The following is a 57492-nucleotide window of genomic DNA, read 5'->3' as shown; positions in this document are numbered from 1 at the left end:
TTCCCCGGCTCGTTGTCCTGCCTGAAGCAGCGCGGCCTGTTCGTCAGCTTTGGCAACGCCTCGGGTCCGGTGCCGCCGTTCTCGATCGCCGAACTCAACAGTCATGGCTCTCTGTTCGCGACCCGGCCGAAGCTCAACGACTATATCGGCAAGCGGTCCGAACTGCTGGAGGGCGCCGATACGCTGTTCTCGGCGGTGATCAGCGGCAAGCTGCACGTGCCGATCAATCACGCCTATGCGCTGAAGGATGCGGGTCGGGCGCATGCCGACCTCGAAAGCCGCGCCACGACCGGGGCCTCGATCCTCAAGCCTTAACAGCCGGCCTTAACAGCCGCGCGACCGAGCCCTGTCGCTACACCTCGCCCCGGATCGAAGCGTCGCCGGCTGCCGCGCGACTCCAGAGCACCGCATCGGTCTGCGCTGCCGTCGACGCCTCGATCCGCGCCGGCGCGAGGCTGTCTTGCCCGTCCCGCCAGGCGCGCTCGCGCTCGGGGTCGTCGAGTGCCAGAACGAGACCCTGGTTGAGCTCATACAGGCCAGAGGCGAGCCCCGCAGCGTCGAGCGCCGCCCTGAGCGAATCCTGCACCAGCGCGCGCAGCGCGAGGTGTGGTGCCGAGACCGGCACGTCGACCTCGCGGCCGGCCATGGCCTGTGCGCAGGCGCGCCGGTCGAACGAGGCATGCCCGCGGCAGGCGAGCGGACGCGCGGGATGGATGATGCAGCCGCCGCGTACGAGGAATGGGCAGGGCTGACGCAACTTCATCCGCGCGGTGTCGCTCAATCCGTGCGTCGCGCGGTTGGCGAGCTTGATCCGGCGCGACAGCGAGCCGAGCGCCTTAGCCGGCATGCGCTGGTCGATCTGCCGGACATAGCGCGCGAGCAGGAAGATCTCCGGTGCCGTCGCGGTCACGCGCAATGCGCAACAGGAGGGGCAGCCCTTGGCGCAGGCGAGGGCGGGCAGATGCGCCGTCTGGGCATCGATATTGGCTTCGAACAGATCGAAAGCGCGGTCGGCGAGCGTCTCAGCGCAGTTCTGCGATGCCCTGCACGCTGCCAGCAGCGAGCTGAACGCCCGCTTCAGTTCGGTGAAAGCCGCATCGCTCAATGCTGTCCTCCAAAGACCCGACGATCAAAACGCCGGACGGTCAAAACGCCAGCGACCGCGGCGCACCCGGCGCACCGCGGTCGACAGGGGCAGGGCAGAGAGGACGCTCACTGCCACACCCAGCCCGAAAGCCGATGTCAGGCAATGCCCTTGAGGATCGCCTCGAAACAGGGGCGGGGGATGCGGAAGAAGCCGCGGCCGCCGGCGAAGGTCTGATAATGCGGACGCGCCATGTCGAGCAGGCGCTCATACCATTCATTGGCGGTCAGGCTGGCGGGCTTCTCGCCGATCGAGTTGATGTCCGAGTTCGGGAAGAAGCGAACGTGGATCAGCACCTCTTCGGTTGCGGCCAGGGCGATGTGGCTGCCGCTGTCGTCGACCGGCAACGCCCGAGCCAGATTGTCTCTCGCCATTCTTGCATCTCCTTCTATCGTGCCGACCTCGTTGTCGGCGGATGATCATCAGCTTGGTCCCGGCAAGCCTCTCTCCTCCGAGCTGATCACATCCCGTACAACGCTATATCAGGACAGATATAACGTAAGTCATCGGATCGCAGGTGTTTGGCGCGATCAGGATCGTTGTTCGGGGGGACAGCTGTCCTTGATCCAGGTCAAATGGCGGCGAGCCCGACCTCGGTGTTTGTGCCTTCTGTAGGCAGCCGGCACGCAGGCTTCGCATGTGGCACGGAGCCTGCGTCTTGAACGGCATTCGATCAGGCGACGCAGCGCGCGGCGCCGACCTTGGTCAGGATTCCGTCCAGCGTGTCGATCATCGCCGCGATCTCATCGCGAGTCACATTGAGGGCCGGCATGAAGCGTAGCGCATCCGGACGCGGCGCGTTCAGCAGCAGGCCGAGCTCGAAGGCGTGCGCAACGATCGCCGGCGCGATCGGCCTGATCACGTCGAGCGCAAGCAGCAGACCACGGCCGCGCACTTCGCCCAGGCCGTGCTTTGCCGAGATGCGCTGCAACTCGCTCTCCAGATAGATCCCGTTGTCCGCGACAGCCTTCAGAAACTCCGGCTTCTCGATCACATCGAGCACGGCGAGTCCCGCCGCACACATCAGCGGATTGCCGTTGAAGGTGCCGCCCTGATCGCCATGCTCGAAGCAAGACGCCTCGTCGGTCGCCAGCAGGGCGGCGAGCGGAACGCCGCCGCCGATGCCCTTGCCCAGGGTCATGATGTCCGGGAGGACGTCGGCATGCTCATAGCCGAACAGTTTTCCGGTGCGGCCCATGCCGGTCTGGATCTCGTCGACGATCAGCAGCAGCCCGTGCCTGGTGGTCAGCGCCCGCAACTGCTGCAGGAACTCGTCGGTCGCGGGCCACACGCCGGCCTCGCCCTGGATCGGCTCCAGCATGATCGCCACCGTCTTGTCGGAGATCAGGGCCTCGACCGAGGCGATGTCATTCAGCCGTGCCTTTGGAAAGCCCGGGACCTTGGGCTCGAACAGCGGCTCGAACGCCTTCTTGCCCGAAGCCGACATCGTCGCCAGCGTGCGGCCGTGGAAGCCGCCCTCGAAGGTGATGATCTCGTATGCGCCGTTCTTGCGCAGAGCGCCGTATTTGCGGGCGAGCTTGATGGCGCCTTCATTGGCTTCGGCGCCCGAATTGGTGAAGAACACCTGGTCGAAGCATGAGCGGTCGACCAGCGCCTTAGCGAATTGGAGGCTGGTGTCGTTGAAATAGGCCGGGCTCGGCGTGATCAGGCGTGCCGCCTGGTGGGCGAGCGCGCTGGCCAGCTCCGGCGGCGCGTGGCCGAGCGAGTTCACGGCCCAGCCCTGGACGAAGTCGAGGTAGCGCTTGCCGCCGTTGTCCCATAACCAGGAACCCTTGCCCTGAACGAAGACGGTGCGCGGGCGCGCCGTGATCTCCATCAGAGCGTCGTAGGGATGGGAGGCGGTCAGCATGTGCAATCTCCTATGCTCAGGGGGAAGCGGGGGCCAAAAAGCGAGAAGGCCGCTCCTTTGCGGGAGCGGCCTTCTCGAAAACCTGGAGCTGATGAGCTAGCTGATCAGCAACGTTTTCGGACATGGCGCGCCCCGGCATCGTCACGGCGGTGACGACGGCAAACGGCGGCGCGGCGGTTGGTCCGGTTGAAGATCATGCGGCGGCCATACAGGCAAATCGCAACCGGTGTCAAGATGCCGGCCTGCAGACTGCAACAAGGGCCGCCGCTCCAGGAAGCGGCGAGGGAAGCGCCGCCGGTGCGAAGCCCGCTCGATCCGGTCTCGGGTCTCGCACTTTAGTGACAACTTTACCAAACATTTAGCGGCTGTGTTTACCCTCCCTGGGCAGCTTGAAAATGCAAGCGCTCAGGACGAGCGATGTCGAACCCCCATCTCACGATCGCCGAAGAAGTGCAGGCGGCCATAGCCACCGGCTCAGCCGACCGCTGCTCCGGCGTGGCCGAGCGGGTCGCCTCCCTGTTCGTCGCCTCTGCCGGCAGCCTGGATATCGAGCAGCACGCGCTGTTTGCCGACGTCTTCGAGCGTCTCGTCAATACCATCGAGCTGCGTGCGCTGGCCGACGTCGGGGCCCGGATCGCACTCGCCGAACTCAGCGCCCAGCTTGCTCCGATCCCGCAGGCGCCGGCCGGCGTGATCCGGCGGCTGGCCCATCATGACGACATCGCCGTCGCGGGGCCGGTGCTTTCGGAATCGCCGCGGCTGAGCAGCGAGGATCTGATCGAGATCGCGCAGACGCGCAGCGAGAAGCACCTGATGGCGATCGCCGGGCGCTGGTGGCTGCAGGAGATCGTGACCGACGCGCTGCTCGCGCGACGCTATCCGAGCGTGAGCCGGCAACTCATGAAGAACCCCGGGGCGCGGGTGTCACCCGCCGGATTTGCCGCCATCGTGGCGCAAGCGGCGGGAGACGCGGAGCTCACGGTCGCGGCCGGCATCCGCGCCGATCTGCCGGCAGCCTTGCGCAGGACCCTGTTGCAGCGCGCGACGGAGGCGGTGAGGGTGCGCCTGCTCGCGTCGGCGCCGCCGCATCTCTACGAGGAAATTCGCAGCGCCATTTCATCGGCCACGCTCGACGCCGAGCGCGAGATGTCGCGCAATCGCGACGCGGGCAGTTCCAAGGTGGCAGTCGGCCAGCTGAAGCAGGGCGGCAAACTGACCGAAGCCGCGCTGCTGGAATTTGCCCGCCAGCGGCGTTACGGCGAGACGATCGCGGCCATCGCGGAGCTCGCGAAATGCAGCATCGAGCTGGTGCGGCCGCTGATGCAGAGCCTGCGCAGCGACGGCATTCTCGTGCCGTGCAAGGCCGCTGGACTGAGCTGGGTCACGGTTGCCGCGATCCTCGATAGCCGGTTCGTTTCAGGCGCAACGCCCCCCGACGAGCTGACCAAGCTCAAGAACAAATATCTCGAACTGAAGCAGGACGAGGCGCTTCGCCTGCTGAAGCTCTGGTCGGTTCGTACCACGGGCTCCTCGCACTGAGGACGGCTCGCCCGGGGCCGCAAAGGCGCTTGGGCGACCTGCTGCGGTGCAGCAAGACAACCGAGGGGCGTTCGGCCATATCCACGCACCTTTGATCTTTTAAAATCAGGGGTTGTATCGTATCCTCTCCGCTGCCTGCGGGAGATGCCCCGGTCAGACCGGTCAGGAATGACTCCCGTCGAGGAGATCGTGATGGGTGTCGAGCTTCGTCCGCTGGGCGTGACCTGCAACATCATGTGCCAGTATTGCTACCAGAACCCGCTCCGGGACAGCGGCAGCCTGCGCCCGCGCTATGACATCGATGCGATGCTGGCCGCCCTCGCAGAGGACGATGAGCCGTTCACGTTGTTCGGCGGCGAGCCGCTGCTGCTGCCGCTGCCGGATCTCGAGAGGCTGTGGGCATTCGGACTGGCGCGCTTTGGCCGCAACCGGATCCAGACCAATGGCACGCTCATCACAGACCGCCACATGGAGCTGTTCGCGACCTATGCGGTTCATGTCGGCATTTCCATCGACGGCCCTGACGCTTTGAATGATGTCCGCTGGGCCGGGTCCCTCGACAGGACGCGGGACCTCACCAAGAGCGTCGATCGTGCGATCGCCGGACTGTGCGAGCGGGGCCTGCATCCGAGCCTGATCATCACGATGCATCGGGGCAATGGCCTGCCGCAGCACTGGCCCTCGATGGACAGCTGGCTGCTGGAGATGCAGGCGAGGGGGGTGCGAAATGTCAGGCTGCATGCACTCGAGGTCGACTCGCCCGCCGTGCAGGCGCATTGGGCGATGACCGATCCCGAAACCATCGCGGCGTTTCTGCACTTCTATCGATTCGAGCGCGAGCACCTCACCTCGATGCGCTTCGACATCTTCGACGAGATGCGGGCGCTTCTTCGTGGGCTGGACGACCAGACCGGCTGTGTCTGGCACGGTTGTGATCCGTATACGACCGGCGCGGTGCACGGCATCGAGGGATTTGGCGAGCGCAGCAATTGCGGCCGCACCAACAAGCGCGGGATCGACTTCATCAAGACCGAGGCTGCCGGCTATGAGCGCAGCATTGCCCTGTGGTTCACCCCGCAGCCGGCCGGCGGCTGCCGCGACTGCCGCTTCTTCGCGATGTGCAAGGGCCAATGCCCGGGAACCTCGATCGACGGCGATTGGCGCAACCGCAGTGCGCAATGCGCGCTCTGGACCGCGCTGTTTGTCCAGATCGAGGAAGACCTGCTCGCTGCAGGCGAAACGCCGTTGTCCTGCGATCCTCGTCGCGCCGAGATCGAGCACAGGCTCATCAAGTCGATGATGGACGGCCGGGTCCCGTTGCTGACGGAGATCATGGACGATTTGAGTGGATCGCCGCCTGTGGCGGTTTGAGATCCAGGACGTTTGCGAAAGAGAATTTGGCCGATCAAATGTCCGAGCATGCCGCGATCCTCCCTCCGATCCGCCCGCCATTCGTTCGCATCGGCTGGGTCTCGGAGGCTGCGAGAAAGGTGTGGGAGCCGCGCTTCGAGCTGATCAGGACGGAATGGAAAGTGTTGCGTTGGCGGGCGGTCGCGGCCGGTTTGAGCCGGGCATCGATCAGCACCGTCAACCCCGAAGCTCTCGACGAGATGGCGCTGCAGGTCGAACGCGCAGGGCTCGCGCTCATACCAGTCCGACTAGCGGTCGAGGCGGTCCCGAAATTGCCGTCGTCGCAGACGCGGGCAAGACTGCCGCTCGAAGTCACCATCGCTGTCGTCCGTGCTCGCGACACGGATGAGTTCGAAGCCGACTGGCAGCGCGATCCGGCACGCACATTGCGGGACTGGGCAGGGTGTCCCCATTGTTGCGCCGAGGCGCTGCGCCGCCGCGAGCGCCGGCCGCTGGATCCGGTCTGGGCGAGCGCGCTGTTCGAGAGAACCGAAGCGTCGGGACATCGGCGGATCGAGCTGCCGTCGCGGCCGGCGACGAACATGCTCTGGCGGTCAATTGATCTCTGCATCATCCCGCACTGGCCTTGCCGGCTCGATTGCCCGGCAAGCGCCGCGCTCGCGGCGAACATGCTCGCATTCGGCCGAGCGCATTGCGGGCAGACGACGGAGTGGCTGCTCGATGTCCTGACATGGCCGGCCGAGTGGTCGATGATGCACGGCATCGCCGAGCTGCACGCGCCGGTCTGCCGGATCACGGCATCGACCTCCTACAGCAGCGCACGCCGCGAAATTATCTATCATGGCGCGACCTGGCCCGTTGAAGGCGCGAGCGGCTTGCGCTTCCCGTATCGGGCACCATCGCGCGAACGCTGGACGGGGTCGAAGAGCTTTCGTGGGGGAACGCTGACGACAGGGTAGGCGGTCCTACTTCCCTAGCCCGAGTGAAAATACAATCTCCGCGAGTTGTGATGTATCTACTGCCGCAAAAGTGTTATATGCTCCGCTTTGCGTTGATTGACCACCTTCATTGCCAAGAGCGATTATCGGGAGACTCCAAGATGTCTTACATGGACAAGAAGATTCAAATCACTGCGGACCTTGCGAAAGTGAAGGCTGCGGCGGCCCAGCTGAAGAGCCAGGCCAATGCCGCGGACGAGCTCCAGAAGGATCCGCAGGGATATCTCGCCCAAGTCGGCATCGAGATCGATTCGAACACGGCCGATCTGATCAAGGATCGCCTGTCGGGCCAGAAGGCGACCGCCGCGCCTGCTTCGGTCATTCACGTCGACGTCTGACCGCGATCTCAAGCCGGCCGGACAATGTCTGCATTGCCCGGCCGGAAACGTGCTGCAGCTCCGACCTCCGTCAAAGTCAGTTCCTGCCCCTGGGAGCAGCTGGACATGCATTCGCGTGACCGGGTGACGAAACCGACTGAGCTTGTCTTCAATATCAGTTACCGCTGTCCGCTGAAGTGCAGCCATTGCTGCTTTTCGTCGGATATGACTCAGCTCGACGTGCTGCCGCAGGACCTGATGATCGCAGCGATCGATGATGCAGCCGTCGCTCACGACATGACGCGGATCAATCTGGTCGGCGGCGATCCATTCCTCCAGCCCGAATTGATGCGCGCTGCGGCATCCCGCGCCAGGTCGTTCGGCCTCTCCACGTCCGCGACCACCAGCGCCTATTGGGCGACATCCGAAGCGAAGGCCGAGCGGATCCTGACTCCACTGGTTGAAGCAGGTCTCGAACGGATCATCATCTCTTTCGACGACATGCATGCCGAATTCTTGGACGGGCGCAATATCGCGCATGCCTACCGGGCTGCCCGTTCGCTCGGATTGGACGTGCTGATTGCCGTCGTGACATCGCCGGGCAGCGTGATCGACCAGTCCCGGATCTTCGATCTTCTCGGTGTCGACCCTGACTCGGATCCGCAGCTGTCGGTGTACGAGACGGCGATCAACTCCACGGGACGCGCCGTCGACGATGTCAGCGCGTCCGACCTCGACGCAAGGCGGCATTCGCCACAGGTCTATCGCGGACCATGTCCCTCGGTGCTGAGGCATTTCTCCGTGGCCCCGAGCGGGAACGTTCTGCCCTGCTGCGGCGTGCTGCCGTTTCATGCCGCGATGAGCGTCGGTGATCTGAACGAGACGCCGATGTCCGAGGCGATGTCCCGCGCCTACATGGACCCGGTGTGGAAGTGGATCGCCTTCGAAGGTCCGATCGCTCTGCTCTGCGAAATCACGGCGGAGACCGAACGACCGCTCGCGGCCAGCGATTTCGACGGCATCTGCACGGCGTGCGACCGTCTGTTCTCAAATCCCGAGCTGCTGCAATTGCTCGACAGCCATTTGCCGCGGAAGCTGCCAACGTTGACGCTGCTCGAGCACATGTTCGAGGCAGTGGGTGTATTTCATTCGGTGCCTCCGCCGTCGTCCGACCTGTCCGCCAAGTTCTGACAGCTTAAGTTCTGAGAGCCATTGCCATGACCATATCCGTTGCGCTGGTTGCAGCGCCGTTCCTGGCCTTGACGCGGCCCGCGCTGGGGATCAGCACGCTCCAGGCGGCCCTCGAGGACCGCGGGATCGACGCACGGCAGTACTATCTCGGTTTTGCGTTTGCCGAGTTGATCGGCGCCGACACCTTCCAGTTCATCGCGGAGCAGGTTCAGACCAGCCTGCTGATCGGTGAATGGGTGTTCGCCGCGACCTTCGAAAACGCTCCTGATCCTGTCGCGGAAGCCCGGCACCGGGAGCGAATGGAAGCCTATTGCGGCAAGCATTGGCCCGCGGTCGTCGCGGCGCGCGATGCGGCGGAGAGGTTCGTCGACCGGTCGGCTCGTCTGCTGATCGCAGACGGCGCCCGCATCGTCGGCTTCTCGTCGACGTTCCAGCAGAATTGCGCGTCTCTCGGCATCGCGCATCGCATCAGGCAGCTCGCGCCGGACACGATCATATGCTTCGGCGGCGCCAACTGCGAGGGGCCGATGGGCGAGGCGCTGCTCGAACGCTTCCCGCAAATCGACTATGTGTTTCGCGGCGAGTCCGACCGGACCTTTCCGGATTTCGTCGAGCGCTTCCTTGCAGGCACCTTGCCTTACAGTGAAAGCACCGACGTGCTGGGCCGCGTGGGCACGAATGGGAGGATCGCGGAGACTCCGCTGCAGAATCTTGACGAGCTTCCCGTCCCCGACTTCACCGACTATTTCGCGGAGCTGAGGCAGGCGTCGTTCTGCGATGATCTGCTCCCCGCGCTGCCGTTCGAGAGCTCGCGCGGCTGCTGGTGGGGCATGAAGCACCACTGCACATTCTGCGGCCTGAACGGCGCGACGATGGCGTTTCGCACCAAGTCGGCCGAGCGCGTGCTGGCCGAGCTCGCAACACTATCCGCGCGCTGGAGCGTCAAGCGCTTCGAGGCGACCGACAACATTCTGAACTTGAAGCATGTCGATGCCGTGTTCGGCCACCTCGCCAACACCGCGCCGTCGCCTTACCGGATCCTCTACGAGATCAAGTCGAACATGCGCCCCGAGCAGCTGCGTACGCTCGCGCGCGGCGGGGTGACCTGGGTTCAGCCGGGCATCGAGCATCTCGACAACGATGTCCTGCGCCTGATGGAAAAGGGCGTGACCGGGCTGCAGAACGTCCGCGTGCTCCGAAGCTGTGCCGAGATCGGACTCCGGCCGATCTGGAACGTGCTGTGCGGCTTCCCGGGCGAGCGGCCTGCGGCCTACGCCAAGATAGCGCGATGGTTTGCGCTGCTGGAGCATCTGCAGCCGCCGACCGGACATTGCCGGATCAGGCTCGACCGCTTCAGCCCGTACTTCAACCACGCGGCCGAGTTCGGGTTTGAAAATGTCGCTCCCGCGCTGGCCTATCAGGCGGTCTATGGCCAGCCGGAAGATGTGCTGACGCGGCTCGCTTATTTCTTCGATGGCACGGCGGCCAACACCGCGTCGGATGATGATCTCGCGCCGCTCGGCGCGGCGATCAAGCTTTGGCGGTCTGCACATGTGGACGGCACCGCAATGCCGATACTGGCGGTGGTCGGATTGGGTCCGTTGTCGATCCTCAAGGACACGCGCCGGATCGCAACCGAGACATGGCGCATCCTCGATCCGATCGAGATCGCCGTGCTGGACGCCTTCCGAGAACCAGTTCGCATCGACGCGACCCTCGGGCGACTGGTCGACCAGGAGACCTCCTGGCCAGAGGTGGAGCAGAGCTACGCCGGCCTGGTCGCCAGCGGGTGCATCCTGGAAGACGAGGACTGCGCGCTGACGCTGGTCACCAGCACCGAAGCCCTCGTCATCGACGACGAATGCCGGCGCGATTTCCCCGGCGGCTGGCTGCGCCCGATCGCCAGGGACGGCTCCGGCGCGTCGTCCGCTCAGCTTCAATTCTGAATCAACAACCGTCGCGGGAGGAGACAATGATCGACTGGTCGCGGGCCGCGGCACCACAGGATGATCTGTATGACGCCTTGCTGGCCTGTCATCTCGCCAGCACGACCACGAACGCTCACCGGCCGGAGCCGTTCGTGCACCGGGTCGCCGGCCATTCGCCGCGCATCTTCGATGGCGCCGTGTCGGTTCGCTACGTGCAGCCGACCGCGCCGGGGGCGCCCGTATTCAGCAACGGTCCGCTGGAGCACCCCAACATCGATGCTGCCGTCGACTACGTGCGGCGCTGGCCGGTCGCCTTCGAACAGATGCGCATGCTCATCGATTCCTTCCATCCGTTGGCGCGTCCCGATGTTGCGGAGAGCGACTATCGCGAGGGCTATGGATCCTACAGCGGCTCGACCGACGACCGGCTGGGCACGCTGTTCGCCACCATCTTCGATCCGATCGGCCTGGCCCAGGCGTTCGTGCACGAGATGGGACACAACAAGCTTCGCGCGCTCGGCATCAATCTGGAATCCGCGGATCGGCTGGTGTTGAATCCGGCGGACGAGTTGTATGTCAGCCCCGTCATCAAGGATCGTTTGCGCCCGATGACCGCGGTGCTGCACGCGGAATATTCGTTTGCCTACATCACGGCGCTCGACATCGTGCTGATCGAGACCGAGCCGGATGAAGAGCGGCGCCAATTGCTGTTTCGCCTGCTGCGGCGCAATCTCGCCCGCATTGAGGAGGGGGTCGACGAGATCCGGCGGTACATCCGCGTCGACCGGGACGGAGAGGCGTTCGTTGCCGGCCTCTACGCCTGGATCGACGCGTTGATCGCGCGAGGCCGGCAGTTGCTCGAGACCCGCGAGGCGGCGGCGGTGCACTGAGGAGGCCGTCGTTGGACCTGTCAACGTGGCGAGCGCTGATGTCCGGCGAACGGCCCGCGCCGGATTGGCTTGCGGCCGACAACGGCTTCGCGTCCGTCTGCGGAATGCGAGAGGCTCACGCTCCCATCGCCGCGGCCGTAAGAACGGTCACGGCCGGGGCGCGCTACAACATCATCGATCTCGGATGCGGCAATGGGGCGCTGTTGGCCGCGAGTTGCGAAGGGACGCCTGATCTGCAGCCGCTTGGAATCGAGCGAGATTCACGAAAGCTCGTCCATGCGCGAGCGATGTTCGGACGAGCGGTTTCGCACTGGCCGAGTTGCGACATGTTCGCTTGCCCCGCACCTCTTGAGACGGCCGCTGATCGGAGCGTCGTTTTGATCATGCCCGGACGGTTGCTCGAAGCGGGCGCCGACAGGGCTGCCACACTGTGTCGGTGGCTTCGCAGCCACGCCGACATCATCCTCTGCTACGCCTATCCCGATTGGATCGCGCGCTACGGCAATCTTGATGAACTCGGCAGACACGCCGGCTTTGCATCATTGGAAAGCGTAGGACCCGACCGGACGATTGCGATCGGCCGGCTTCCCTGAATTGCCGTTGACCCGCGCTAGAACCCAGCGACCGTGCCGTGCAGGTCGTATTCGTCGGCACGCTCGATCTTGACCGTGACGATCTCGCCGACACGCAGCGGCCGCCGGCTGGACAGATAAACGGCGCCATCGATGTCCGGGGCATCGGCCTTGGTGCGGCCCTTGGCGACGCTCGGCCCGACCTCGTCGATGATCACCTGCTGACGCGTTCCGACCTTGCGCTTGAGCCTGCGCGCCGAGATCTTCTGCTGGCGGGCCATGAGCGCGTCCCAGCGCTCCTGCTTGACCTCGTCCGGGACCTGGTCGGGCAGGGCGTTGGAGGTCGCGCCGGCCACCGGCTCGTATTTGAAGCAGCCGAGCCGATCGATCTCGGCCTCATCCAGCCAATCCAGCAGGTAGGCGAAGTCGGCGTCCGTCTCGCCGGGGAAGCCGACGATGAAGGTCGAGCGCAGCGCAAGATCCGGGCAGGTCGTCCGCCAGGCCTTGATCCGGTCCAGCGTCTTGTCCTGCGCCGCCGGGCGGCGCATCGCCTTCAGGACGTTGGGGCTGGCATGCTGGAACGGGATGTCGAGATAGGGCAATATCTTACCGTCCGCCATGAGGCCGATCACCTCGTCGACATGCGGGTAGGGGTACACGTAGTGCATGCGCACCCAGGCGCCGAGCTCGCCGAGCTCGCGCGCCAGATCGAGGAAGCGAGCCCGGACGTTGCGGTCCTTCCAGGCGCTTTCGGCATATTTCAGGTCCAGCCCATAGGCCGAGGTGTCCTGAGAAATGACCAGGAGCTCCTTGACCCCGGCTGCGACCAGCCGCTCGGCCTCGCGCAGCACGTCGGCCGCGGACCGCGACACCAGATCGCCGCGAAGCTTCGGGATGATGCAGAAGGTGCAGCGGTTGTTGCAGCCTTCGGAGATCTTCAGATAGGCGTAGTGCCGGGGCGTGAGCTTGATGCCCTGCGGAGGAACCAGGTCGAGATGCGGGTTGTGCGCCGGCGGCGACGCGCGATGGACGGCGTCCAGCACGCTCTCATACTGCTGCGGGCCGGTGATCGACAGCACGCCGGGATAGGCCTGCTCGATCTGCTCCGGCTCGGCGCCCATGCAGCCGGTGACGATGACCTTGCCGTTCTCGGCCATGGCCGCGCCGATCGCCGACAGCGATTCCTGCTTGGCGCTGTCCAGGAACCCGCAGGTGTTGACGATGACGACGTCGGCGCCGTCATGCTTCCGGGCGAGCTCGTAGCCCTCGGCGCGCAGGCGCGTGATGATGCGCTCGGAATCGACCAAGGCCTTGGGACAACCGAGCGAAACAAAGCTGATCTTGGGCGCCGAACCCTGCTGCATCTTGGAACTGCCTGATGAGATAGGCGTCAGCTAGTCCGAATTGTCCAGAAAGACAAGGCTTTGAGGCGGCCACGTCCATGCTATGGGTGAGGGCCCGGACAACCTGGTGATCGATGAGCGCCGAGCAATCGCCTAAAATCGTGATCGTCGACGAAAGCCCGATCCGCGCGGCCATCCTGGAGGAGGGCTTGCGGGAGGCGGGTTTTACCGGCGTGGTGCATGTCAGCGAGATGCAGGGTCTCCTGGCGCGCATCTATGCCCTGGACCCGGATGTCATCGTCATCGACCTGGAGAACCCCAGCCGCGACGTGCTGGAGCAGATGTTCCAGGTCAGCCGCGCCGTCCGCCGGCCGATCGCGATGTTCGTGGACCAGAGCGACGCGGCCTCGATCCAGGCCTCGGTCGAGGCGGGCGTCTCCGCCTACATCGTCGATGGGCTGAAGAAGGAGCGGATCAAGCCGATCCTCGACCTCTGCATCTCGCGCTTCAATGCGTTCTCCAAGCTTCAGGACGAGCTCGAGCGCACCAAGTCCGCGCTGGAGGACCGCAAGGTGATCGACCGCGCCAAGGGCATTCTGATGAAGATGAAGGGCTTCACCGAAGAGGAAGCCTATGTGCTGTTGCGCTCCACGGCCATGCGCGAAAAGAAGAAGATCGGCGAGATCGCGCAGTCGATCCTGACCGCCTCGGAGTTGTTGAAATGACCGGCCCGCTTCGCATTGGCTTCATCCCGCTGGTCGATGCCGCCGCGCTGATCGTCGCCGTCGACAACGGCTTCACCGCGGCCGAAGGTCTCGACGTCACGCTGGTCCGAGAGGTGTCGTGGTCGAACGTGCGCGACAAGCTCAACATCGGCCTGTTCGACGCGGCGCATCTGCTGGCTCCCGTCGCCATCGCGTCGAGCCTGGGCATCGGTCACGTCAAGGTGCCGATCGTGGCTCCTTTCAATCTCGGGGTGAACGGCAACGCGATCACCGTGACGCCGGCGCTGCATGCGGCGATCATGGCCAATCTCGATGGGGATCGTTTCGACCCGATGGCGACGGCGCTGGCGCTGGCGCGCGTCGTCGCGGAACGGCGCAAGGCCGGGCGCGAGCCGCTGACGTTCGGCATGACGTTTCCGTTCTCGACCCACAACTATCAGTTGCGGTTCTGGATGGCCGCAGGTGGCGTCGACCCCGATGAGGACGTCCGCCTCGTGGTGCTGCCGCCGCCCTACATGGTGGAGAGCATCGCCAACGGTCACGTCGACGCGTTCTGCGTCGGAGCACCGTGGAACTCGATCGCAGTCGATCTCGGCATCGGCCATATTCTCCACTTCGTGTCTGACGTGCTGGTGCGCGCGGCCGAAAAGGTGCTGGCGGTCAGGCAGAGCTGGGCTGACAAGAATCCCGGCGCTCTCGCCGGCCTGATTCGCGCCTGCGCCAAGGCCGCCAATTTCATCGAACAGAACCACGCAGAATCCGCGCGCATCCTGGCTCAGCCGGAGCGCATCGGCGTCGATGCGGAGGTGCTCCAGCGTACGCTGGACGGCCGCCTCAAGATCTCGCCGGACGGCACCTTCCGCGAAAGCTCGCGCTATCTGCTGGTGGGCCGCGAAGACGCGGGACGGCCCGAGAGGATCCAGGCGGCATGGCTCTATGCCCAGATGGTGCGGTGGGGCCAGACTCCCCTCAGTACTGAAGCCCTGGGCACTGCCATGGGCGTGTTCCGGCCGGACATCTACGACGCGGCCATGGGCACGGCCGCGGTCGGCACGGATGCCGCCATCGGCGCATTCGCCGGTCCGCCTTTCGCGGCGGACGACGTGATCGGCCATCTCAAGGCCTTCAAGATCGGCCGCTGGACGGCCTGATTCACGCACCGATCACGGTCTGGGCACCGTGTGCCGTCGACCAATTTTTGGGCGGCGTGCCCGTATTTCGAGGCTTGAGTCGGTTAACTTGCCTTCATTGATTCGATCAGCATTCTGATTTTACACGCTTTTCCTGATTTTTCAGGCTGGCACGCAACTTGAATATTGCAGTGCAGTCAGCCGCCGCAGATGCCGCTGACTGCAATCCGTGTCGGATTTCCGCAGCAACGAAGCTGGTCGGATCTTTCATCGGAAGCAGGCCATGTCGGCCTGTCGGACGGTGCGATCCTCATCCCATTCCCGAACGCCAACCGCCGTGGCCGCTGGAGCTTCGTCCGCCATCATGAGAATCGAATCGTTGTCAGTCGACTTTAACGACGAGCAGAAGCGCTACCTCGAAGGCTTGGCTGCGGGCCTCAAGGTCACGCTGGCAGGGCGCGGCCAGGGTGGCACGCAGACGGCAAGCGAGCCGACCGGCCCGGACGCTATCCACATCAAGGCCCAGGACAAGGTGATTGCGTCGGGACGGAAGCTCGCCGACCAGGAGAAGGTCAAGCGCGAGTTCCATCCCTTCGATGCCTACGAGAGGCTGAAGGAGCAGGCGCGCAATGATGCTGCGCCATCCACGGCCGACAATTTCCGCTGGCGCTATTACGGCCTGTTTCACGTCGCGCCGGCGCAGGATTCCTATATGTGCCGGCTGCGCATTCCCAACGGCATCCTGAAGCATTGGCAACTGACGGGACTTGCCGATCTCGCCGACCAGCTTTGCGGTCCCTACAGCCACGTCACCACGCGGGCCAACCTGCAACTGCGCGAAATCCCGCCGAGGCACGCGGTCATGCTGCTGGAAGGACTCTCGGATCTCGGTCTGACGGCGCGCGGCTCCGGCGCCGACAACATCCGCAATGTGACGGGGACGCCAACGGCCGGCATCGATCCGCAGGAATTGTTGGACACGCGGCTCTATGCGCGCGAATGGCATTTCCACATCCTCAACGACCGCTCACTGTACGGCCTGCCACGCAAGTTCAACGTCGCTTTCGACGGTGCCGGGCGGATCGCGGCGCTTGAGGACACCAACGACATCGCCTTTTCGGCGGTCGAGGTGAAGGACGGTTTTGGGGTCGCGCCCGGCGTGTGGTTCAGACTCGCCCTCGGCGGCATCACCGGGCACAAGGATTTCGCCAAGCCGACAGGGATCATCGTCGAGCCGGAGCGGGCGACCGAGGTGGCCGACGCCATCGTGCGGCTGTTCATCGAGACCGGCGACCGCACCAATCGCCTCAAGGCTCGGCTCAAATATGTGCTCGACAGCATGGGCCACGACAAGTTCATGGAAGCCGTTGAAACAAGGCTCGGCCGCAAGCTGGCGCGCGTCCCCGACGAGGCGCTCGCGCCGCGGCCCGACGCCGATCGCATGGCCCATATCGGCGTCCACCAGCAGAAGCAGCAGGGGGTGAACTGGATCGGCGTGGTGCTGCCGTTGGGCAAGCTGACGACGGACCAGATGCGCTCGCTCGCCAAGATCGCAGCCGATCTCGGCGACGGCGAGATCCGGCTCACGGTGTGGCAGAACCTGCTGCTCTCGGGCGTTCCCGACGACAAGGTCGCGCTGGCCTGTGCGGCGATCGAGCAGATCGGGCTGTCGACAAAGTCCTCGCACATCCGCGCCGGACTGATCGCCTGCACCGGCAACGCCGGCTGCAAGTTCGCGGCATCCAACACCAAGAAACATGCGGCCGAGATCGGCGACTGGTGCGAGAGCAGGGTGGACGTCGACACACCGCTGAACATCCATCTCACCGGCTGCCATCATTCCTGTGCCCAGCACTACATCAGCGACATCGGCATGATCGCGGCAAAGGTGCCGGTCGGTGACGGCGACGACACGGTCGAGGGCTATCACCTGTTCGCCGGCGGCGGGTTCGGCCCGCAGGCCGACATCGGTCGCGAGGTCTATCGCGACCTCAAGGCGGCGGATGCGCCTGTAACCGTTGAGAAGCTGCTCAAGGCCTATCTCGCCCATCGCGCCTCTCCCGAGGAGACCTTCCTGTCGTTCGCACGCCGTCACGACGGCGAGGCGCTGCGCAATCTCGCCGAAGCCCAGACCTCGTCGGAGGTGTCAGCATGAACCAGATCACGCCCATGCCCAAGATCGAGATCATTCCTTCGACGGCGCCATTCTCCGAGGCGCAACGCTCATGGCTCAACGGCTTTCTGGCCGGAGCGCTCGGCTTCGACGGCGCGACAGCATTGTCGCCGGCGCAGAACGGCGCCGTGCTTGCGCCCGCGGGCGACGGTGACGACGGCGAGGCGCCATGGCACGACCAGACCATGCCGATCGCCGAGCGCATGAAGCTCGCCGAGGGCCGTCCGCTGCGCCGGCGCATGATGGCGGCCATGGCGCAGCAGGACTGCGGCCAATGCGGTTACAATTGCAGCGACTATTCGGATGCGATTGCCGATCGCAGCGAGGCGCGGCTGAATCTGTGCGTCCCCGGCGGCAAGGAAACCGCGCGGATGCTCAAGGCGCTCTACGAGGAGATCGACAGGGCTCCGGCCGCGGCCAAGCCCGCTGCGGCTGCGCCGGCCACCGTCTCCGTCGTCGTCAGCGAGCCCGGTCGCTCGCGCGACAATCCGGTCGATGCGACGTTCCTGTCGCGGCGCCTGCTCAACAAGCCGGGCTCGGAGAAGGAGACCTGGCACATCGAGTTCGATCTCGGCGAGAGCGGGCTCGACTACGTCGTCGGCGATTCCTTCGGCATCTTCGCCAAGAACGATCTCGGCCTCGTCGATCAGATCATCGCGCTGCTCGGCGCCTCGCACATGACCGAGGTGAACGGCAAGCCGCTGCGGCAGTGCCTGTTGGAGGACGTCTCGCTGGCGCCGGCGCCGGATTCGCTGTTCGAGCTGATCTCCTTCATCACCGGCGGCGCAACCCGCGAGAAGGCGCGGCAGCTGGCGCAGGGCGAGGATCCCGACGGCGACGCGGCGACGCTCGACGTGATGGCGGTGCTGCAGAAGTTCTCCGGCGTCCGGCCGCATCCGGAGGCCTTCGTCGAGGCGCTGGAGCCGCTGCAGCCGCGGCTCTACTCCATCTCGTCGTCGCACAATGCCACGCCCGGCAGGTTGTCGCTGACGGTCGACTGCGTCCGCTACGTCATCGGCAAGCGCAAGCGGCTGGGACTTGCCTCGACGTTCCTGGCCGAGCGGATCAATCCCGGCGACAAGCTGCGCGTCTATGTGCAGAAGGCGCACGGATTCGCGCTGCCCGCTGATCCGAAGACGCCGATCATCATGGTCGGTCCCGGCACCGGCGTCGCGCCGTTCCGCGCGTTCCTGCACGACCGCAGGGCGACCGGCGCGCCCGGCAAGAACTGGCTGTTCTTCGGACATCAGCGCAGCGACTGCGACTTCTTCTACGCCGACGAACTGAACGCCATGAAGACGGCCGGCCTCCTGACGCGGTTGTCGCTGGCGTGGTCGCGCGACGGCGACAAGAAGTTCTACGTCCAGGACCGCATGCGCGAGGTCGGGCGCGAGGTCTGGACCTGGCTCGCCGACGGCGCCCATCTCTACATCTGCGGCGACGCCAAGCGCATGGCCAAGGACGTCGAGCGCGCCCTCGTCGACATCGTCGCCCAGTTCGGGGCCCGCTCGACCGACGAGGCCGTCAGCTTCGTGGCCGACCTCAAGAAGAAGGGCCGGTTCCAGCTCGACGTCTACTGAGCGGGAACCCTGCGGAGAATATTCTCGGCCGCGAGCCCGGCCGAGAATTTTTTGGTTCCAGCGGGACCCGAAGCAGGGGGCTTGTCGTTATTTCGCCGGTTGCCTTGCGCCGGCCCGCGAGAACGCTTTTCTCATGGCCGGAACTTCAGGAGACCGGCCATGCGGACGATATCGACGCCCCTGCGACAGATGCCCCAGGCCCGCGCCATTCGCGAGCGCGGCGCAACTGTCGCGTTGGTTGCCTTCTACAGCGCGATGGCGCTGATTGCCGCGATCACCCTGGGCACATCCTTCACGCACCCGTTCTGATCCTCCTCACCTCTTGAACGGCGCGACCGTGATGCCGGCCGCGTCGAGCGCCTTGCGGACCTCCCGCGCAATCTCGACCGCGCCAGCGGTATCGCCGTGAATGCAGACGGTGTCGGTGCGCATCTTCATCACCTTGCCCGTCACCGAGATCACCGCGCCATCCTGAACCATGCGCACGACGCGATCGGCGATGACCTTGGGATCGTGCAGCACGGCGCCGGGCTTGCTGCGCGACACCAGAAGCCCGTCGTCGCCATAGGCGCGATCGGCGAACACCTCGTGCGCCATCGACAGATTGGCCTTCTCGCCCGCGGTCACCAGCTTTGAGTTGGCGAGCACGACAAAGATCAGGCTGGGATCGACGGCCTTGATCGCCTTGGCGATCGCGTTTGCCGTCATGTCGTCCTCGCAGGCGACGTTGGACAGCGCGCCGTGGGCCTTCACATGCGTGACCTTGTGGCCGGCCGCGGTGGCGATCGCCTGCAGCGCGCCGATCTGATAGGCGACGAGGTTTTCGATCTCCGATGATTTCAATCCGGGTACCGGACGCCGGCCGAAACCATGCAGATCGCGATAGCCGGGATGCGCACCGACGCTGACGCCTTTGGCCTTCGCCATCTCGACCGTGCGGCGCATGATGTCGGCATCGCCGGCATGAAAACCGCAGGCGACGTTCACCGACGTCGCCAGCTCGATCATGGCGGCATCGTTGCCCATTTCCCACGGGCCAAAGCTCTCTCCGAGGTCGCAGTTCAGGTCGACGGTGCTGGTCATGTCAGGGTCCGCTCGTTGATGGGTCCGAAACAGCGTGAGATGTGCTCAAATCAATCGGGAGTCGCTCCGGGCCAGGTGGTGGCGTCGGTTGCGCTGACCGCATGACCGGCGACATTGGCCGTGAACAGCGCATCGACATTGAAATCGCTGTTGGCGAGCTCGGTGACGCGGCCGGGCAGGCTGCGCAGCAGATCCTTGTAGCGGCGCAGTTCGGCCTGCGCCTCGGCGATGCTCACGGCCTTGAAGCGGAATGGCGTGCCGGCGGGCGTCTGCGCCAGGCGGCCGAAATCCGCCGTGATGACGGTCGCGATCTTCGGATAGCCGCCGCTGGTGCCGCGATCGGACATCAGCACGATCGGCGAACCGTTGCCAGGCACCTGGATGCTGCCGTCCACGGTGCCGTCGGAGACGATGTTGTGGCCATGGAGATGGCGGATCGGCGGTCCTTCGAGGCGATAGCCCATGCGGTCGCTGGTTGCTGACACCATCCAGTCGCTGCCGAGGAACAGCGCTTTCATCTCGTCGCTGAACTCATCGTCCTGCGGCCCCATCACGACGCGGATCACGCCGCTCATTCTCGGCACATCAATCCGCAGTTCCGGCGCGTCGCTGGCGGGGGTGACCTCGAACCTGTCGCCGGCCTGGAGCGGCCGCGGGTAGGGGCTGCCGAGCCCGGCGCGCGCATTCACCGAGAGACTGTTGAACATCGGCTCGCCGGCGATGCCGCCTTCGATGGCCAGATAAGTGAACGAGCCGCCGCGCGCAAAGCCGAGCGTGAGCTGCTCTTCGTCGTTCAGTGTCACCGACGTGTTGATCTCGATCGGCCGCTTGGCGACGTCCGCCGGCCGCTGCGCGCCGGCGAGCGCCACGCGCACCGCGCCGCCCTTCGCCGCGAACGTCGCGCCGAACGGGCCGATCTCGATCGCAGCCGCCATCGGCACATTGCCGACGAGGCTGTTGGCTGCGGCCAGCGCCAGCTTGTCCATCGCGCCGGATGGCGTCAGTCCGTAGCGCTGAGCGCCGAAACGCCCACCATCCTGGACCGAGCTTGCCGGACCGATCTGTGAGACGACGAGCGTGCTCATGCGGCGATCCGCTCTGCGATGAGCTCGCCGCCCTCCGCGGCGCGCTCCTGCTCTGCGAAGGTCTTCACGTCGACGGCGTAGAAGCTGACCTCGTCGCCGGGCTCGAGCAGGAAGGTCGGGTCGCGGTGCAGTTGAAACGTCCGCATCGCGGTGCGCCCGAGCAGGTGCCAGCCGCAGGGGCCGGCAAGGCACTGGATGCCGGTCTGGATGCCGCCGATCGCGATGATGCCTGCCGGTGTCGAGAGCCGCGGATTCTGGCGGCGCGACATCTGCAGCGTCGGATCGAGACCGGACAAATAGGACCAGCCCGGCGTGAAGCCGATCATCGCGACGCGATAGATGCCGGCGACATGGCGGGCGACGACCTCGTCCGGCGTCAGGCCCAACGCCTTCGCGACATCCTCGAGGTCGATGCCATTCTCTCCGCCATAGCAGACTGGAACCCGCCAGCGCCTGACCTCGCTGTCCGGCGCAAGCGACCCGGCCGACAGCGCCAACAGCTTTGCCCCAAGCGTGTCGTGGTCGATCACACCTGCATCGTAGTGCACCAGCAGCGAGCGATAGGTCGGCACCGTCTCGGTGATGCCCTCGATCCCGGCCGCTGCCACCGCATGGTCGAGCGCAAGCACGCGGCGATTGGCGGTCTCGTCGATGGTCCGGCTGAACTCGACGGTGACCGCGCTGTCGCCGCTGGGCAGCAGGCGAGGAGGTGGAAAAGAGTCGGCCATCTGTCCGAAAAGATCCGTGTTGCTGTTCCTCATCTAGCTGCTTTCGATCGCCAGTGGAATTGCGCTGGAGACAAAAAGTCTCGAAAATTCAATAAATTAATCGGATGCCCCGCGATAAGAAGACCTTATCGGGCCGCTGCAGGCCCCGCATGCGCTGGGCGCACTGAGCATGCCCTTGACGCGGCCTTCGTCGCTCGCAAGATGCGCCTGCTTTTTCCACCAGCCTGTTTGGAGCGCCAGTCTCACAATGTCCCTCACTCCCGAAGCCATCGCTACCCTCTCCCAGGTCACTACGGCGACCATCACGACGGTCCTGCTGAAGAAGGGGTTGCGCAATGTCTGGCTGCGCGGCGCCAAGCCGCTGCGCCCGGGACAGAAGCGGCTGGTCGGTCCCGCCTTCACGCTGCGCTTCGTGCCGGCGCGCGAGGATCTGGCGACGCCGGAATCCTGGTCGTCGCCGATCTCGACCCGCACCGCGATCGAGGCGATGCCCGAAGGCTGCATCGCCGTGGTCGATGCGATGGGCGTCAAGGACGCCGGCATCTTCGGCGACATCCTGTGCGCCCGCATGGTCAAGCGCGGCGTCACCGCGCTGATCACCGATGGTGTCGTGCGCGACCTCGAAGGCGTGATGGGCACCGGCCTGCCGGTGTGGTGCGATGGCTACGCCGCGCCGCCGTCGGTCGCGGGGCTCACCTTCGTCGGCTGGGGCGAGGCGATCGGCTGCGGCGGCGTTGCGGTGTTTCCGAACGACGTCATCGTCGCCGACCAAGATGGCGCGGTGCTGATCCCGCAGGCGATGCTCGATCACGTGCTCGCCGAAGGCCCGGAGCAGGAGCGCATGGAAGCCTGGATCGTCGACGAGGTGAACAAGGGCGCGGTGCTGCCGGGCCTCTATCCGATGAATGCCGAGACCAAGGCGCGCTACGCGGCGTCGAAGAAGTAGGTCGCGGCCGACGCGGCGATCGATCGACTGCAAGGACTCAGGAAAGGCAGAACCATGGTGGATGTTTATCTCGCGGGCTCGCGCCCCACGCGCCGCGCGGCGGCCGAAAGTTTCACCGGCACGGTGTGGCAGGACCCGATCATCACGCCGCAGGCGCCGGCCCGCGTCGCCTCGGCGCGCGTGGCGTTCGAGCCCGGCGCGCGCACCGCTTGGCACACCCATCCGCTCGGACAGACGCTCTACGTGATTCAGGGCGTCGGTCGGGTGCAGGCCAAGGGCGGGCCGGTGCGCGAGATCAAGGCCGGCGACGTCGTGTGGATTCCGCCGGGCGAGAAGCACTGGCATGGCGCCGCGCCGACCACCGGCATGGTCCACGTCGCGATGCATGAATCGCTCAACGGTGAGCACGTGACGTGGATGGAGCACGTCACCGACGAGGAATATGCGACGCCGGTCGGCTGATGCGGGACTAGCAAGACCAAGAGCGCGCGGTCGCAGGGCCGCGCGCTTTGCTTTTGGAGGCGCGTCGCGCGCCGGGCTCAGTTCACCCGCGTCCAGGTCTGGCCGCCGCAGAACATGCCGCCGAAGGCGCAGCCCTGCACGCGCAGATTGTCCGCCCCCTTCAGCGCGATGGTCGAATCGTAGGTGCTGCCGCTGTTCGGATCGAAGATGCGGCCGGTCCACTTCTTCTCCAGGGCCTTGTCGCTCGGCCGCATGTTGATCAGGATCTGCTCGCCGTTCTGCTTGGTCTTCGCATCCACGGCGTAGCCGCAGAGATTGGCGCCGCAGGGCTCGATGCGGATCTGGCCCTCCTTCTCCTCCGTCAGCCAGATGCCGACCGGCGAGTTGGGATCGCGACCGGCGGTCTGCGCCGCAGCGGGCGGAGCGGCTGCGGTGGTCACGGCAGGCGTCTGGGCTGGACGCGGTGGCGGCGGCGCGGCGGCCGTCGTGGGGGCCGCAGCGGCCGTTGCAGCGGCCGGAGGCGCAACCGGTGCCGTAGCGTTGGCGGCTGGGGCCGCCGGAGGTGGCGGCAGCGGCGCCGGTGGCGCGGCCGCCTGAACGGGAGCAGGAGCGGCCGGTGGGCTCACCGGTGCGGCTGCCGTCGGAGCAGGCGCGGCGGGAACTGGAGCAGGGGCCGCGACGGCGGGAGCAGGCGGTTGCGGGGCCGGGGTGACCGCCGCCTCGGTGGGCGCCGGAGCCGGCTTATCCGCCGCGGCCGGCGGCCTGGCCGCCTGATCCGGATCGCGCTTGGTGCGCTTGGACTTCTTCTGCTCGGTATTGTCGTAGACGCCGGGGATCTGCACGGTGCCGCGGTCGGGATCGATGCGGATCGTCTTGCCGCCGTACTCGATGACGTATTGCGCCTCGGCGGCACTGCTGGCCAGAACCACGGCAGCAACGGCCAACAGCCTCTTCATCAGGATCTCCACGATGTCGGTTGCTGATGTGAGCGAGCTCACGCGCAATTAAGTCGCCGCTGCGGCAGCCCTGGTTCAACGCGCCCTCCGCTCAGAAATCCAGCGGCGCATTGTCGACCACCTCCTTCATCACGAAGAAGGTGCGGGTCTGCCGCACGCCGGGCAGCGAGATCAACTGGTCACCATGCATGCGGTTGAAATCCTGCATATCGCGAACGCGGATCTTGAGGAAGAAGTCGAAATCGCCGGCGACGAGATGGCAATCGAGCACGAATTTCAGCTTGCGGATCGCGGCCTCGAAAGTGCGAAAGCTCTCCGGCGTCGAGCGGTCGAGCACGACGCCGACCAGCACCAGTGCGCTGCGCTCGACCTTCTCCGGCGCGATCTGCGCGCGCACGCTCCGGATGTAGCCCTCCTCGAACAGGCGCTGGGTGCGGCGATGGCAGGTGGCCGGACTGACGTGAACGGTGGCGGCAAGCTCGGCATTGCTCATCCGGCCGTCCTTCTGCAGCAGTTGCAGGATGCGTCGGTCGACGCGGTCGAGATCGGTTTCGGAAGTTTCTTTCATATGACACACAAGTTTTGGGAAAACCCATCGCTCAACGAGCCAAGTGCCAACGTAAGCATGAAATTCTGCGCCAATAAAGAGAGCACCTTTCTCAGGCTTTTTCGTATGTTGGGGACGACCGATCTCATTCACCCACGGAGAGGCCCCGTGCTTCGGCTCGACAAATTCAAAAAATATCCGCTCACCTTCGGTGCCACCCCGATCGAGCATCTGCCGCGGCTGACGGCGGCGCTCGGCGGCAAGGTGCAGATCTACGCCAAGCGCGACGACTGCAATTCCGGTCTCGCCATGGGCGGCAACAAGCTGCGCAAGCTCGAATACATCGTGCCCGACGCGATCGAGTCCAATGCCGACACCCTGGTCTCGATCGGCGGCGTGCAGTCCAACCACACCCGCATGGTGGCGGCGACCGCGGCCAAGATCGGCATGAAGTGCGTCGTCGTCCAGGAGAGCTGGGTGCCGCACGAGGACGCCGTCTATGACCGCGTCGGCAACATCCTGATGACGCGCCTGATGGGCGCCGACAGCCGCATCGTCGAGGACGGCTTCGACATCGGCATCCGCAAGAGCTGGGAGAACGCGATCCAGTCGGTGAAGGACGCCGGCGGCAAGCCCTACGGCATTCCGGCCGGTGCTTCCGTGCACAAATTCGGCGGCCTCGGCTATGTCGGCTTCGCGGAAGAGGTGAGGGCGCAGGAAGCCGAGATGGGCGTCAAGTTCGACTACATCATCGTCTGCGTCGTCACCGGCTCGACCCAGGCCGGCATGATCGTCGGCTTCGCCGCCGATGGCCGCGCCGACCGCGTGATCGGCATCGACGCCTCCGGCACGCCGGAGCAGACCCGCACCCAGGTGCGTCAGATCGTCGACAACACCGCCGAGCTCGTCGAGCTCGGCCGCAAGGTGCGCGACGACGAGATCGTCATCATCAACGACTACGCCTATCCGGCCTATGGCGTGCCGAGCGCCGAGACCAACGAGGCCATTCGCCTCGCCGCCCGCACCGAGGCGATGATCACGGACCCCGTCTACGAGGGCAAGTCGATGCAGGGCATGATCGACCTCGTCAAGAAGGGCTACTTCCCTGAGGGATCGAAGGTGCTCTACGCCCATCTCGGCGGCGCGCCGGCGATCAACGGCTACAGCTACACGTATCGCAACGGCTGAGGCCTGTTTGAACTCCGTTCGCTGCGCGGTTATGAGCCGAGCTTTCACAACACGCTCCACTGTCGTCCCGGCCTTGAGCCGGGACCCATAGCCACCAGCGGGACTGTTCTGCAGGCCTGCACCTTCGCACCTGCCACAAACGACGGCCTGTGAGTATGGGTCCCGGCTCGAGGCCGGGACGACACCGTTTGTGTCGCCCGAGCGATCCGCACCTAACACTCTAGAGCATGACCTTGCTGTCTCGCGACGCATGACGTCCGAGTGATTCCATCAGTCGTGCCCCTCTCGAATAGAAGAGGGCGCAGGGAATGCCGGGTGAGGGCCTCACCCATGGCCCGCCTGCGTAAAAAATGCAGGCGGCAGGTACCACAGGTGCTGCCGATCAACCGGCATTCCCTGCGCGACGGTCTTAACGCTTATACGCAGTCTCCCTGGTGCGCCGGGCTTGTTGGCCACCATCACCACGCGGCGCCTTGAGCACCTTCGCGGCTTGATACCAGCGTCGGGGTATCAGGACCCTGCGACTTCACGTCCGCAAGCTGCCGTTCGTCCGCGTGCAAGCACGCTTTCGGCATCTCGCGGCCGTCGCCTCCCCACCTCGCGTGTCGTGACGATCGCGCGCAACGCCCCTCTTCGATGAGGCGGGATGTGGGCAGTCAATCATGTGATTCGGAAAAACGAAAGAAAAATATTTTCGCGAGGGGGACTGGACAAAGGTCTTCCTATTGAAATCGCGGAGGAACAATTTGTTTTTTGCGCACCTCTTCCAAGCATCCTTGCGGGTTCTCCTCAGGTGCCGGCAGACGGCAGCGACTTCCAGGGACTATGCACTCGGCAAATCGAGGCCATCAGGCAGCCTGATCCACAGGACGGTTTGCGCGTCCGCGGAATGACGCGACAGATGGCCCTTTCCGTGCGTGTCCTCCACCAGCACGAACTCGCCTGCGGAGACGCGCCGCACCTCGCCGTCGCTTGTCTCGTATTCGACCGCCCCACTCAGTCTGACGGCCAACACCCGCGCCGGAACGGTGTGCCAGTCAACCTGACGCATACCGGCGGGGATCTGCGTAAACTCGACGCTCGAGGCGATATAGCGCTTGGAAACTTGAAACGGCTTGGCGCCGGGGGCGACGGTCACAGCTGCCGCCGTCGGGATATCCACTTCACCGAAGCGGGACTCGCCGTCGGGCGTTGCGTAGATCCGAAGACACTTCATCGCATGTCGTCCTTTGCTGGCGGGCCAGAAGATCATCCGGACATCATTGCCCGACGGAAGACCGCGGACATGTTACTCGAACCAATTCTTGTAGATCGCCTGGTAGCTGCCGTTCTCCGTCGAGATGTGCAGCCATTGGTCCACGAACGCCTTCAGCGCCACGTCGCGCTGCAGCCAGTAGGCTTTCTCCGAGAAGTCGAACGGCTTCTCCGGGTGCACGGCGCAGAGCACGCCGGGATGCAGCTTTTGCTGGTAGCGCGTCTCGGAGGCGTCGGTCATCATCAAATCGGCGTCGCCCTTGGCGATCTCCTCGAAGATCGTGGTGTTGTCGGGGTGGACGCGGATGTCGGCGGACTTGATGTTGGCGCGGGCGAAGCGCTCGTTGGTGCCGCCGGGGTTGACGACGACCCGTGTGCCGGGCTTGTCGATGTCGGAGAGCGTCTGGTACTTCGACGCGTCGCTGCAACGGGCGATCGGGGTCTTGCCCTCGCGCATGATCGGCGTCGAGAAGTAGCCCTTCTTCTGGCGGTCGAGCGTGATCGACACGCCGCCCATGGCGACGTCGAACTTGTCGGCCTCGAAATCCTTCATGAGCTGCGGCCAGCTCGTCGGCACGAACTCGACATTGACGCCGAGGGCCTTGCCGAGCGACTCGGCCATGTCGACGTCGAAGCCGGAGAATTTGCCGGTCGCCTTGTCGAGATAGGTGAAGGGCTTGTAGTCGCCGGTCATGCCGACCCGCAAGCTACCGCGCTGCACGATCTCGTCGAGCCGCGAGGCCTGGTCCGCGGCCGCCGGCACGGCAAGGCTGCAGACGAGGACGAGCCCGGTCAGGACGGACAGCGGACGATCGAAAAACCCCATGATTGCGACACCTCGGCTTGAGTGGGACGAGGGTCTTCTTACAGGAAGCGGTGTCGCGGGACGAGGGGCAGGCGGCGGTCGCATCGTTCGGATCGGCTCACGGCCGCCGCCAGCGGTCGAGCCTCCTGGTCCACCAGGCAATGCCGCGCATCATTCAACGATGCGCGGCCACCGAGCGCTAGGTCCGGCCGGGTTCGACCGGAGCAAACGCACCCTTGCCGGTCATCTCGTTCTTCAGTGCCTCGAAGCGCTCTGCCGCCTCGCGCGCACGGGTGTCGACCATGTCGATGGCGGCTTCGGCCGTCATCGGGCCGCTGCTGACGGCGATCGAGGTCGGCCCGACGGTCTCATCGACATAGTAGCCGTCCTCGCCGCGCCGCGCGGTCCAGCGGAAGCGGATCGCAGAGATCGGGCCGGGACCGATCTTGGTGTAGCCGTCGGCCTGATCGAATGAGACCACCGTACCCGTGGCCTTTCTGGCTGGAGAGTTGGGAACAGGCGCGCTCGCCCGGTCGTCACGCTTCGCAGATTCCGGCTTGTCGAGGATGCTCGCTATCGTTGCGAGCGCGTGCTCCGTCGCAACACTCATGATCGCCTCTGTTCCTACTGACGCGCGCAAACGCCGACGCCAATAGCTGCAGTTGTAGCGAAGTCTGGGCGAGATGCAACATTGCGTTCAAATTTGGGCGACAAAGCGGTGGATGAAGATCCCCGCAGGACGGCGTTCGACTCAGCCGGCTCGTCTCCAAACGTGAATGGCCGGGATGGAGCCCGGCCATGATCATTCGAGCACTGAGCACAGGTATCAGCGCGAGACGGCGCCAGCCCGCGATTCAGAGCACGTCCTGATTGATCACGTTCTGCCGAATCGGCTCGCCGTCGAGCACACTGAGGATGTTGCGCGCGGTCTGCTCGCTCATGCGGTCGACCGCCTCGCGGGTGACGCCGGCGACGTGCGGGGCCATGATCACGTTGGGCAGCATATGCAGCGCGTGGCCGACCGGCGGCGGCTCCTGCTCGAACACGTCGAGGCCGGCGCCGGCGAGGCGGCCGGACGCCAGCGCGTCGTACAGCGCGGCCTCGTCGATCAGGCCGCCGCGCGCGGTGTTGATCAAATAGGCGGTCGGCTTCATCAGCCGCAGACGCGCGGCATTGAACAGGCCGATGGTCTCGGGCGTCTTCGGGCAATGGATGCTGACGAAGTCGGCGCGCGGCAGCGCGGCGTCGAGGTCGGTTACCGGCTCGCAGCCAGCGGCGGTGATGTCGGCGGCGGGCTTGTAGGGATCGTAGACCAGGACCTGCATCTCCATCGCCAGGCAGCGCTTGGCGGTGCGGGTGCCGATGCGGCCGAAGCCGATGATCAGCACGGTCTTGCCGTAGAGATCGAACGGCAGCACGCCGAGCCGCGAGCCCCAGGTGCCGTCCTTGACCATGGCATGCATCTCGTTGGCGCGCTTGGCCAAGGTCAGCATCATGAACAGCGCCTGCTCGGCGACCGACGGCGAATTCGCGGTGCCCGCGACCATCAAGGGCACCTTGTGGCGGCTCAGCGCCGGCACGTCGACCGCATCGAAGCCGACGCCGATCCTGGTCACGACCTTCATGTCGCCGGCAGCGACGAGCTCCGGCTCGCCGAAGCGCGTCGCACCGAGAGCCACACCATGCACCGGGGCATGGGAGGCGAGCAGCACGGAGAAATCCGCAGCCGAGATCATGTTGGGGAACTCGATCATCTCGACGTCGTCGCGCGCTGCGAGCAGCGCGCGTCCCTTGGCCGAGAAGGATTCCGTGACGAGGATCTTGTTCTTGTTGGTTGCCGTCCTGGTGGTCATGTCCTGCCCTTGAATCGTCCTGGTGCTCGTCAGATCACGAGCCCGGTCGCCTCGTTTAGCAGGTGCATGTTGTTGAGGTCCATTGCCATGCGCAGAGGGCTGCCATCCCGCGCGCCGGCATTGGGGTTGACTCGCCCGCAGACCGGCGTCTCGTTGAGGGTGAAGTAGACCAGCGTCTCCATGCCCATCGGCTCGGTGACGTCGAGCAGCGCCTCGAACGGCTCGATCCCAGGCTCCGCATGCGGCTTGGTCTCGGTGATGTGCTCCGGCCGGATGCCGAGCAGCAGCGGCTCATTCCGTGACACGGACTGATAGCGCGCGGCGCGCGCGGGCGGCAGCGGAAAGGCGATCCGATCGGTGAGGCGGATGTGGAGCCGGCCATTGGCCTCCTCGAGCCGGCACGGCACGAAGTTCATCGCGGGCGAGCCGATGAAGCCGGCGACGAAGCGTGTCGCCGGATTGTGGTACAGCTCGTTCGGCGTGCCGATCTGCTCGATGCGGCCCTTGTTCATGACCACGACACGATCGGCCAGGGTCATCGCCTCGACCTGGTCGTGGGTGACGTAGACGGTCGTGGTGCGGACCTTCTGGTGCACCTTCTTGATCTCGATGCGCATCTGCACGCGCAGCTTGGCGTCGAGGTTCGACAGCGGCTCGTCGAACAGGAACACCTTGGGATTGCGCACGATCGCGCGGCCCATCGCGACGCGCTGGCGCTGGCCGCCGGAGAGCTGCTTGGGCTTGCGGTCGATGAGGTCGGCGATATCCAGCATGCGCGCGGCCTCCGCCACGCGGCTCTTGATCTCGGCCTTCGGATAGTGCTTCAGCCGCAGCCCGAACGACATGTTCTCGGCCACCGTCATGTGCGGATAGAGCGCGTAGTTCTGGAACACCATGGCGATGTCGCGGTCCTTCGGCGGCACGTCGTTGACGACGTCGCCGCCGATCGTGATGTCGCCGTCGGAGATGTCCTCGAGCCCTGCGATCATCCGCAATGTCGTCGACTTGCCGCAGCCGGACGGGCCGACCAGCACGACGAACTCGTGATCGGCGATGTCGAGATCGATGCCACGGACGGCCTCGACGTCATCGTAGCGTTTCACGACCTTGCGCAAGCTCACTTCAGCCATGTCAGATCAACTCCCGTCCTCAGCCCTTGGTCGCGCCGGCCGTGAGCCCGGCAATGTAGTAGTCCATCAGGAACGCGTAGATGATCAGCGGCGGCGCCGCGCCCAGCAGCGCCCCGGTCATGATCTGTCCCCAGTTGAAGACGTCGCCCTTGATCAGGGTGGTGACGATGCCGACCGGCAGCACCAGCTGGTCGGTCGAGGTCGTGAACACCAGCGGATACAGGAACTGCGCCCAGGAGACGGTGAAGGCGAAAATCGTCGCCGCGATCAGGCCGGGCAGGGCGACGGGAATGAAGATCCGCGTCAAGGTCTGCAGCCAGGAGGCGCCGTCGATGATGGCGGCCTCGTCGAGCTCCTTGGGGATCGAGGCGAAATAGCCGATCATGATCCAGGTGCAGAACGGCACGGTGAGCGTCGGATAGATGAACAGCAGCACGTACCAGCGATTGATCAACTGGATGCCGGTGACGTCGCCGACCAGCGCGAACATCTTGAACAGCGGAATGAACAGCAGGCTGTCCGGGATCAGGTAGGTCAGGAACACGCCGGTCGCCAGCGTCGCCGAGCCCCAGAACTTCATCCGCGACAGTGCGAACGCGGCCGGAATGCTGATCAGCATCGTGATGATCACGACGATGATCGAGACCATGGCGGAGTTGAAGAAGAAGCGCAGGAACTGGTTCGAGGTGAGCAGCCCGACATAGTTCTCGAGCGTCGGGTGGAACACCCACCACGGGTTGGTCGCCGCCGAGATCTCCGCGCTGCCCTTCAGCGAGGTGATCAGCATGTAGAGCGGCGGCACCAGCGAGAAGATCGCGAACAGCGTCAGGAAGAAATACGACCAGCGCAGCGCCCAGGCGCGGTCGCGGCTCATCGAGCCGTATTTGACGGTGCGGGTCGGGCCGGCCTTGTCGACGGTCATCGTGCTCATCAGGACTCGTTCCCCCGCTTGTTGACGTCGCGCAGGATGAAGATGGCGGCGACCGCGAGGATCGGCACCATGAACAGCGAGACGCTGGCGCCGAGCGGAATGTCGCTGCCCTCGATGCCGACGCGGAACGCCCAGGTCGCGAAGATGTGCGTCTTGTCGAGCGGGCCGCCGGCGGTGAGGATGCGGACGATGTCGAAGTTGGCGAACGTCACGATCAGCGAGAACAGCGTCGTGATGGCGATGATGTTGCGCATCATCGGCAGGGTCACGTACCAGATCCGCTGCCACCAATTGGCGCCGTCGATCGCCGCGGCCTCATAGAGCTGGTCCGGGACGGATTTCAGCGAGGCCAGGTACATGATCATGAAGAACGGTGCGCCGTACCAGACGTTGACCAGGATCACCGAGAACCGCGCCCAGGCGGCATCACCGGTCCACGGGATCGGGCCGATGCCGAAGAACGACAGCGTATAGTTGAAGGCGCTGTAGGACGGGTCGAACAGCCACAGCCAGGCCAGCGTGCTCATCGCTGGCGGAATCACCCAGGGCACCAGCAGCATGCCGCGCCATTTGCGCTGGCCCTTGGCCGGGATGTTGTGGACGAAATGCGCGACGATGAAGCCGATCAGCGCCTTGAAGACGACGGCGGTGATCGCGAAGATGCAGGATTGCTTGACGACCAGCCAGAACGTGTCGCGCTTGAACAGGAACTCGAAATTGCCGAAGCCGACGAAGCGCTGCATCGACTTGTTCAGGGTCGCCAGATGCACCGAATACAGGGCGGGATAGACGACCAGGAGCACGATCAGCAGGATCAGCGGCAGCGTCATCAGGAAAGCGGCGGTCGATTTCCGCTTCAGCGCCCTGTGCAGACCATTGCGACGGGCCGCGCGGGGGCGGGCGACGGCGTTTTCACCGATGGCGGCATCAACCATGAGAAAGGGCTCCTCGTGATGTCCCCTGCGAAGGCGGGGTCCTCACTGGATGGGAAACACTGACGAGGTGAAAGGGGGCGGCCCGCCTGCCGAGGCGGACCGCCTGCGTTGCTTCGAGCATGCCTCAGCTGCGCATGAAGCCTTCGCACTCGCCTTCGGCCCAGGCGAGGGTCGATTCCATCTTCTCGCCCTGGGCGTAGCGCAGGCACATCTTGGTCATCGTCGCCTGTGCATAGATCTGCTGCGCGATCTTGGGCGGAGCAGGGGAGGCTGCGATCGACAGCGTCTGGTGATTATAGGGGTTGGGATAGTGAAACAGCGTCCCCTTCGGCGGCGCCGCCTCGGCCCACACCTTCAGCGTCGTCAGCTTCTCGTAGGCCGGCAGGTCGTAGCCGCCGCTGGCCACCACCATCTTTTCGATCGAAGACGGTTTCGAGAGGTGGACGATCAGGCTCTTGGCCGCTTCCTTGTTCTTCGAGAACGCCCAGATACCCCAGAAGTACGGCAGGAAGGGTGCGAAGCGTCCCTTCGGGCCCGCCGGGAACCCGTGCGTCCAGCATTGCTCGGCGACCTGCGGCGCATCGCGCTTGGCGACCGCCCAGGCGCTCGGCGGATTCATGATCATCGCGCCCTTGCCGGACACCAGCCATTTGTTGTTGGACGCGTCGTCCCACGCCGCGACGTCGGGCGGCAGCACGGCAATCAGCCGCTTGTAGAACTCCAGCGCCTGACGGACTTCATCGGTCTTGACCGTCACGTCCCCCTTGGCGTTGACGAGATCGGCGCCGAACGCCTGGAAGAAAGCGCCGGCGGAATCGACGCTGTCGGTCGTCTCGCCGAGACCGATGCCGAACGGCACGCCGGCCTTGTGACATGCCTCCGCCGCCTTCAGGAACGTCTCGGTGGTCCAACTGTCGGCCTTCGGCGGGCTGCCGGCGGGATACAACTCCTGCACGTCGATCCCTGCGTGCTTCTTCATCAGATCGATGCGGGTGCAAGGGCCCTTGATCTGGCTGCCGACGCAGGCCGGCACCGCGAGCCATTTGCCGCCAGCCTGGCCGAGATATTTGACGGTGCCGTTGACGGAGCCATTCTCCTTGACGATCGGCTCCATGATGTCGTTGACGGGCTCGAGCTGATTGGCATAGGCCTGCGGCCACCAGGTGGGATGGGCGAGAATGTCGTGGCCCGAACCGGCCGCCGCCTCGGCAGCGATGGTGAGCTCGAGCTTCTTGCCCTGGCTGGTGATGTAGTCGATCTGGACCTCGACCTTCTCCTTGGCAGCCCATTCGTTGACGAGATCGGTCGAAGCCTGATTGGCGCCGGGAACCCAATGGTCCCAGAATCCCATCGAGAGCTTGCCGGCGGCGTAGGCGCCGCGCACATAGGGCGCGGCAATCATGACCGCCGAGGTGGCAGCGGTCGCAGCAACGAATTGTCGGCGGTTCAGCTTCCTCCGTGACATGGCGTTCCCTCCCTGGTGAGCCAAGCGTTTGGGTGCGAATCCGATTTGTTAGTTGTTGCGTCGCGTCATGCGACGCATGGATTTCGCTTGGGTGCAATCAGAGCAGAATTGCGAGCGGCTGTCGAGAAAGCAGGTGGGGCGAATCCTAGAACTAATGGCGGGCACAATCGTCGCAGGTCTCGCAACTGATTGCATCGCAACGATGAGCGCTGCAGCGCAAAGCGCGTCACGGCAGAACAGGAATCGATGTAGCTGGACGCGTTGGATGCATCGCACTGCGTGCGACAGATGGACTTGCGCGGTGCGGCAACGATAGAATTCGTTGGAATCATGGCCGTCACGACCGGCAAGTCGCGAGACGGTCGGACGTGTTGCACGGAGCATGAACTGATGGTGACGAGCCCCGCCGGCATCTGGCGCCGGTCTTTCGGATGCATCGCAATAGGAGTGTCAGTGGGCCTCGTCGACCTCGTGGGCCTGCCGCGTCAGCCTGCCGCGCAGGGCCTGTTCAAGGGCGTCGAGCAGGGCGCGCGCGAAGGCAACAAGGCGGCAGGCCCGGTCGGCGGTGTGCTCGGTGGCGCGATCGGCGGTGTCGTCGGCGTGGTCACCGGCGTGACCGGGGCGTTCACCGGCAACAACGACCAGCAGAGTGCGCAGCCCGCGGCACCGCCGGCCGAGGCCAGGAAGGCGAAGCCTTCCAAGCCGGCGAAGACGAGCAAGGTCGCCAAGGCGACGCCGATGCTGACGCAGCCAGGCGCCCCGCAACTCACGGCCGAACAGATCGTCGCCAACAGCGACAGCAATGTCGAGCGGCTGAAGACCGGGCTGAACCTGACGGAAGAGCAGGCGAAGAACTGGGGTCCGTTCGCCAATGCGATGCACGCGCTCGGCCGCAGCGGCGCTGACAGGCTCGATCTGCGCATCGCGCGGTCGAAGCGCGACCCGCCGGATGACATCGTCGAGCAGATGCGCAACGAGGCTCAGTTCCTGGTCGACCGCGCCGCCGACCAGCGCGCCGTGGCCGACGCGTCGGAGCCGCTCTTCACCAGCCTCGACGACAGGCAGAAGCAGATCTTCATCGACGAGATGGTGCGGCTCAGTCGCGAGCGCGGACTGGACTAGCTCGACGGAGTTGGCGTCGCCGCGGCTGTGTCCGTTGGCAGCAGCCGCGCCTGCGGCATGCCGTGACGCATGATCACCGCGGCCGCACCGCGCTACGGTATTTTAATACCCCAAGAATGACGATTGGTCGCGTTGACGGCCTGACCGGGAGAAAGCAGGCTCCAGCGGCGTGCACATTTATCGAGCACGAGCGGGGTGCTCGCGCAACGTCCCGGTCCACCAGCGCTGCTTCTGCAACCGAACTGCGACGCATTTTGATGTACATTGCAATTGTATTACGTAGAGAGCCGGAGCCGGCAAGGCGGTCTTCGCAGGCGTGCTGATTCGCAGCAGCGATCGCACGGCAGACGATCAGCAGGCCGTTCGGCTCGATGTCTTGGAGGATGATTGTTGTCGAGAGTGCGACTGCGCCGATGGATCGAGGGCCGGTTGGGGATTGGCACCGCCAGCACCGAAAGCCGCCTCGATGAGGATGTGAAACGCTTCGTCGATGCGCTGCAAGCGGAGTTGATCGCCGCGAAGGATGAGTCCGAGCGGTACAGGCGCATCACCGAAGAGAGGGGCGTGATCATGGGCCGCCTGCGCGATGAGCGCGACGGCTACAGGCTGGAGTGGGAGGCGGCATCCGCGGAGCTTCGCCGGCTGACGCGCCAGCGTCCGGCCGTGGTCTCGGACAATGGAGCGACGCGCCCCTCCGGCAATCGCCGTGACGTGGCCTTGAGGAATTCTCCGCCTTCCGCGCTGCGGGTGCTGTGCGTCGGCACCGGCCGGGACGGCACGACGTCGCTCGCGCGGATGATGCAGGAGGTGTTCGACAACCAGGGCAACGGCGACAGGGCCGTGCACGAATGGGCGTCGAGCGAGCTCAACGAGCTGTTCTGCCAGCTCAAGGAAACCAACGATCCCAGCTTCGCGGATCAGATTCGTCAGACGATCCTCGATTGCCCCCATGCCTGCGTCGTCGGCAACGGTTATGCGGCCGTGCTGCCGATCATCGCCGAGCTCCTCGGCGACCAGGTCACGCTGGTGCATCTGCGCCGGCGCGACCGGGCGGCGTGCATCGCAAGCCTGGTTGAGAATGCGGCGCTGTCGCCGCAGAACCACCTCTACTACGCCGACTCGCCGGCCGCGCAGCGCAAGCGTCCGACCGCTTTCCACTTCGGAGAGATGTCGAAGCAGCAATGGATGGATCTGTCGCTGGCCGACAAGTTCGGCTGGTACTACGACAAGACCCACGCCTTGATCGAACGGCACAAGAGCCTGTTCCCGAACACGCTCTCCGTCGATACCGAGGACCTCAACGCGGACAGCGTGCGCCTTGCATTGGCGCACGCGGCCGGCAGCGCCGAGGCGCCGCGCGCCTTCCACGTCAACCGGTTCGTCGATCTGCGCCATGTGCCGCCCGATCGCCGCAGCTTCGTGCAGCGGCTGCTCGGCCAGCTCGACGTCCAGAAGCTCGCCCACGACGACCTGTACGGGCTGCGGCAGGTGCTCAACGAGATGATCTATCATCTCTCGCATTTTCCCGACGCAGCACCTGGCGCGGTGGATGAGCTGCGCTGGACGCTGACCGAGGTGCACGGCCTTCTCGACAGCCGCATCCGCGACGTTCGCGAACTGATGGAGCGGGTCGGCGTGCCGCCGGAAGCTGCCGACGTTCACGGTGCGCCGCGAGCGATCAACGGCGCGCACGTCAGCCACTGATCGGGGGGGGGGGCGCGCGCGACCCTGCGGGCAGGCTCAACGCCTCAGCGGCCGGATTTCTCAGCCTCTCGCGTCTGCCAGTATGGAACAGTGCATCACCGGGCGAATCCGGCTGCCTGCAGTTTGCTGCCAGCAAATACGGGAATGGCGGAAGGGGTGGGATTCGAACCCACGGTACCCTTGCGGGCACGCCGGTTTTCAAGACCGGTGCCTTAAACCACTCGGCCACCCTTCCATCCGGCGTCGTGTCCTGGACGTCGGCGACGTCCACGCCACGGCGGCGCGGGATCGACGCGATCCTTGTTTAGGGTGCGGGCTTGCGGCTCGTCAACGGCGCATTCACGCCTGCCAGGACGGCCTCAGCTCAAAGCCCACGCTCACCTGAGCGCAAAGGCCATCAGGCCGGAGCACAAGACTGCGGTGCTCAGCGCTGCCAGGGCGAGAAAGCTGCCCGAGAGCAAGTCCTGATGTCGCAACGCTTGATGTCGTAGATCTTGGTGTCGCATGGGCCACCTGCTGCGGCTGCGCTACCGGTCCGATCTCACACCGGCCGGAGAAAACCAAGGGCCGGGCGACGAACGGTCTGGATGATCTTCTGGTCGAAACTTCCGGCTTCAGGGATGCTCCTGAAGTGTCGTTATTAAAGCGGACGCAAACATTGAAACGGACGAGAGCCGACCATGGCGTCGGCTGTCCGATCCGTCCGGAATCAGGCCCGCGAGCGGACCCCTTCAAACGCATGAGCAAGGAAGATCCCGGCGCCAACCAAGCCCATCACTGCCGTCATTGCTTCGATCATAGCGAACACACCCTGTTGCGCCCCACGTGAAGCAAACGACGTGCAGCCCCGCACAGTCAAAATGATTCAGGTCCCGCGAAATGAGAACACTCCCAGGTGAGGATTTCACGCAACATATGTGTCCCAAAAGGTGCACTCGCAACACAGTGGCGCAGCGGAGTGCACGCCTGGGCGGCCATGGTCCGCGTCACAACCGCTGGAAAGCTCCGGTTAACCACGGCGGGGCCCACCCCATTTCCGCCGTGTTCGGGTTGCGTTATCCTTGTGTATTGAGTTGCGGGGATGCGACTCGGGGACAAGCCGGGACGCGGGGGCCTGATGGGATGGCTCGGCTGCGACCGGCTCATTGGTAATTGGGGTCGATGGGGATTGGTCAAACAGATCCGGTCGAGAGAGCGGTGCGCAGTGCCGTTGCCGTCCTCGCCTGCCTGATGGTCGCGAACTGCGCCTCGTCCAACAAGTTCGCCAGCAAGGTCGATCCGAAATACGGTGTATCGTCGAGCCCGCGCGTCGTCGGATTCGGCGAGCCGGTGCCGAAGGGCGGCGGCGTCTACCGCGTCGGCAAGCCCTATACCGTGGCCGGAAAGACCTATGTTCCCGAAGAGGACACCAACTACCGCGCCGAGGGCTTGGCCTCCTGGTATGGCGATGATTTTCACGGCCGGCTGACCGCCAATGGCGAGGTCTTCGACATGACGTCGCTGACGGCCGCCCATCCGACCCTGCCGCTGCCGAGCTATGCCCGCGTCACCAATCTTGCCAACGGCAAATCGCTCATCGTCCGCATCAACGATCGCGGCCCGTACCACGGCAACCGGCTGATCGACGTCTCCAACAAGGCCGCCGATCTGCTCGAGTTCAAGGGCAGCGGCATCGCCCGCGTCCGCGTCGAATATGTCGGCCGTGCGCCTCTCGAAGGGTCCGACGATACCCAGCTGATGGCGACCCTGCGCACCGGCATCCCGGCGCCGGCGCCGTCCCTGGTCCGTGTCGCCTCCGCCAAGCCGTTCGTTCCCGAGATCGGCGCAGGTCGTCCGATTCGCGGCGAAGTCCCGCTGCCCGAGGGGCGTCCCTACACGCTCGGCAACACCTCCGCCGACCTGGCGTCGGTCGCGGCGACGTCGGAGATGTCGGCTTCCAGCCGGAGCCGCGGACGCAGCCTCGATAATCCGCGTGCCGTGTCCTACGATCAGGCCGGCCGTTACGTGACGCCGACCAGCGCATACGACGGCGCGGATGAGGCCCGCGAGATCCTCGGCGGCCGCGGTCTGTACTGATCACGCAATACGCTCACGGAATACGATCTCGCACGTCGAACCAGCCGTCCCTCGCCGGGGCGGTTTCGATTCGACCGAGCCGCCAAGACCTTTTGCGAAAAGACCTGTTGCGAAAAGTCCTGTTGGGAAAAGTCCTGTTGGGAAAAGTCCTGCCGGGAGGGGCCTATCGGGCGGTGAATGGCACGCGCGCCCTGGCCGAGAAGGTCCAGACCCGGGTGTTGCCGCCGATCCCGCCATACTCGGCACCGAGGCCGACGCCGGCACCACCCTCCGTCTGGATGCCGAGCCCGCCGGTGAACCGGGCCGACCAGCCCTGCAGCAGCAGCGGCGTCGAGGCGAGCGCGCCGGCGGCGAGCGTGTTGGCGTCCTCCTTGTTGAAGTAGTAGTCGCCATACATGCCGAGGAACGGCGTCAGCAGAACGCCGCTGTCGAGCCAGGCGACAGGGTAGGCGGCACGCAGGCCGCCGGAGGCGCGGCCGCTGGCGAAATCATTCGTCCCCTGCCGCGTGCCCAGCGAGTCGGTGTAGGCGTTCTGATGCTCCCACAGCGCATAGACCTTGGTCGAGGGCTCGAGCACCACGCCGGCCAATTTGTAGCTGCCGGTCAGGCCGGTCGACAGCATCCAGCGCTGACCGCTGAAATTGCCCTGGGCCGTCCCCGCGCTGCCGTCATAGCCGATGCCGGAATAGGCGACGGCGGCGTCGAAGCGCAGGGTGGGGACGATCTTCCAGCCGAGATAGGCGCCGGTGGTCCAGCCGTCGCCCTTCAGCTTTCCGTTGATCTCCTGCTGGGTGTAGCTGAATGTCTCGTAGCCGCCGAGCACGCCGACCAGGAAGCTCGGCGTCGCCCGGTAGGTCAGCCCCATCATCGCGTTGAGCTGCTGGCCGTACAGCGAGACCTGGTTGGCCTGGGTGATGCCGCCATTGTTGGTCGTGCCGAAGCGATCGACACCGGTGCCGCGGACATCAGCCCACAGCAGCCATTCCTTCTGCTCGTGCCATCTTGGCGCGGCCTGCTTCTTGTCGCCCCGGTCGATGGCCGCGAAGGCATCATCGATTCGCCCGCGGCTGCGGCCGCGCGGCTGCGACGCACCGGGCAGCATGGAGGAATAGGCGTCGCTGCCGCCGGCCGCAGCACGGTCCGAGGTCGGCGCCGGCTCGTCCTGATCGCGCGGATCGGCCGAGAAATTGAAGCGCATGCGCGCATTGCCCGGCGTCAGGAACGAACCGCCATCATTGAACCCGTCGGCGATGGCGTCATCGATCGCGCCGGAGATCGCCTGGCCGGAATTCTGTGCCACCAGCTTGCTGACCGTCTGCTGCAGCGAGCGCAGCCGCACACTGTCGACGGGCACGTTGACGGTCTGGGCGAGGGCAGGCGATGTGCTCGCGGTAAACAGCGCGCTGCCGGCATAGCTTGCGGTGACCGTGTGGCTGCCGACGGCGAGCGTCGAGGTGGCGAAGGTCGCGACGCCTCCAGCCAGTGTCACCGTGCCGATCGGCGAGCCGTTGTCGTTGAAGGTGACCGTGCCGGTCGGCGTGCCGCCCGACGCTGAAACGGTGGCCGTGAACGTCACGGGCTGGCCGAACTGGCTCGGATTCTGCGACGAGGTCAGCGCGACCGTCGTGACCAGCTGGCCTACCGACAGATTGAAGGTGGCATTGGCCGAGGCACTGTTGGTGTCGGTCACGGTCACGGTATACGTGGTCATTGCCGCCGGCGCCGTCGGCGTGCCGGTGATCTGGCCATTGGTCGTGTTGAAGCTGAGGCCGGCCGGCAGGGCCGGCGAAACGGCAAAGACCAGCGCGCCCGTACCACCCGAGCCCGTCACAGGCGTGAATGGCGTCACAGCCTGGTTGATCGGCAGCGAGCTGGACGGCACGGCCGTCGACGCCGTCACCGCACCATTGATGGTCAGGCTGAATGTGTTGCTTGCGGTCGCGTTGGCGGCGTCGGTCACGGTCACGGTGAAGGTCGTCGCCGCAATGGTCACCGTGGGCGTTCCGGAAATGCTGCCGTTGGCCGTATTGAGAGACAGTCCGGCCGGGAGCGTCGGCGCGACGGAATAGGCGAGCGGCGCGGTGCCGCCGCCGCCCGTGACCGGCGTGAACGGCGTGACGGCGTGGTTCGCGGTCAGCGTCGTCGCGGCGATCGCCTGCGTCGCGCTGACGGCGCCGTTGACCGCCAGGCTGAACGTATTGGTCGCCGTGGCACTGTTGGCGTCGGTCACCGTGACCGTATAGGTCGTGGCGCCGCTGGTCGCGGTCGGCGTGCCGGTGATCGCGCCCGAGGACGTATTGAAGGTGAGACCCGCGGGCAGCGCCGGCGCGATGCCATAGCTCAGCGGCGACGTGCCCCCGGCGCCGGTCACCGGCGTGAAGGACGCCACCGGTGTATTCACGGTCAGGCCTTTGGACGCGATGGCCTGCGTCGCGGTCACCGCGCCATTGATCGTGAGGCTGAACGTGTTGCTGGCGCTGGCGCTGTTGGCGTCGCTCACCGTGACCGTATAGGTGGCGGCGGTGCTGATCGCGGTCGGTGTGCCCGTGATGGCACCCGTCGAGGTGTTGAAGCTGAGGCCGGCGGGCAGCGCCGGTGCGATGCCGTAGCTCAGCGGCGAGGTGCCGCCGCCCCCGGTCACCGGGGTGAAGGATGTCGCGGCGACATTGACGGTCAGGGACTTCGCCGGAATCGACTGCGTCGCGCTGACGGCGCCGTTGACGGTCAGGCTGAAGGTGTTGGTCGCGGTCCCGTTGTTGGTGTCGGTGACGGTCACGGTGTAGGTCGCCGTCGCCGCGCTGGTCGAGGGCGTGCCCGAGATCGCGCCGGTGGAAGTGTTGATGCTCAGCCCGGCGGGCAGACTCGGCGAGATTGAATAAGACAATGCGCCCGTGCCGCCGCCGCCGGTGACCGGCGTGAAGGCGGTGATCGCCTGGTTGGCGGTAAACGTCCGAGAGGCGATGGCCTGCGTTGCGGTCACCGCGCTGTTCACCGTCAGGCTGAACGTGTTGCTGGCCGTGGCACTGTTGGCATCCGTCACCGTGACCGTGTAGGTCGTGGCGCCGCTGGTCGCCGTCGGCGTGCCCGTGATCGCGCCGGTCGAGGTGTTGAGCGTCAGGCCCGTCGGCAGCGCGGGTGCAACGGAGTAGGAGAGCGGCGGCGTGCCGCCCGATCCGGTGACCGGCGTGAACGAGGTCGCTGCTGTATTCTGTGTCAGCGCCTTGGACGCAATGGCCTGGGTCGCGCTCACCGGACCGTTGACGGTCAATTGGAAGGTGTTGCTGGCGGTACCGTTGTTGGCATCCGTCACGGTCACCGTGTAGGTGGTCGTGCTGCTGGTCACGGTCGGCGTGCCGCTGACCTGGCCGGTGCTGGTGTTGAAGCTGAGACCGGTCGGCAAGGTCGGCGCGATCGCATAGGTCCGCGGCGTCGTGCCGCCGCCGCCGGTGACCGGTGTGAATGGCGTGATGGCCGTGTTCACGGTGACGGTGGCCGAGCTCACCGACTGCGTCGCGGTGACGGCGGTGTTCACCGTGAGGCTGAAGGTATTGCTGGCCGTGGCGCTGTTGGCGTCGGTGACGGTGACCGTATAGGTGGTTGCACCGCTGCTCACGGTCGGCGTGCCAGTGATCGCGCCGGTGTTGGTGTCGAGCGTGAGGCCCGAGGGCAGCGCCGGCGACACGCCGTAGGTGAGCGGCGGGGTGCCGTTGCCGCCGGTCACGGGCGTGAAGGAGGTCGCCGCCGCATTCTGCGTCAATATCTTCGATGCGACCGACTGGGTCGCGGTCACGGCCGCATTGACGGCGAGACTGAACGTGTTCGAGGCCGTCGCGCTGTTCGCGTCCGTGACGGTGACCGTGTACGTCGTCGATCCGCTCGTGGCCGTCGGCGTGCCCGTGATCGCGCCGGTCGACGTATTGAGCGAGAGACCGGAGGGAAGCGACGGCGAGATGCTATAGGTGTAGGGCGTCGTGCCGCCGCCGCCGGTGACCGGCGTGAACGAGGTCGTCGCGTGGTTCTGCGTCAACGTCTTCGAGGCGACCGCCTGCGTCGCCGTGACCGCGCCGTTGACCGTCAGGCTGAACGTGTTGCTGGCGGTGGCGCTGTTGGCATCGGTGACGGTGACCGTATAGGTGGTCGCGGTGCTGGTGATCGTGGGCGTGCCGGTGATCGCACCCGTGGACGTGTTGAACGAAAGACCGGTCGGCAGCGACGGCGCGATGCCATAGCCGAGCGGCGCGGTGCCGCCGGAGCCGGTGACCGGCGTGAACGAGGTCGTCGCGGTGTTGACGGTCAGCGCTTTCGACGCGATGGACTGTGTCGCGGTGGGGCCGGGCAGGTTGACCGTAATGGTCCAAGAGGTGAGCGCCGTTCCGGAGCCTGAGCAGGTTACGAGAAAGTCGCTACAGTCTGACGCATAAAACAGCGTGATCGTATCCTGACCGCCGCCCGTCAGGCTGTTCAGAGTGATGTTGATCTGAGCCTGACCGGTATTCGCACTCTGCCCATTGTCGTTTCCACTGCTTGGATGCAGGGTGTAATTGGCCTTGCTCGTGGTCGGGCTGTAGTCGGAATAGGCACTCGAGCTCGTGCCGGCGATGGGCAGCTGGGTGTTCGCATTCGTGCCGGATACGGAGTACAAGCCGTAGACAACGGCATCGTCTCCGGTGTTGGGAGTGCCAACCACGGTGAGACACAGGTGATAGACCTGTGACACGGAATTGAATGTGATCGTGGCCCCGGTGGTCGAATTGACGGTCAGATCGCAGACCGCCTGCGCCGATGAGATCGACGCGCCCATGGCCGCGAGAACGACAAAGGTCGTCACCGCCAACGTTCTTACGTTGCTGACGGCCGACGACCAGCGAGTCAGAAATCGCTGGAACGACGTCTTCCACGCGCCAATCATGACCGAGAAAAGGTGCACCTTGCCCCTGCGCTTCCCCGAGACCGCGGGTCGACCCCGGCCGCGGTCCCAAATATTTTGCGACTGCAATAAAGATTACCGAAAACTTACCGTTGATTAAGCTTTGTTTCCCCTGTGCCGCAAGCCAGTGATACACGGAACCGCTGCATTCGCGTGGCCTTTCTTGAGGCCAGTTGCGCGCCCGCAACACTGCGACCTCTCCGCGTGCTGATTCGGGGCAGGTCTCGCGAAACGCCCCACATCCCCTGCGGGTTCATGCTTGACTGTTCCCGTTGGATGCATGACACTTTCGAATTGCACATGATGAATACTGGACGCGTCGGTTGTCCGCGTTTCGTCGTGACACGCTTTCTTTTTTCGTTGAATTGCACAAAATCATTTGGAGGCAACGCATGCCGCTTACGCCTGTGCTCGGGCAAATCATGCCATTTGCTGGAAGCCAGCCACCGAGGGGGTGGGCGTTCTGCAACGGTGCGCTGTTGGCGATCCAGACGAATCAGGCATTGTTCTCCCTGCTCGGCACCTATTACGGCGGCAATGGTGTCACGACGTTCGCACTGCCTGATCTTCGCGGACGGGCTATCCTCGGCTCGACCGGCGGCAGCGGCCAGTTTCCCGCTGGCACGGTCAGCGGCGAGACCACGGTGACGCTCACGACGGCGCAGATGCCGACCCATAATCACCAGATCCAGGCGTCCAGCAACGATGGTACTGGGCGTGGAGCGTCGGCGACCAACAACGTGTTCGCGACCAACAAGCTCCCGCCAGACAATCCCAAGCTGATCTTCACCACCGCTGGGACGAACGCGGTGCCGCTGTCGCTCAGCACCAACATCGTCGATATCGGCGGCGGGCAGCCCCACAACAACATGCAGCCCTATCTGGTGATCAATTATCTGATCGCCCTGAATGGGGTTTACCCTTCGCGCAACTGAGACGGCTCGGCGCTCACGTTTCTCACCATCGTCGCAATCCGCCGCATCGCGCCCGCTTCGCGGCGCCCACCGCACTTGAAAGGATGTCGGGATGTCAGACCCGTTTCTCGGCGAGATCAGGCTGTTCGGCTTTCCGCGCATACCGGATGGCTGGCTGGCCTGCGACGGAAGCGCATTGTCCATCGCCAACTATGATGCGCTCTATGCGGTCATCGGGACGACGTTTGGTGGCGACGGGGTCCAGACCTTCAATCTGCCGGACCTGCGCGGCCGCGTTCCGATCGGGCAGGGCACGCCGCCCGGCGGCGCATCCTATGTGCTGGGGCAACTGGACGGTGAGGACGAGCACACCTTGATCACGACCGAGATGCCCACGCACAGCCACGCTTTGTTGGCGTCGACCACCGTCGCCGACACGGCACAGCCGGGGACCAGTACCCTCCTGGGAACCGCGACAGCGGGCAATCTCTACGCGCCCAGTGCTGACGCCGGGACCTACGAAGTGATGGCGGCCTGCGTCGGGCCGTCGGGGCAGGGCGTCGCTCACAACAACATCATGCCGACCGTCGTCGGCAATTACTGCATCTGCATCAACGGCATCTTCCCGTCGCCGGGCTGACGCCTTCGCGTTCGATCGGCTCTATTGCGCATTCCTCAGGAGAGACGTCGTGTCAGACCCCTTCGTCGGCGAAATCCAGGCCTTTCCGTTCACCTTTGCAGCCGAAGGCTTCAACAGCGCGTGGCTGCCGTGCTTCGGCCAGTTGCTTCCGATCCAGCGGTATACGCCGTTGTTCGCGCTGATCGGCACCTATTACGGCGGCAACGGCACCACCAATTTCGCCCTGCCGAATCTGAGCGGCGCGATCACCAACGGGCAGGGCGACGGCCCCGGTCTGCAGCCGCGCGTCATCGGTGAGGCGATGGGGACCAGCACCGCCTTTCTGACCACGGCCGAGATGCCCGCGCATGCCCACACGCTGCAGCTCGGCAGCAAGGCGGCCGCGAATGCCACGCCAGGGCCGGGGACGGGCGTGGGCATCGTGGCGATCGATCCCAGCTTCAACGGGTTCCTTGCGCCGCCGGGCAATACGACGCTGGCGGTCAATGCGGTCACACCGAACGGGCAGAGCATTCCGCACGACAACATGCAGCCGACCCAGGCGCTGATCTGGTGCATCTGCTATGCGGGCATCTTCCCGTCATTCAACAACTCCTGAGCCGAGCAGGCTCGGAGTGACGCTCGGGATCGACGTCGTCTCACCGGACGTTCGCTTGCGGCTGCGGCCGGCCGAGGCCGCCGACGAGCCGTTCCTGCGTGACCTCTTTGGTTTCGTCAAAGGTGCGCAGCTCGCCGCGGCCGGTCTGCCGCCGGCGATGCTCGATCTCGTGCTGGCGCAGCAGTATCGCGCCCAGCTCGCAAGCCATGCGGCGCAGTGTCCGGCGGCGCAGTCGCTGATCATTCTCCGCGACGCCGCGCCGGTCGGGCGGCTGCTGCTCGACCGCGCGGCGTCGCGATGGCACGTGGTGGATCTCGCGCTGCTGCCTGGCGCGCGCAACGCGGGTGTCGGGCGCGAGATCATGCAGGCGGTCGCCACCGCCGCACGGGAGCAGGGCGCCGCGGTGCTTTCGCTCGCGGTCGCAACCACGAATGACGACGCGATAAGGTTCTACGTCCGACTGGGCTTCCGCGACGTGGCGGACAACGCGACAGCGTCGCATCGCATGATGGAGCTGCCGCTCGCGCGCTAACGAGTCGGAGCCACCTCGCGCAGGAACGCGATCAGCGCCGCGTTCACCTCGGCGGCGCATTCCTGCTGGATCCAGTGGCCGGCGCCGTCGATGATCAGCTTGCGCCGGAGATCCTGCAGCACGCGCGCCATGTCCTGAACGCGCTTGGCGCCGATCAGCCCCGTCACCACCGCGTCCGCGCTGCCCGCGATGAACAGTGACGGCTGGCGGATCTGGGCGTCCTGCCACGGCGCGGTCAGCTCCCAGCTGCGGTCGATGTTGCGGTACCAATTGAGGCCGCCGCGAAAGCCGGAGGTGCGATAGGCTGCGATGAACTCGGCGAGGTCTGCTTCGCTCAGCCACGCCGGCAGAGGCAGGGCGGGGTTCGCCGCACCGAGGAAGCCCTTGTCCGGCGCGACGAACAGCGACTGCGGGTCGGAGAAGCCACGCGCCAGCATCGTGCGCATCGTCAGCGCGACGTCACGCTCGAGCTCGGCCTCGGCGACGCCCGGCGTCTGAAAATACTGCCAGTAGAAGTTCTCGATGCCGCCGGCGCGGAGCGTGTCGAGCGGCCGGCCGCGGCCGCGAAGCGGCGGCGGCACGCTCAGTCCGGCGACGGCCGTGAACAGGTCCGGCCGGAACAGCGCCGCATGCCAGGCCACCGGCGCGCCCAAGTCGTGGCCGATGATGACGGCGGTGTCCTCGCCGAGCGCCTCGACCAGTGCCACCATGTCGCCGACGGTGTCGAAGATCGAGTAGGCGGCGATGTCTGCTGGCGCCTGCGAGCGGCCGAACCCGCGCATGTCGGGCGCGACCACCCGATAGCCGGCCTCCGCCAGCGCCACGATCTGGTGCCGCCACGAATAGGACAGTTCGGGCCAGCCGTGGCACAGCACGACAAGCGGGCCTTCGCCCTGTTCGCGCACGAACAGCTCGATTCCGTTGGCCTTGATGGTCCGCGTCGATGACACCGTTTCCCCCTTGGTTGCTCGACTTGTGATTGCCGGCCCTGGACGTATTGCACCGCGCGATGAGCCGTGCAAATCCCGGGACAGCGGACGGATCCGCGGACTGCCGAGTTGTTTGCACCCCCCGCAACTGCTAGAATCTCAGTGCGCTCCAGAGCTTAGCCGATGAATGTCATGACCTTACCGCCGCGTCGCTCCGGTTTCACGTCCGGACGGGTGACGCGTGCGCTCATCGCCTTGGCCGCGGCGTTCGCCGTCGGCTGGAGCGGCGTGCTCTACGCCGCCAACCAGAGCGTCCAGGGCGCGCGCAAGGAGGATGGCGGCTTCGACGGCGATGCGCCGACCGCGATCCTGGTGGAGGCCAACAGCGGCAGCGTGCTGTTCGAGAAGAATGCGGACGAGCTGCGGGCGCCTTCCAGCATGATGAAGCTGATGACCGCCGAGGTGGTCTTCAACGCGGTCAAGGACGGCACGATCAAGCTCAACGACGAATACCGCATCAGCGAGAACGCCTGGCGCCGGGGCGGGGCGCCCTCCGGCACCTCGACGATGTTCGCCGCGCTCAACAGCAAGGTGTCGGTGAGCGACCTCCTGCACGGCGCGATCATCCAGAGCGGCAACGACGCCTGCATTGCGCTCGCCGAGGGCATGGCCGGCAACGAGAAGATCTTCGCCGCCGACTACATGACCAAGCGGGCGCGCGAGCTCGGCCTCACCAGATCGACCTTCGCCAATTCCAACGGGCTGCCGGATCCCGGCAACAAGATGACGGTGCGCGAGCTCGCCATGCTCGCCCGACACATCATCCTGGATTTCCCGGAGTTCTATAAGATCTTCGGCGAGAAGGAATTCACCTGGAACAAGATCCGGCAGCAGAACCGCAATCCGCTGCTGAACGCTATGGAAGGCGCCGACGGCCTCAAGACCGGCTACACCAAGGAAGGCGGCTACGGCATGGTCGGCTCGGCTGTGCAGAACGGCACCCGACTGATCGTGGTCGTCAATGGCCTGGAGGATTCCGAGGACCGCGCCACCGAGGCCAAGAAGATGCTGGAATGGGGCTTCCGCAATTTCGAGACCCGCACCCTGTTCGCGGCGGAGCAGCCGATCGGCTACGCCAAGGTGTTCGGCGGCGAGAGCCGCTCGGTCAAGCTGTCGAGCCCGGTGCCGGTCAAGGTCATGGTGCAGAAGAACGGCGGCGACAAGCTGATCGCCCGCATCATCTACAGTGGCCCGGTCAGGGCTCCCATCGAGCCCGGGCAGAAGGTCGGGGTTGTCAGGGTCTGGCGCGGCCCCAATATCGCCATGGAGGCCCCTGTCTATGCTGCGGAGGCGGTGGGCAGGGGATCCACGATGCGGCGTGCGATCGATGGGGTCAGCGAGCTCGTGATCGGGATGTTCCGCGCCGGGGCCGAGAAGCTCTAGAGACATGGCGGATTCAGCTTTGAAACGTGGTCCGGGCCGCGGCCGATTCGTCACCTTCGAGGGTGGCGAGGGCGCCGGAAAATCCACGCAGATCAAGATGTTGGCGGACCGTCTGCAGAAGGAGGGTGTGCGCGTCGTCCTGACCCGCGAGCCCGGGGGATCGCCGGGCGCGGAGATCATGCGCCACCTCGTGCTGTCGGGCATGGGCAAGCTGCTGGGGCCGGAGGCCGAGACGCTGCTGTTCGCCGCCGCACGCGACGACCATGTGCGCAACGTGATTCTCCCGGCGCTGAACCAGGGAAGCTGGGTGTTGTGCGATCGCTTCTTCGATTCGACCCGGGCCTACCAGGGCAGCCAGGGCAAGGTCGCGCCTGATGTGCTCAATGCGATGCAGCGGGTCACGATCGGCGACCTCAAGCCGGACCTGACGCTGATCCTCGACGTGCCCGTCGAGGTCGGCCTGCAGCGAGCCGCGGCGCGGCGCGGCAGCGGCGCGCCGGACCGGTTCGAAGGCGAGGACATCAAGTTCCACAAGGGGCTGCGCGAAGCCTTTCACAAGATCGCCGCCGAGGATCCCCGGCGCTGCGTGCTGGTCGACGCCACGGCGAGCGCGGATACGGTCTCGCAACTCGTTTGGGACGCCGTGCGCGAGCGGCTGTTCGCGGAAGTGGCGGCCGCCTCATGAGCGCACGCAAGGTCGAGCCGGAGATCGCGGTCCGCCATCCCCGCGAGACCAGCGCCTTGTTCGGCCATCGCGAGGCCGAGGCCGCGCTGCTGTCAGCCTATCGCAGCGGCCGGATGGCGCATGCCTGGCTGATCGGCGGCCCGCAAGGCATCGGCAAGGCCACCTTGGCCTACCGCATGGCGCGCTTCGTGCTGACCCACCGTGATCCTGCGTCGGACGCGGTACGTACCGCCGGCTCGCTGTACGTGGACCCGGATGATCACGTGGCCCGGCTGATCGCCTCCGAGGCCCATGGCGGGCTGCTCACCTTGGAGCGCTCGGCCAACGACAAGGGCGTGCTGCGCACCGTCATCACCGTGGACGAAACCCGCGAGACGATCTCGTTCTTCGGCTCGACGGCGGCGGTCGAGGGCTGGCGGGTCTGCATCGTCGACACCGTCGACGAGCTCAATCCCAACGCCGCCAACGCGCTGCTGAAGATCCTCGAGGAGCCGCCGCAGCAGTCGCTGTTCCTGCTGGTCAGCCACGCGCCGGCGCGGGTGCTGGCCACCATCAAATCGCGCTGCCGCCGGCTGGCGCTGCGGGCCTTGGCGACCGACGACGTCATCAGCGCCGCGGCCGAGGCCACCGGCATGAACGGAGCCGAGCCGGCGCTGCGCGAGGCGGCCAGGGCCTCCGAGGGCAGCGTCGCGCGCACCCTGATGCTGCTGGGCGGCGACGGGCTGCAGCTGCAGACCCGGACCGCGGCGCTGCTCGCGAGCCTGCCGCGAATCGACGCCGGCGAGCTGCATGCCCTGGGTGATGCGCTCGGCACCAGCGACCGCGTCGCGCTGGCGAGCTTCCTCGACAGCATCGAGCGCTGGGTGGCGGAGCGGCTGCGCGCTGGCGATGCCAACGCGGAACTGCCGCGCCTTGCACGGCTGGCGGAGGTATGGGAAAAGATCGTCCGCGCCGCGCGCGACACCGAATCCTATAATCTGGAACGAAAACCGCTGGTTTTCTCGGTGTTCGGGATGCTTGCCGAAGCCACGCGGTAACCGCGCGACCATCATCCCGGGATCATCAGGATCAATCCGTCGACCGACGTCGTCAAAGAGGAATCTGCCGTGGCCAAGGCCAGCAAGACAACCGTGAAAAAGGGCAAGCCCGCGAGCAAGAGCGGCGCGAAGAAGGCTGCCCGCAACGCGCCCGCGAAGGGCAAGGTCAGCGCGGCCAAGGCGAAGGCGGCGAAGGACAAGGACGCCAAGAAAAAGACCGCCACATCCAAGACGGCCCCCGCGAAAGCCAAGAGCAAAGCTCCGGCGGCGACCGCGGCCAAGAAAGCTTCGAAGAGCGCCGCCAAGAAAGCGGTCAAGAAAGCTGTGAAGGCGCCAGCCAGGAAGGCCGTGGCAAAGCCCGCCACACCGCCGGCCAAGAAGACCGCCGCCAAGCCTGCGGCAGCAACGAAAAAGCCTGCGGCAGCGAGGAAGCCCGCCGCTCCGAAACAGCCGGCCGCACCGAAGAAGGTCGCGCCGGCCATCGTTGAAGCCCCGAAGCCGCCGCGCGCCGCCAAGCCGAAGGCGCCGCGCAAGCCGAAGGTCGAGGCCGCTGTCGTCGTCGAAATCGACGAGATCGTAGCGCAGGTCGCCGCACCTCCGGTCGACAAGAACACCTTCTACGTCACGACGGCGATCGCCTATCCCAACGGCAACCCACATATCGGCCACGCCTATGAGGCGATCGCGACCGACGCCATCGCACGCTTTGCGCGGCTCGACGGCAAGGACGTCTTCTTCCTCACCGGCACCGACGAGCACGGCCTGAAGATGGTGCAGACCGCGCAGAACGAGGGCCTGACGCCGTCGGAGCTCGCGACCCGCAATGCCGGCCGCTTCCGCGAGATGGACGAGCGGCTGAACGTCTCGTTCGACCGCTTCATCCGCACCACCGAGCCCGCGCATCACAACTCGGTGCAGGCGATCTGGACTCGCATGCGCGAGAACGGCGACATCTACGCCGACACCTATGCGGGGTGGTACTCGGTGCGCGACGAGGCCTATTACGCCGAGGACGAGACCGTCGTCGGCGAGGACAATGTCCGCCGCGGACCGCAGGGCACGCCGGTGGAGTGGGTCGAGGAGAAGAGCTATTTCTTCCGCCTGTCGGCCTATCAGGACAGGCTGCTCGCGCTCTATGAGAGCCAGCCGGATTTCATCGGGCCGGATGCGCGGCGCAACGAGATCATCAGCTTCGTCAAGGGCGGTCTGAAGGACCTCTCGATCTCGCGCACCACGTTCGACTGGGGCGTCCGCGTGCCCCACGACGACGAGCACGTGATGTATGTCTGGGTCGACGCGCTCACCAACTACATCACCGGCGTCGGCTTTCCCGACGAGAGGGATCCGAACTGGAAGTATTGGCCGGCCGACGTCCACGTCATCGGCAAGGACATCATCCGCTTCCATGCGGTGTACTGGCCGGCGTTCCTGCTGTCGGCCGGCGTCCCTGTGCCGAAGCGGGTCTATGCCCACGGCTTCCTGTTCAACAGGGGCGAGAAGATGTCGAAGTCGGTCGGCAACGTCGTCGATCCGTTCAATCTCGCCGACCAGTATGGCGTCGACCAGCTCCGCTACTTCTTCCTGCGCGAGGTGCCATTCGGCCAGGACGGTAACTACAATCACGAGGCGATCGTCGCGCGCATCAACGCCGATCTCGCCAACGACCTCGGCAATCTCGCACAGCGCTCGCTGTCGATGATCTCGAAACAGCTCGGCGGCGTGCTGCCGGAGCCCGGCGAGTTCTCGGCCAATGACAAGGCGATTCTGGCCGAGGCCGACGCGATGATCGGCGCGGCGCGCAAAGCCATGGCGACGCAGCAGATCCACCAATGGCTCAACGCCGTGTGGTCGGTCGTGGCCGAGGCCAACCGCTATTTCGCGGGCGAGGCGCCCTGGGCGCTGGCCAAGACCGATCCGGCGCGCCAGCACACCGTGCTCTACGTCACCGCCGAGGTGATCCGTCAGGTCGCGATCCTGACCCAGCCGGTGATGCCGGCCGCGTCGGCAAAGCTGCTCGACAGCCTCGGCATTCCCGAGGACGAGCGAACGTTCGCGCGGCTTGGCGGAGAGCTCCGGATTGCTGCGGGCACGCAGCTGCCAGCGCCACAGGCGGTGTTCCCGCGCTACATCGAGCCGACGGCCGCGTGATGCTGGTCGACAGCCATTGCCATCTCGACTTTCCGGATTTCGCCGAGGATCTGGATGGCATCGTCGCGCGCGCCGCCGCCGCGGGCGTCGACCGGATGGTGACGATCTCGACGCGGGTGCGGCGCTTGCCCGAGTTGCTCGCGATCGCCGAGCGGTTCGAGAACGTGTTCTGCTCGGTCGGCACCCATCCGCACAACGCGGACGAGGAGGACGGCATTCCGGCCGCGGAGCTGATTGCGCTGACTCGCCATCCCAAGGTCGTCGCGCTCGGCGAGGCCGGGCTCGACAATTTCTACGATCACGGCTCGAAGGATGCCCAGGAGCGCGGGTTCCGCGCGCATATCGCGGCCGCCCGCGACACCGGCCTGCCGCTCGTCATCCACACCCGCGAGGCCGACGCTCAGTGCGGCCGCATCCTCGAGGAGGAGATGGCGCGCGGACCTTTCAACGCCGTGCTGCATTGCTACACCGGCGGACGCGAGCTGGCGATGAAGGCGATCGATCTCGGACTGCACATCTCGTTCACGGGCATCGTGACCTTCAAGAAGTCCGAGGCCTTGCGCGCGCTCGCCGCCGAGGTGCCGGCCGACCGCATCATGGTCGAGACCGACGCGCCATATCTCGCGCCCGGCAAGTTCCGGGGCAAGCGCAACGAGCCGGCCTATGTCGTCGAGACCGCGAAGGTTCTGGCGGAGACCCGCGGCGTCTCGCTCGAGGAATTCTCGCAGCAGACCACCGAGACCTTCTTCAAGCTGTTCTCGAAGGTGCCGCGGCCAAGGGAGGCTGCATGACGCTGACGCTCACCATTCTCGGCTGCGGCTCCTCGGCCGGCGTGCCGCGCCCGGCGCTGGGGTGGGGCGCCTGCGATCCGAACAACCCGAAGAACCGTCGCCGGCGCTGCTCGCTGCTGGTGGAGCGCCGCGCCGCGCACGGCGTGACGCGCGTCGTGATCGACACCTCGCCGGATCTACGCGAACAACTGATCGATACCAATGTCGACCACATCGACGCGGTGTTCCTGACGCATGAGCACGCCGACCAGACCCACGGCATCGACGACCTGCGCTCGGTGGTCATGCATCAGCGGCGGCGGATTCCGGTCTATTTGAACCAGTCGACCGCCAAGGACATCATGCACCGGTTCTCCTATTGCTTCATCTCGCCACCGGGAAGCGACTATCCGCCGATCCTGACCCAGCACGCGATCGAGGCCGGCGAGACCCAGGCGGTGGAAGGCAAGGGCGGCGAGCTGAGGCTGACCGCGTTCCTCGTCCAGCACGGCAACATCCCCGCGCTCGGCTACCGCATCGGCAATGCCGCCTACACGCCTGACCTCAACGACATCCCAGAGGAGAGCTGGGGCGCACTGGAGGATCTCGACCTCTGGATTGTCGACGGCCTGCGCCCGGCGTCACACCCGAGCCATTTCTCGGTCAACGACGCGCTGGCCTGGATCGAGCGCTTCAAGCCCCGACGCGCCGTCATCACCAACATGACCGCCGATCTCGACTACGAGGTGCTGCGCCAGAGCCTGCCGGCCGGTGTGGTGCCGGCGTATGATGGCATGCGGCTGGAGGTCGGCTGATTGTTCGTTGGCCGGCTAAGGCCGTCATTGCGAGGAGCCGAAGGCGACGAAGCAATCCAGAGTTATAGCGATGACTCTGGATCGCTTCGCTTCGCTCGCAATGACGGGCAGGGGCGGGCGACCGCAAGGGCCACGAAGCTGTAGCAGCCTGCGGCCGAATACATGGAGACGCTACCATGCTGTCGCTGTTCTTCGAGGTCGAGGTCAAGCCCGGCCATCTCGACCAGTATCTGCAGCTCGCTGCCGCGCTGCGGCCCGAGCTCGACGCCCTTGGCGGCTGCCTGTTCCTCGACCGCTTCAGGAGCCTGTCGCGCGATAACCTGATCCTGTCCTACCAGATCTGGCAGGACGAGGGCGCCATGACCGCCTGGCGCGTGCACGCCCATCACCACGACATCCAGACGCTCGGCCGCGACAAGGTGTTCTCCGACTATCGCCTGCGCGTCGCCGAGCTGGTGCACGAGATCAGGCCGGGGCAGGCGGCTTGGCAGCCGGAGCGGCGGGGGACGTACAACGATCCGAAACGGCGTGCGCCGACCTATGTGCTGGCGGTGGAGACGGCTGCGCCGCAGCTGAGCATCGCGACGGATCTGCCGGTCGCGACCTTCTCCAGCGTCTATCGCAAGGGCCGCTTCGCGCATCTGATCGACTTGCCGGACGAGGCGACCGGCGTGGCGCTGAGTGTGCGCCTGCTCGCCGACCCCGGCGCCGACAACATCCGCGTCGTCGAAGTCAGCAGAGACTACGGCATGTACGATCGCCGCGAAGCGCCGCAGTATTATCCGGAGAAGAGCAGGGGCGACGCGGCGGCAAACTGACCTTCGACGCCCGAGCGAGGAAAGACCATCGTCATCGCGGTGCTCATGAATGCGCCCTCGCCCCTTGTGGGAGAGGGCTCAAAGGTGCTGACTACGTCCTCACTCGGGTGAGGGGTTCGTGCCGCACATTCCGCTCTGAGTTCGTGGCAACCCCTCACCCGGTTTCGATGCTTTGCATCGAAACCGCCCTCTCCCACAAGGGGAGAGGGTGCACCGCGCGTGTCGATGCAGCTCATCAGTTCATTGGCCGCGCGTAGGGCGGATTAGCGCAGCGTAATCCGCCATAGCCTCCAGCACTGGTGCGGCGGGTTACGCCTGCGGCTAACCCGCCCTACTCAGAGGCACCTACGCGGAGATCGCCTTGGCCGAGTTGACCTCGTTGCGCAGCAAAAACTTCTGGATCTTGCCGGTCGAGGTCTTCGGGATCGGGCCGAACACGACGACCTTCGGCGTCTTGAAGCCGGACATGTGGCTGCGACAATAGGCGATGATCTCGGCTTCGGTGGCTTCAGCACCGTCCTTGAGCTCGATGAAGGCGCAGGGCACCTCGCCCCATTTCGGATCGGGCTTGGCGACGACGGCGGCAAACAAAACGGCGGGGTGCTTGTAGAGGATGTCCTCGACCTCGACCGAGGAGATGTTCTCGCCGCCGGAGATGATGATGTCCTTGGAGCGGTCCTTGATGATGACGTAGCCGTGCTCGTCGAGCACGCCGAGGTCGCCGGTATGGAACCAACCGCCGGCGAAGGCTTCCTGCGTCGCCTTCTCGTTCTTGAGATAGCCCTTCATCACGATGTTGCCGCGGAACATGACCTCGCCGATGGTCTCGCCGTCGCGCGGCACCTCCTGCATCGTCTCCGGGTCGAGCACGGTGACCGCTTCCTGGAGGGGATACGGCACGCCCTGGCGGCGCTTCAACCGCGCGCGCTCCGGCGCCGGCAGGTCGTCCCAGCCGGGCTGCTCGGCGCAGACGGAGGCGGGGCCGTAGACCTCGGTGAGGCCGTAGACATGCGTCAGCTTGATGCCGATGCTCTCGGCGCCTTCGAGCACGGCGACCGGCGGCGCCGCGCCGGCGATCAGGCCGACCACCGGCTTGTCGCGCCTGCCCTTGGGCGCGTCGGGCGCGTTGATCAGCACGTTGTAGACGATCGGCGCGCCGCACATGTGGGTGACGCCGTGGGCCTTGATCAGCTCGAAAATCTTGGTCGGCTCCACCTTGCGCAGGCAGACATTGACGCCGGCCGCGGCTGCCATGGTCCAGGGGAAGCACCAGCCGTTGCAGTGGAACATCGGCAGGGTCCACAGATAGACCGGATGCTGTCCGAGCCCGCCGGCGAGAATGTTGCTGACGGCGTTGAGATAGGCGCCGCGGTGATGGGTGACGACGCCCTTGGGGTTGCCGGTCGTGCCCGACGTGTAGCTCATCGCGATCGCGTCCCACTCATCAGTGGGACGGCGCGGCTCGAAACTCGGATCACCGGATGCGACCGCGGCTTCGTACTCGATCTCGCCGATGCGGCTGCCGCCGGCATAGGAGGCGTCATCGACGTCGATCACGAACGGCTTGGCGCCGCTCATCAGCTTCAGCGCCTCGCTGATCACGGCAGAGAATTCGGGATCGACCAGGATGATCCTGGCCTGGCCGTGATCGAGCTGAAACGCGATCGAGGATGCATCGAGGCGGATGTTGAGGGTATTGAGCACGGCGCCGGCCATCGGCACGGCGAAATGCGCCTCGTTCATCGCCGGGATGTTCGGCAGCATCGCCGCCACGGTGTCGCCGGTGCCGATGCCGCGTCCCGCGAGATAGGACGCGAAGCGCCGGCAGCGCTCATAGGTCTGGCGCCAGGTGAAGCTGCGGCCTTCATAGACCGTGCTGACGTGGTCCGGATAGACGGCCGCGCTGCGCGCCAGGAAGCTGAGCGGGGTCAGGGGGACGTAATTGGCCGGGGTCTTGTCGAGGCCGAGCTTGTACTGGTTCGTGCTCATCACCACCCTCCCTTGCGATCTGAAGAGTTTACAGGAACCCGATCGAAATCCATGGAAAAATCGCAACGATGACGAGGCCGATGACAAGCGCCAGCAGGTAGCCCCAGATCGGACGGATGCCCTCGGCGGGATCGACCCGGCCGATCGCGCAGGCGGCATAATATCCCACCCCGAACGGCGGCGCGAACAGGCCAATTCCCATCGCC

Annotated in this window: 52 protein-coding genes and 1 tRNA gene (2 of these 53 only partly in view); 31 read left to right on the top strand and 22 right to left on the bottom strand. The window is 65.5% G+C overall.

What is annotated here, in order from left to right:
• On the top strand, positions 1–315 hold the end of the coding sequence (locus tag QX128_RS01505; protein WP_315800017.1) for a quinone oxidoreductase. 660 nt of this gene lie to the left of the window's left edge; the window shows 315 of its 975 coding nt (coding positions 661–975); its start codon lies off the left edge, out of view; it ends in the stop codon at positions 313–315.
• Between the two features lie 37 nt (positions 316–352).
• Here the strand turns inward: QX128_RS01505 and QX128_RS01500 are convergent, their stop codons facing one another.
• The 3 genes from QX128_RS01500 to QX128_RS01490 form a co-directional block, all read right to left on the bottom strand.
• Entirely contained in the window at positions 353–1105 is a 753-nt protein-coding gene (locus QX128_RS01500) for a YkgJ family cysteine cluster protein (RefSeq protein ID WP_316236504.1), read from the bottom strand.
• Positions 1106–1242: 137 nt separating this feature from the next.
• Positions 1243–1518, bottom strand: coding sequence for a hypothetical protein (locus QX128_RS01495; RefSeq protein ID WP_315800015.1), 276 nt, complete (start codon positions 1516–1518; stop codon positions 1243–1245).
• Positions 1519–1817: 299 nt separating this feature from the next.
• Positions 1818–3014 (bottom strand): acetylornithine transaminase, encoded by a 1197-nt coding sequence (locus QX128_RS01490; protein ID WP_316236503.1) that lies wholly within the window; start codon positions 3012–3014, stop codon positions 1818–1820.
• Between the two features lie 417 nt (positions 3015–3431).
• Here QX128_RS01490 and QX128_RS01485 point away from each other — a divergent pair, with 417 nt between their 5' ends.
• The 8 genes from QX128_RS01485 to QX128_RS01450 all read left to right on the top strand — a co-directional run bounded on the left by QX128_RS01485 (position 3432) and on the right by QX128_RS01450 (position 11841).
• The gene (locus QX128_RS01485; protein WP_316178795.1) at positions 3432–4553 is read left to right on the top strand and encodes a DUF2336 domain-containing protein; all 1122 of its coding nucleotides are present in this window, start codon (positions 3432–3434) and stop codon (positions 4551–4553) included.
• 168 nt (positions 4554–4721) lie between these two features.
• Positions 4722–5924 carry a radical SAM protein gene (locus QX128_RS01480; protein ID WP_316215787.1) on the top strand — a complete coding sequence of 401 codons (1203 nt, stop codon included), beginning with the start codon at positions 4722–4724 and terminating at the stop codon, positions 5922–5924.
• A gap of 38 nt (positions 5925–5962) precedes the next feature.
• Complete coding sequence (locus QX128_RS01475; protein WP_316215788.1) at positions 5963–6883, top strand: hypothetical protein; 921 nt, start codon at positions 5963–5965, stop codon at positions 6881–6883.
• Between the two features lie 140 nt (positions 6884–7023).
• Positions 7024–7260 (top strand): hypothetical protein, encoded by a 237-nt coding sequence (locus QX128_RS01470; protein ID WP_315800010.1) that lies wholly within the window; start codon positions 7024–7026, stop codon positions 7258–7260.
• 24 nt (positions 7261–7284) lie between these two features.
• A complete protein-coding gene (locus tag QX128_RS01465; RefSeq protein WP_316236502.1) occupies positions 7285–8430 on the top strand; it encodes a radical SAM protein in 1146 nt (381 codons plus the stop codon).
• A gap of 26 nt (positions 8431–8456) precedes the next feature.
• Positions 8457–10376 (top strand): RiPP maturation radical SAM C-methyltransferase, encoded by a 1920-nt coding sequence (locus QX128_RS01460; RefSeq protein ID WP_316236501.1) that lies wholly within the window; start codon positions 8457–8459, stop codon positions 10374–10376.
• Between the two features lie 26 nt (positions 10377–10402).
• The gene (locus QX128_RS01455) at positions 10403–11248 is read left to right on the top strand and encodes an aKG-HExxH-type peptide beta-hydroxylase (RefSeq protein WP_316178789.1); all 846 of its coding nucleotides are present in this window, start codon (positions 10403–10405) and stop codon (positions 11246–11248) included.
• 11 nt (positions 11249–11259) lie between these two features.
• Complete coding sequence (locus tag QX128_RS01450) at positions 11260–11841, top strand: hypothetical protein (RefSeq protein ID WP_316236500.1); 582 nt, start codon at positions 11260–11262, stop codon at positions 11839–11841.
• A gap of 17 nt (positions 11842–11858) precedes the next feature.
• Here QX128_RS01450 and rimO read toward each other — a convergent pair whose 3' ends face one another.
• On the bottom strand, positions 11859–13184 hold the full coding sequence (gene rimO / locus QX128_RS01445) for a 30S ribosomal protein S12 methylthiotransferase RimO (RefSeq protein ID WP_315800005.1): 1326 nt from the start codon (positions 13182–13184) through the stop codon (positions 11859–11861).
• Between the two features lie 113 nt (positions 13185–13297).
• On the opposite strand from rimO, the gene QX128_RS01440 reads away from it, so the two are divergent.
• From QX128_RS01440 to QX128_RS01420, 5 genes are all read left to right on the top strand, one after another.
• Entirely contained in the window at positions 13298–13888 is a 591-nt protein-coding gene (locus QX128_RS01440) for an ANTAR domain-containing response regulator (protein WP_315800004.1), read from the top strand.
• Positions 13885–15039 (top strand): CmpA/NrtA family ABC transporter substrate-binding protein, encoded by a 1155-nt coding sequence (locus QX128_RS01435; protein ID WP_316236499.1) that lies wholly within the window; start codon positions 13885–13887, stop codon positions 15037–15039. The genes QX128_RS01440 and QX128_RS01435 overlap by 4 nt, the downstream gene beginning before the upstream one ends.
• A gap of 343 nt (positions 15040–15382) precedes the next feature.
• Positions 15383–17173: a NirA family protein gene (locus QX128_RS01430; RefSeq protein WP_316236498.1), complete on the top strand. Its 1791-nt coding sequence runs from the start codon at positions 15383–15385 to the stop codon at positions 17171–17173.
• Entirely contained in the window at positions 17170–18771 is a 1602-nt protein-coding gene (locus QX128_RS01425; RefSeq protein WP_316236497.1) for a sulfite reductase subunit alpha, read from the top strand. The genes QX128_RS01430 and QX128_RS01425 overlap by 4 nt, the downstream gene beginning before the upstream one ends.
• A 159-nt stretch (positions 18772–18930) precedes the next feature.
• The gene (locus QX128_RS01420) at positions 18931–19080 is read left to right on the top strand and encodes a hypothetical protein (protein ID WP_315711980.1); all 150 of its coding nucleotides are present in this window, start codon (positions 18931–18933) and stop codon (positions 19078–19080) included.
• Between the two features lie 6 nt (positions 19081–19086).
• On the opposite strand, the gene QX128_RS01415 is transcribed toward QX128_RS01420, so the two are convergent.
• From QX128_RS01415 to pxpB, 3 genes are read right to left on the bottom strand one after another with little or no spacing between them, the layout of a single operon-like run.
• Positions 19087–19854: a 5-oxoprolinase subunit PxpA gene (locus QX128_RS01415; RefSeq protein WP_315800000.1), complete on the bottom strand. Its 768-nt coding sequence runs from the start codon at positions 19852–19854 to the stop codon at positions 19087–19089.
• Between the two features lie 50 nt (positions 19855–19904).
• Positions 19905–20939 carry a biotin-dependent carboxyltransferase family protein gene (locus tag QX128_RS01410; RefSeq protein WP_315799999.1) on the bottom strand — a complete coding sequence of 345 codons (1035 nt, stop codon included), beginning with the start codon at positions 20937–20939 and terminating at the stop codon, positions 19905–19907.
• Positions 20936–21667, bottom strand: coding sequence for a 5-oxoprolinase subunit PxpB (gene pxpB / locus QX128_RS01405; protein WP_315799998.1), 732 nt, complete (start codon positions 21665–21667; stop codon positions 20936–20938). The genes QX128_RS01410 and pxpB overlap by 4 nt, the downstream gene beginning before the upstream one ends.
• Positions 21668–21914: 247 nt before the next feature.
• Between pxpB and QX128_RS01400 the strand changes: the two genes are divergently transcribed.
• The gene (locus QX128_RS01400; RefSeq protein ID WP_006613956.1) at positions 21915–22613 is read left to right on the top strand and encodes a ribonuclease activity regulator RraA; all 699 of its coding nucleotides are present in this window, start codon (positions 21915–21917) and stop codon (positions 22611–22613) included.
• Positions 22614–22667: 54 nt separating this feature from the next.
• A complete protein-coding gene (locus QX128_RS01395; protein ID WP_008965351.1) occupies positions 22668–23075 on the top strand; it encodes a cupin domain-containing protein in 408 nt (135 codons plus the stop codon).
• Positions 23076–23152: 77 nt separating this feature from the next.
• On the opposite strand, the gene QX128_RS01390 is transcribed toward QX128_RS01395, so the two are convergent.
• Positions 23153–24031 (bottom strand): DUF2147 domain-containing protein, encoded by an 879-nt coding sequence (locus QX128_RS01390; protein WP_316236496.1) that lies wholly within the window; start codon positions 24029–24031, stop codon positions 23153–23155.
• A 91-nt stretch (positions 24032–24122) separates the two neighbouring features.
• Positions 24123–24599, bottom strand: coding sequence for an Lrp/AsnC family transcriptional regulator (locus QX128_RS01385; protein ID WP_315799995.1), 477 nt, complete (start codon positions 24597–24599; stop codon positions 24123–24125).
• Between the two features lie 147 nt (positions 24600–24746).
• On the opposite strand from QX128_RS01385, the gene QX128_RS01380 reads away from it, so the two are divergent.
• On the top strand, positions 24747–25766 hold the full coding sequence (locus QX128_RS01380; RefSeq protein WP_316236495.1) for a 1-aminocyclopropane-1-carboxylate deaminase: 1020 nt from the start codon (positions 24747–24749) through the stop codon (positions 25764–25766).
• An 823-nt stretch (positions 25767–26589) separates the two neighbouring features.
• Here the strand turns inward: QX128_RS01380 and QX128_RS01375 are convergent.
• The 8 genes from QX128_RS01375 to QX128_RS01340 all read right to left on the bottom strand — a co-directional run bounded on the left by QX128_RS01375 (position 26590) and on the right by QX128_RS01340 (position 34139).
• Entirely contained in the window at positions 26590–26982 is a 393-nt protein-coding gene (locus QX128_RS01375) for a hypothetical protein (RefSeq protein ID WP_316236704.1), read from the bottom strand.
• A gap of 72 nt (positions 26983–27054) precedes the next feature.
• A complete protein-coding gene (locus tag QX128_RS01370; RefSeq protein WP_316236494.1) occupies positions 27055–27846 on the bottom strand; it encodes a transporter substrate-binding domain-containing protein in 792 nt (263 codons plus the stop codon).
• A 178-nt stretch (positions 27847–28024) separates the two neighbouring features.
• Positions 28025–28435 (bottom strand): hypothetical protein, encoded by a 411-nt coding sequence (locus QX128_RS01365; protein WP_316178771.1) that lies wholly within the window; start codon positions 28433–28435, stop codon positions 28025–28027.
• Positions 28436–28679: 244 nt separating this feature from the next.
• Positions 28680–29678, bottom strand: a complete 999-nt coding sequence (locus tag QX128_RS01360) for a hydroxyacid dehydrogenase (RefSeq protein ID WP_316236493.1) — start codon at positions 29676–29678, stop codon at positions 28680–28682.
• A gap of 29 nt (positions 29679–29707) precedes the next feature.
• The gene (locus tag QX128_RS01355; RefSeq protein WP_315799990.1) at positions 29708–30808 is read right to left on the bottom strand and encodes a sn-glycerol-3-phosphate ABC transporter ATP-binding protein UgpC; all 1101 of its coding nucleotides are present in this window, start codon (positions 30806–30808) and stop codon (positions 29708–29710) included.
• 19 nt (positions 30809–30827) lie between these two features.
• Positions 30828–31739 carry a carbohydrate ABC transporter permease gene (locus tag QX128_RS01350; RefSeq protein ID WP_316178769.1) on the bottom strand — a complete coding sequence of 304 codons (912 nt, stop codon included), beginning with the start codon at positions 31737–31739 and terminating at the stop codon, positions 30828–30830.
• Positions 31739–32674 carry a sugar ABC transporter permease gene (locus tag QX128_RS01345; RefSeq protein ID WP_315799988.1) on the bottom strand — a complete coding sequence of 312 codons (936 nt, stop codon included), beginning with the start codon at positions 32672–32674 and terminating at the stop codon, positions 31739–31741. The genes QX128_RS01350 and QX128_RS01345 overlap by 1 nt, the downstream gene beginning before the upstream one ends.
• A gap of 124 nt (positions 32675–32798) precedes the next feature.
• Positions 32799–34139 carry an ABC transporter substrate-binding protein gene (locus tag QX128_RS01340; RefSeq protein WP_315799987.1) on the bottom strand — a complete coding sequence of 447 codons (1341 nt, stop codon included), beginning with the start codon at positions 34137–34139 and terminating at the stop codon, positions 32799–32801.
• Positions 34140–34616: 477 nt separating this feature from the next.
• Between QX128_RS01340 and QX128_RS01335 the strand changes: the two genes are divergently transcribed.
• Positions 34617–35261, top strand: a complete 645-nt coding sequence (locus tag QX128_RS01335) for a Spy/CpxP family protein refolding chaperone (protein ID WP_316236703.1) — start codon at positions 34617–34619, stop codon at positions 35259–35261.
• Between the two features lie 429 nt (positions 35262–35690).
• A complete protein-coding gene (locus QX128_RS01330; protein ID WP_316236492.1) occupies positions 35691–36965 on the top strand; it encodes a hypothetical protein in 1275 nt (424 codons plus the stop codon).
• Between the two features lie 145 nt (positions 36966–37110).
• Here QX128_RS01330 and QX128_RS01325 read toward each other — a convergent pair.
• Positions 37111–37200, bottom strand: a tRNA-Ser gene (locus QX128_RS01325).
• Positions 37201–38126: 926 nt separating this feature from the next.
• Between QX128_RS01325 and QX128_RS01320 the strand changes: the two genes are divergently transcribed.
• Positions 38127–39041 carry a septal ring lytic transglycosylase RlpA family protein gene (locus tag QX128_RS01320; protein WP_315799985.1) on the top strand — a complete coding sequence of 305 codons (915 nt, stop codon included), beginning with the start codon at positions 38127–38129 and terminating at the stop codon, positions 39039–39041.
• Positions 39042–39204: 163 nt separating this feature from the next.
• On the opposite strand, the gene QX128_RS01315 is transcribed toward QX128_RS01320, so the two are convergent.
• Positions 39205–43869, bottom strand: a complete 4665-nt coding sequence (locus QX128_RS01315) for a putative Ig domain-containing protein (RefSeq protein ID WP_316236491.1) — start codon at positions 43867–43869, stop codon at positions 39205–39207.
• A 491-nt stretch (positions 43870–44360) separates the two neighbouring features.
• Between QX128_RS01315 and QX128_RS01310 the strand changes: the two genes are divergently transcribed.
• From QX128_RS01310 to QX128_RS01295, 4 genes are all read left to right on the top strand, one after another.
• Positions 44361–44903: a phage tail protein gene (locus QX128_RS01310; RefSeq protein WP_316236490.1), complete on the top strand. Its 543-nt coding sequence runs from the start codon at positions 44361–44363 to the stop codon at positions 44901–44903.
• 91 nt (positions 44904–44994) lie between these two features.
• Positions 44995–45522, top strand: a complete 528-nt coding sequence (locus tag QX128_RS01305) for a phage tail protein (protein WP_316236489.1) — start codon at positions 44995–44997, stop codon at positions 45520–45522.
• A 49-nt stretch (positions 45523–45571) separates the two neighbouring features.
• Positions 45572–46120 (top strand): phage tail protein, encoded by a 549-nt coding sequence (locus tag QX128_RS01300; protein ID WP_316236488.1) that lies wholly within the window; start codon positions 45572–45574, stop codon positions 46118–46120.
• 16 nt (positions 46121–46136) lie between these two features.
• A complete protein-coding gene (locus QX128_RS01295; RefSeq protein WP_316236487.1) occupies positions 46137–46652 on the top strand; it encodes a GNAT family N-acetyltransferase in 516 nt (171 codons plus the stop codon).
• Here QX128_RS01295 and QX128_RS01290 read toward each other — a convergent pair.
• Positions 46649–47602, bottom strand: coding sequence for an alpha/beta hydrolase (locus tag QX128_RS01290; RefSeq protein ID WP_316236486.1), 954 nt, complete (start codon positions 47600–47602; stop codon positions 46649–46651). The genes QX128_RS01295 and QX128_RS01290 overlap by 4 nt on opposite strands.
• A gap of 162 nt (positions 47603–47764) precedes the next feature.
• On the opposite strand from QX128_RS01290, the gene QX128_RS01285 reads away from it, so the two are divergent.
• The 7 genes from QX128_RS01285 to QX128_RS01255 all read left to right on the top strand — a co-directional run bounded on the left by QX128_RS01285 (position 47765) and on the right by QX128_RS01255 (position 55297).
• The gene (locus tag QX128_RS01285; protein ID WP_316178747.1) at positions 47765–49024 is read left to right on the top strand and encodes a D-alanyl-D-alanine carboxypeptidase family protein; all 1260 of its coding nucleotides are present in this window, start codon (positions 47765–47767) and stop codon (positions 49022–49024) included.
• Between the two features lie 4 nt (positions 49025–49028).
• Positions 49029–49709: a dTMP kinase gene (gene tmk, locus QX128_RS01280; RefSeq protein ID WP_316236485.1), complete on the top strand. Its 681-nt coding sequence runs from the start codon at positions 49029–49031 to the stop codon at positions 49707–49709.
• On the top strand, positions 49706–50746 hold the full coding sequence (locus tag QX128_RS01275) for a DNA polymerase III subunit delta' (protein ID WP_316178745.1): 1041 nt from the start codon (positions 49706–49708) through the stop codon (positions 50744–50746). Before tmk ends, QX128_RS01275 begins: the two co-directional genes overlap by 4 nt.
• A gap of 69 nt (positions 50747–50815) precedes the next feature.
• Positions 50816–52894 (top strand): methionine--tRNA ligase, encoded by a 2079-nt coding sequence (gene metG, locus QX128_RS01270; protein WP_316178743.1) that lies wholly within the window; start codon positions 50816–50818, stop codon positions 52892–52894.
• Positions 52894–53685 (top strand): TatD family hydrolase, encoded by a 792-nt coding sequence (locus tag QX128_RS01265; protein WP_316178741.1) that lies wholly within the window; start codon positions 52894–52896, stop codon positions 53683–53685. Before metG ends, QX128_RS01265 begins: the two co-directional genes overlap by 1 nt.
• Positions 53682–54479: an MBL fold metallo-hydrolase gene (locus QX128_RS01260; RefSeq protein WP_316178740.1), complete on the top strand. Its 798-nt coding sequence runs from the start codon at positions 53682–53684 to the stop codon at positions 54477–54479. Before QX128_RS01265 ends, QX128_RS01260 begins: the two co-directional genes overlap by 4 nt.
• 176 nt (positions 54480–54655) lie before the next feature.
• On the top strand, positions 54656–55297 hold the full coding sequence (locus QX128_RS01255; RefSeq protein WP_316178739.1) for an antibiotic biosynthesis monooxygenase family protein: 642 nt from the start codon (positions 54656–54658) through the stop codon (positions 55295–55297).
• A gap of 345 nt (positions 55298–55642) precedes the next feature.
• Here the strand turns inward: QX128_RS01255 and QX128_RS01250 are convergent, their stop codons facing one another.
• A complete protein-coding gene (locus tag QX128_RS01250) occupies positions 55643–57286 on the bottom strand; it encodes an acyl-CoA synthetase (protein ID WP_316236484.1) in 1644 nt (547 codons plus the stop codon).
• A 28-nt stretch (positions 57287–57314) separates the two neighbouring features.
• Positions 57315–57492: the final stretch of a TRAP transporter large permease subunit gene (locus QX128_RS01245; protein ID WP_316236483.1), read on the bottom strand. It continues 1709 nt past the right edge of the window; 178 of the gene's 1887 nt are visible here — the last part of the coding sequence; its start codon lies off the right edge, out of view — the gene reads right to left on this strand; the stop codon is at positions 57315–57317.

The sequence above is a fragment of the Bradyrhizobium sp. SZCCHNR1015 genome, from assembly GCF_032489875.1.
Classification (GTDB): Bacteria; Pseudomonadota; Alphaproteobacteria; order Rhizobiales; family Xanthobacteraceae; genus Bradyrhizobium.
The sequence above is the reverse complement of the archived record's forward strand: the minus strand, read 5'-3'. Positions and strand labels throughout refer to the sequence as shown.

Bases quoted from the DNA above. Each gene is read 5' to 3' on its own strand.
- QX128_RS01410 (WP_315799999.1), bottom strand. From the start codon at position 20,939: ATGAGCACGCTCGTCGTCTCACAGATCGGTCCGGCAAGCTCGGTCCAG.
- QX128_RS01365 (WP_316178771.1), bottom strand. From the start codon at position 28,435: ATGAGTGTTGCGACGGAGCACGCGCTCGCAACGATAGCGAGCATCCTC.
- QX128_RS01460 (WP_316236501.1), top strand. From the start codon at position 8,457: ATGACCATATCCGTTGCGCTGGTTGCAGCGCCGTTCCTGGCCTTGACG.
- QX128_RS01360 (WP_316236493.1), bottom strand. From the start codon at position 29,678: ATGACCACCAGGACGGCAACCAACAAGAACAAGATCCTCGTCACGGAA.
- QX128_RS01395 (WP_008965351.1), top strand. From the start codon at position 22,668: ATGGTGGATGTTTATCTCGCGGGCTCGCGCCCCACGCGCCGCGCGGCG.
- QX128_RS01465 (WP_316236502.1), top strand. From the start codon at position 7,285: ATGTCTGCATTGCCCGGCCGGAAACGTGCTGCAGCTCCGACCTCCGTC.
- QX128_RS01400 (WP_006613956.1), top strand. From the start codon at position 21,915: ATGTCCCTCACTCCCGAAGCCATCGCTACCCTCTCCCAGGTCACTACG.
- QX128_RS01415 (WP_315800000.1), bottom strand. From the start codon at position 19,854: ATGACCAGCACCGTCGACCTGAACTGCGACCTCGGAGAGAGCTTTGGC.
- QX128_RS01430 (WP_316236498.1), top strand. From the start codon at position 15,383: ATGAGAATCGAATCGTTGTCAGTCGACTTTAACGACGAGCAGAAGCGC.
- QX128_RS01425 (WP_316236497.1), top strand. From the start codon at position 17,170: ATGAACCAGATCACGCCCATGCCCAAGATCGAGATCATTCCTTCGACG.
- QX128_RS01275 (WP_316178745.1), top strand. From the start codon at position 49,706: ATGAGCGCACGCAAGGTCGAGCCGGAGATCGCGGTCCGCCATCCCCGC.
- QX128_RS01265 (WP_316178741.1), top strand. From the start codon at position 52,894: ATGCTGGTCGACAGCCATTGCCATCTCGACTTTCCGGATTTCGCCGAG.
- QX128_RS01370 (WP_316236494.1), bottom strand. From the start codon at position 27,846: ATGGGGTTTTTCGATCGTCCGCTGTCCGTCCTGACCGGGCTCGTCCTC.
- QX128_RS01485 (WP_316178795.1), top strand. From the start codon at position 3,432: ATGTCGAACCCCCATCTCACGATCGCCGAAGAAGTGCAGGCGGCCATA.
- QX128_RS01495 (WP_315800015.1), bottom strand. From the start codon at position 1,518: ATGGCGAGAGACAATCTGGCTCGGGCGTTGCCGGTCGACGACAGCGGC.
- QX128_RS01475 (WP_316215788.1), top strand. From the start codon at position 5,963: ATGTCCGAGCATGCCGCGATCCTCCCTCCGATCCGCCCGCCATTCGTT.
- QX128_RS01340 (WP_315799987.1), bottom strand. From the start codon at position 34,139: ATGTCACGGAGGAAGCTGAACCGCCGACAATTCGTTGCTGCGACCGCT.
- rimO (WP_315800005.1), bottom strand. From the start codon at position 13,184: ATGCAGCAGGGTTCGGCGCCCAAGATCAGCTTTGTTTCGCTCGGTTGT.
- QX128_RS01435 (WP_316236499.1), top strand. From the start codon at position 13,885: ATGACCGGCCCGCTTCGCATTGGCTTCATCCCGCTGGTCGATGCCGCC.
- QX128_RS01455 (WP_316178789.1), top strand. From the start codon at position 10,403: ATGATCGACTGGTCGCGGGCCGCGGCACCACAGGATGATCTGTATGAC.
- QX128_RS01355 (WP_315799990.1), bottom strand. From the start codon at position 30,808: ATGGCTGAAGTGAGCTTGCGCAAGGTCGTGAAACGCTACGATGACGTC.
- QX128_RS01480 (WP_316215787.1), top strand. From the start codon at position 4,722: ATGACTCCCGTCGAGGAGATCGTGATGGGTGTCGAGCTTCGTCCGCTG.
- QX128_RS01285 (WP_316178747.1), top strand. From the start codon at position 47,765: ATGAATGTCATGACCTTACCGCCGCGTCGCTCCGGTTTCACGTCCGGA.
- QX128_RS01390 (WP_316236496.1), bottom strand. From the start codon at position 24,031: ATGAAGAGGCTGTTGGCCGTTGCTGCCGTGGTTCTGGCCAGCAGTGCC.
- QX128_RS01375 (WP_316236704.1), bottom strand. From the start codon at position 26,982: ATGAAGTGTCTTCGGATCTACGCAACGCCCGACGGCGAGTCCCGCTTC.
- QX128_RS01440 (WP_315800004.1), top strand. From the start codon at position 13,298: ATGAGCGCCGAGCAATCGCCTAAAATCGTGATCGTCGACGAAAGCCCG.
- QX128_RS01255 (WP_316178739.1), top strand. From the start codon at position 54,656: ATGCTGTCGCTGTTCTTCGAGGTCGAGGTCAAGCCCGGCCATCTCGAC.
- QX128_RS01385 (WP_315799995.1), bottom strand. From the start codon at position 24,599: ATGAAAGAAACTTCCGAAACCGATCTCGACCGCGTCGACCGACGCATC.
- tmk (WP_316236485.1), top strand. From the start codon at position 49,029: ATGGCGGATTCAGCTTTGAAACGTGGTCCGGGCCGCGGCCGATTCGTC.
- QX128_RS01345 (WP_315799988.1), bottom strand. From the start codon at position 32,674: ATGGTTGATGCCGCCATCGGTGAAAACGCCGTCGCCCGCCCCCGCGCG.
- QX128_RS01490 (WP_316236503.1), bottom strand. From the start codon at position 3,014: ATGCTGACCGCCTCCCATCCCTACGACGCTCTGATGGAGATCACGGCG.
- QX128_RS01470 (WP_315800010.1), top strand. From the start codon at position 7,024: ATGTCTTACATGGACAAGAAGATTCAAATCACTGCGGACCTTGCGAAA.
- QX128_RS01305 (WP_316236489.1), top strand. From the start codon at position 44,995: ATGTCAGACCCGTTTCTCGGCGAGATCAGGCTGTTCGGCTTTCCGCGC.
- QX128_RS01310 (WP_316236490.1), top strand. From the start codon at position 44,361: ATGCCGCTTACGCCTGTGCTCGGGCAAATCATGCCATTTGCTGGAAGC.
- QX128_RS01350 (WP_316178769.1), bottom strand. From the start codon at position 31,739: ATGAGCACGATGACCGTCGACAAGGCCGGCCCGACCCGCACCGTCAAA.
- QX128_RS01420 (WP_315711980.1), top strand. From the start codon at position 18,931: ATGCGGACGATATCGACGCCCCTGCGACAGATGCCCCAGGCCCGCGCC.
- QX128_RS01260 (WP_316178740.1), top strand. From the start codon at position 53,682: ATGACGCTGACGCTCACCATTCTCGGCTGCGGCTCCTCGGCCGGCGTG.
- pxpB (WP_315799998.1), bottom strand. From the start codon at position 21,667: ATGGCCGACTCTTTTCCACCTCCTCGCCTGCTGCCCAGCGGCGACAGC.
- QX128_RS01320 (WP_315799985.1), top strand. From the start codon at position 38,127: ATGGGGATTGGTCAAACAGATCCGGTCGAGAGAGCGGTGCGCAGTGCC.
- QX128_RS01250 (WP_316236484.1), bottom strand. From the start codon at position 57,286: ATGAGCACGAACCAGTACAAGCTCGGCCTCGACAAGACCCCGGCCAAT.